The following is a 56,250-nucleotide window of genomic DNA, read 5'->3' as shown; positions in this document are numbered from 1 at the left end:
GGTGTCCATCCAGTCGGGCGGAAAAACGCCCATTCCGGGCTGCGGCTTGTCGCTCTGGCGATGGAACATGCCGCGGATCAGCGAACTGGCATCTGCGGGAATCCCGGGCAGCGGGCCGCGCAGGGATGTCCGAAGCGTCGGCTGCTCGGTGGTGCCGCCGACTTCCGCGGCGAGACGGGCGTCCTGCGCTGCTGCAGCCGAGTCGCGCACATAGAAACCGCGCTGGCGCCGCGCCTCGATCAGGCCCTGTGCCAGCAGCTGGTCGTACGCGGCGACCACGGTGTGCGGGCTCACGCCCTGCTGCCGCGCGCATTCGCGCACCGAGGGCAATCGCGCGCCGGGCGCCAGGAGACGCGTGCGGATGCGCTCGGCGAATCGGGCAGACAATTGACTGGTGAGGGACTGGGTCGAGGTACGCGTCAGCATGTCGGGCTTTTCATCTGTGCCGATTCGGCAGCCAATACAGATGGCGTCTTTGTCCGTCGATCTGTACTGGTACTGTAATGGTCAAAAGTCTACAGTCTGCTACATGACCTGGCAAGAATTCACTGCACTGCTGGTACTGGCCACGGCGATGAGCTTCTCGCCGGGACCCAACACCACCCTCTCCACCGCGCTAGCGGCCAACGGCGGCATGTCGCGCGCCATGCGCTTCGTGCTGGCGGTGCCGGTCGGCTGGACCTTGCTGCTGACGCTGTGCGCTGCGGGCCTGGGCGCACTGGTGGTGGCTGCGCCCGTCGTGCGGCTGCTCATCAAGGCATTGGGCGTCGCCTATCTCCTTTGGCTGGCGCTCAAGCTGAGCCGCAGCGCAACGATGGGAACCGCGGACGGCGCGCAGCTTCAGGTCGGTTTCGGCCAGGGCGTGATGCTGCAGTTCCTGAACATCAAGGCATGGTTGCTGGCGCTGACACTGGTCGCAGGATGGATCGCCGGACAAGCCGACGCGCTGCAACGTTTCGCCATCGTCGCGCCGGTCATGCTGTTCTATGCCTTCGCCAGCAACTTCACCTATGCGCTGATCGGCGCACTGCTGCGCAACTGGCTGGCGCAAGCCCGGCGGCTGCTGTGGTTCAACCGCGCGATGGCTGCAATACTCGTGCTGACGGCGCTGTGGATGGTCGGCGTCTAACAACATTCAAGGAAAAGTCATGACGAACTGGAAGCTGGCCGGGCGGGCCGCGAAGATGAATCCCTCGGTGCTGCGCGAGATCCTGAAGCTGGCCGACCAGCCGGGCATCATCAGCCTCGCCGGCGGCCTGCCGTCGCCGAAGACGTTTCCGATCAGCGCTTTTGCCGATGCCTGCGCCCACGTGCTGGCCAACGACGGCGCTGCCGCGCTGCAATACGCCGCGAGCGAAGGCTACGCACCGCTTCGGCAGGCGGTCGCCGACATGCTGCCGTGGAACGTCGATCCCGCGCAGGTGCTGATCACCACCGGCTCGCAGCAAGGCCTCGACCTCGTCGCCAAGGTGCTGCTCGATCCCGGCAGCCGCGTGCTGGTCGAAATGCCGACCTACCTCGGCGCGCTGCAGGCGTTCTCGCCGATGGAACCCGAAGCGGTCGGCGTGCAGAGCGACAGCGACGGCGTGATCGTCGACGACCTGGTTGCCAAGGCGCACGGCAGCGAGTCCGAAGAAGCGGCGCGTTTCGTCTACCTGCTGCCCAATTTCCAGAACCCGACCGGCCGCACCATGAGCGAAGCGCGCCGCGCGGCGGTGTCCGCGGCTGCAGCCAAGGCCGGCCTGCCGATCGTCGAGGACAACCCCTACGGCGACCTGTGGTTCGACGAAGCGCCACCGCTGCCGCTGACCGCGCGCAACCCCGACGGCTGCATCTATCTGGGCTCGTTCTCGAAGGTGCTGGCGCCCGGCCTGCGACTCGGTTTTCTGGTTGCGCCCAAGGCCATCTACGGCAAGCTGCTGCAGGCCAAGCAGGCCGTGGATCTGCACACGCCGATCTTCACGCAGCGCATGGTGGTCGAGGTCATGAAAGATGGCTTCCTGTCGCGCCACGTGCCCGAGATCCGCGCACTCTACAAGGGCCAGCGCGACGCCATGATCGCCGCACTGAAGCGCGAGACGAAAGGTCTGGACGTCGAATTCGACACGCCGGTCGGCGGCATGTTCCTCTGGCTGCGTCTGCCCCAGGGCATCGACACCGCCGCACTGCTGCCGAAGGCCATCGCGCGCAGCGTCGCCTTCGTGCCCGGCGCGCCGTTCTATGCCGATGGCACCGGCGACCCGCGCACGCTGCGCCTCTCATTCGTGACGGCAAGCGTCGAGCAGATCTCCGCCGGCATCGCCGCACTGGCCGCCACGCTGCGCGAGCAACTGGCCGACGACGCAGCCGCGCGCGTGCAGCGCGAGCTCGCAGCGACCTGACATCCGTCCAAGGCGAAACACCATGCTCAACATCTGGGGCCGGATCAGCTCCATCAACGTCCGCAAGGTGGTCTGGTGTGCGCAGGAGCTCGGGCTCGATTTCCAGCGCACCGAAGCCGGCGGCCGGTTCGGCCTGGTGCAGACACCGGAATACCTGGCGCTGAATCCGAACGGGATGGTGCCGGTCATCGACGACGGCGAAGGCGCGGCCAGGGTCACGCTGTGGGAATCGAACGTGATCGTGCGCTACCTCTGCGCCCGGCATTCCACCGAATCTCTCGATGCGCTCTATCCGCTCGCACTGCCGGCGCGCTTCCAAGCCGAGCAGTGGATGGACTGGCAGCAGACGACACTGAACCGCGCGAGCGGCGGCGCGTTCATCCAGTGGATCCGCACCGCTGTCGAAGACCGCAACGATGCCGTCATCGCGCAATCCGTGAACGCCACCGAGCCGCTGTTTGCGCTGCTTGACGCGCACCTTGCGGAACGGCGCTTCATGCTAGGCGAAAACTTCAGCATGGCCGACATTCCGGTCGGTTGCGAGGCGCACCGCTGGTTCGGCCTGCCGCCGACCGCCTACATACGGCCGGTGTGGCCGCACGTCGAACGCTGGTTCTCCGAACTCAAGGCACGCCAGGCAGCCCGCGGCGTGCTCGATCTCCCTCTCGAATGAAACAATCCCGCCCCTTCCAGCAGGTCGACGTATTCACCGCGGTGCCCTACCGCGGCAATCCGCTCGCAGTCGTGCTCGACGGCGAAGGTCTCGACACCTCCGCCATGCAGCGCTTTGCGCAATGGACGAACCTCTCGGAAACCACCTTCCTGCTGCCGCCGACCGATCCGGCTGCGGACTACCGCATGCGCATCTTCACGCCCGGTTGCGAACTTCCGTTCGCCGGCCATCCCACGCTCGGTTCGTGCCATGCGTGGCTGCGAGCCGGCGGAAAGCCGAAGTCGCCGGGCCGTGTGATGCAACAGTGCGAAGCCGGACTGGTGCCGATTCGCCGCGACGGCGAACGCCTCGCGTTCGCGGCGCCGGCCATGCAGCGTAGCGGTCCGAGTCCGAGCCTGCTGGCGCGCGTCGCCGCAGCGCTCAAGCTGCAGGCGCGCCAGGTGCTGGCGGCGCAGTCGCTCGACAACGGCACCGTATGGCTGGGCCTTTTGCTGGACGATGTCGATACCGTGCTGGCGCTGGCGCCGGACCACCGTGCGCTCAAGGCGCTGGGATACAAGATCGGCGTGGCTGCCATTCCGTCGGCACCTGCCACGACGGCATTGATCGGCCGATCCAACCGCGAGGCACGGGCGTTCGCGGGAGGCACACGGACGGCTTCGGAAGCTGCAGTGGGCCTCGAGGTCCGCGCATTCGCATCGTGCGTCGGGGTGGAGGAAGACCCGGTCACCGGCAGCCTCAACGCCAGCCTGGCCCAGTGGCTGACCAAAGACGGCCACCTGTCGGCAGATTACGTCGCCGGCCAGGGCCAGTGCCTCGGCCGCGACGGCCGCGTGCATGTCTCGCGCGACACCGAAGGTCAGGTCTGGGTCGGCGGCGACGTCGTGACCTGCATCGACGGCCACGTCGCGCTCTGACACACCGGATGCCATTGCGATGAACGCCCGCGTCGACCACCTCGTCATCGCTGCGCGCACGCTGGACGAAGGTGTTCAATGGTGCGAGGCGACGCTCGGCGTGAAACCGTGGCCGGGCGGCGCGCATGCATCGATGGGCACCCACAACCGGCTGCTGTCCATCGCGAGCCCCGCTTTTCCGCAAGCCTATCTGGAGATCATCGCCATCGACTCGGTCGCGCGACCCACGCGTGCCGCGCCACTCAGGCGCTGGTTCGATCTCGACGACCAGATCCTGCAGGCGTCGCTGGCGCACCACGGTCCGCACCTGATCCACTTCGTCGCCGCTGTGCCCGATCTCCATGCCGCCGTGACCGCGCTGGCTGGCGATCCGCTGCGCATCGACCGCGGCCATGTAGTCCACGCCTTTCGCGAACTGCCCGAGGCGTCTGGCGGTGGCCGCATCGAGTGGCAGATCGCCGTTCGCGACGACGGCCAACGCCTGTTCTACGGCGCATTGCCGACGCTCATCCAGTGGGGTTTACGCCATCCGGCGGACGATCTGCCGGATGACGGACTCGCGCTACTGGCGCTCGAAGCTTCGCATCCCCGCATCGAAACCCTGCGCGCGGCGCTGGACGCGATCGCGTTCGATGCGATGTCTTTGCGCCAGGGTGCGCCGGACCTTGTGGCCACCTTGCGGACGCCGCGTGGCGTAGTCACGCTGGGTTCGCGCATCACGTCGTACACGTAGAAAAGTCAGCGCAATTTCCGCAGTTTTTTTCGGCAGCCTCGCGCTTCGTACGCGAAGCGCCGCTGTTCGCCAACGGTTTTCAGGGAGTCGTCCGCAATGAAGTTCAGTCGTGAAGAAATCGAGGCTGCGCAACGCGTGGTCTATGCCGCCATGCCGCCCACGCCGCAGTACGCCTGGTCGCAGCTGAGCGCGCGGCTGGGCTGCAAGCTGTGGGCCAAGCATGAGAACCATACGCCGCTCGGCGCATTCAAGGTGCGCGGCGGGCTGACCTACATGGATGCGTTGACGCATCGCCAGCCGGAAGTGCGCCATGTCATCGGCGCCACGCGCGGCAACCACGGCCAGTCGATCGGCTTCGCGGCGGCGCGCCACGGTCTCGACGCGACCATCGTCGTGCCGCGCTGCAACTCGATGGAGAAGAACGCCGCGATGCGCGCGCTCGGCGTGCATCTGATCGAACACGGCGAAGATTTCCAGGCGGCGCGCGAGCACGCCGCGATGCTCGGTAGCCGAGACGGCCTGCATCGCGTGCCTTCGTTCGCACGTGACCTGGTCGTGGGCGTGACAACGTACTGGGTCGAGTTCTTCGAGGCGCTGCAACGCGAGGACCGTGTGCCCGATGTGGTCTTCGTACCCATCGGCCTGGGCTCCGGATTTGCCGGCGCGGCTGCGGCACGGACGCACTGCAACGTTCGCACGAAGCTCGTCGGCGTGGTGTCCGCGCATGCCACCGCCTACCGGGACTCGTTCGTCGCGGGTCGCGTCGTGGCTTCGCCGGCCACCACGCTGCTCGCCGACGGAATGGCCTGCAGCACGCCCGACCCCGAAGCGCTGGAGGTGGTGCGCCGCGAAGCCGACGACGTGATCGCCGTGACGGACAACGAAGTCGCCGACGCCATGCGGGCCCTGTTCGCCGACACCCACAACGTGGCCGAAGGCGCCGGCGCCGCGTCGCTCGCCGCCGCCATGCAGCAGCGCGAACGCTGGCACGGCAAGTCGGTGGGCATCACCGTCAGCGGCGGGAATGTCGATGCTTCGATGTTCGCCGACGTGCTGAAGGCGAAGGGCTGAGGCGAACTACCAGCGCGCCTTGACGCCGACCGAGCCTTGCACGGCGCTGCGCACGCGGGCTTCGCCGCCGGTCGCATACAGCCGGCCGACTTCGCCGTAGACGCTCCAGGTGCGTCCGATCGCCAGCGTGAAGCCGCCAGCCAGTTCGGCCGAACTGCCGCCGGTGCGGGTCGAGATATCGGTCGATGCGGCCGGGCCGACGAAGCGGGCGATGTCGGCGCCGCTGGAAGCGCGGTACAGGTTCACGCGGCCATAGGGCTGCAGCGTGCCGAGGGCGGTCGAGACTTCGCCCTTGACGCGCACGCCGACGCGAGCGATCCAGCCGTTGTCGCTGTTCTGCTGCACGCGCGCGCCGGAGATGATCACGTCGTCGAGATCGATGCGCTGGTGGATCAGCTGCACTTGCGGCTCGATCTTCCAGTTGGGCGACAGTGCGAACGACTTGCCTGCCTCGATCGAAGCCAGCAGGCTGTCGCCCTTCCCGCTCACACTCGCGTTGCCCAGCGGATGCACGCTGTACCGGTGGTCCCCGGCCTGCAGAACGGCGTCCGCATAGATGCCTGAGTCGCCCGTCCAGGTTGCGTAGCCGCCGACGTAGCGCGCACGCAGGTCGTTCCTGCCGACAGGCGCCCAGGTGCCGTTGGCGAATCCGCTGGCGTTCACATCGCCGTCGAGCTGGCCGACATAGACGCCGGCATGCCAGTTGGCATTGGCGAACAGATCGGTACCGGCCTGGAAGCCGGTGACGCGGCCCTTGCTCTCGGGCGCGACGGTGCCCTGCTGGCGTGCGTCGATACTGGTTGAGATCACGCGTCCCCAGGCCGTGCGCGTCGCTGCGCCGGCCGTGACCGACGCCATCCCTGCAGGGGTGTCGCCGATGCGCTGGTGGAGGTTGCCGAGCATGGCGAGATCGGCTTGGCGCAGTTGCTGGGGCAACGCCGCCATGAGCGGCACCTCGGTGCGGTAGTTCGGCACTGGAACCGCAGCGATTGCGGTGGGCGCGACCGGCGCAGCCGACACAGCCGACGCAGCTGTGGTGGCGGTCGCGCTGGCGATCGTGGTCGGTGCGACGGACGTCGTCGAAGAAAGGGATGTCGCCGGCGCAGCGGTTGTCGGAGAAGCCGGTGCCGGTGCTGGTGTCGCTGTCGTTGTCGTCCCTGCGGGATTCGCGGCCGGTGCGTCCGAACGCAGATACCAGCTTTCGCCAGCACTGCTCGCATCCGCAGCATGCAGCGTGTACGCATACGCACCCGCATCGACGTGACCGCCGGCCAGCGTGAATGCCGACTTGGTGGTCTGCGCAGTGGTCGTGGCGCCGTTGCGTGCGGCGACTACCTCGATGCCGTTGCCCGTGGTCAGCGCGCCGAGGCCGCCGATGTTGGTTATGCGCACAGTGGTGTTTCCGCTGGCGCTGGCCGACGCGCCATCGAGTACCAGTCGGTCCGACGGTCCGGTCGCGTTGAGCGTGGTGCCGAGCGCCAGCGTGCCGCCGCGACCGACATAGGCGCCGGTCACCGTCAGGTCTGCGCCGGGTCTTGCCGACAGCAGCGACACCGTGCCGCCGTTGTCCAGCGATGCGACGGTCTGGCTGTAGCCGGCGAGGTCCAGCGTCGCGCCGCGGGCCACCGTGTGCGCGGATGCCGCGCTCAGCGTGTCGACATGCGCCGTGCGCAGCGTGCCGCTGGCGACCGTCGTCGCGCCGGTGTAGCTGTTTGCGCCCGACAGGGTCAGCGTGCCGATTCCTGTCTTGACGATGCTGCCGCCGGCGCCGCCCGCCACGCCGCCATCCTGGATCGCGCCGCCGATGGCATTGTCGACATTCAGTCCGCCGAGCGTCAGCGTGCGAGCGCCGAGAAGCACATCGCCGTTGCCGTCGAGCGAGCCGATGGCCGTGCCGGTCGTGGCTTGCGAAACGTCGACGAAGCCGGCGTTGGCGACTGTCATGGCGGCAAGGGAGACGTTGTCGCCGACGCGCAGACCCGTCGAGCGAGTTGTCGTACCGACGGCGATGGCGACCAGACCGCTGCCCAGCGCGCCGGTGGCACGCATGTCGATGAAGCCCTGTTGCAGGTCGGTGCCCCCGGTGTAGCTGTTGGCGGTTACGAGTTCGAGCGCACCGGCACCGGACTTGGTGATGCGGCTGCCGCTGGCGCTTTCGCTGATCGCGCCAGACTGGCGCACGCCGAACGCATCGACGTTCAGCGTCGCGTTGCCGGTCAGCGTGATGGCATTCGAGATCTGGGTCGTGCTGCGGGTGTCGTAGTCGAGAGTGGTGCCGCCGGCCAGCGTCAGGCCGCCGGTTCCGAGCGCGCCGTCGTTCGCGACGCGCAAAGTGCCGCCTTCGACCGACGTTCCGCCGCTGTACGTGTTGGCGCCAGAGAGCGTGAATATTCCGGCGCCGTACTTCACCATGCGGCCGTCGGCCGCGATGCCTGGAATGCCGCTGTCGGCGATCGTGCCGCTGAAGTCGCCGGCACCGGTCCGCAGGGTGCTCGATCCGAGATTGATCGTGCCGCTGCCGAACAGGGCGCCAACAGTTTCGGTGAGGTTCGGCGCCATGAACAGAAGGCCAGGAAGTTGCAGACCGCCGATGGTGGGTCCGCTGACGCTGTCGATGGTCACCGTCGACGTGTTGGCGATCTGCTCGTTTTGGCCGATGACGATGGTCGAATTTCCCTGTCCCAGCAGGTCGCCGGCAATCGCCGTCGCGCCTTCGGTGCGCAGCAGGCCAAGGACCGTGCTGCCGCGGACCGTGGTCAGGCCGGTGTAGGTGTTGGAGCGGTTGCCGACGAAATCCAGGTCGCCCCAGTAGACGGTCGACGTCGGCGCCTCGATGGTCAAGCCCTGGTTGCCGGACACCACACCGCCGACGCGAAGCAGGTATGCAACCGACGACGGCGGCGCGAAGCGGATGGTCGCGTTCGTCTGGAGCGAAATGTTGCCGTTGAGCGTCAGGCCGCGCTGCGGTGCGAGGTCTGTTTCGAGCGGGTCGACACTGAAATTGCCGTTGACCACGATGTCGTTGGCCAGCGTCACGCCGCCGCGCAGCGTGCCACCGTTGATCGTCAGAGCGCCGGTTCCTAGCGACCCGTTGGAAGTCGCTTCGAGCGAACCGCCATTCAACAAGGTTCCACCGCTGAAGGTATTGACCACTGCAGCGCCCGAAACCGGGCTCGATGGGTTGGGGGTTCCGAGAACCAGCGCGCCCGCTCCATTCTTTGCGATGCCGCCGGCACCCGAAATCACACCGGCCTGTGCCGCTTGCGCAGTCGCACCGGAGATGTTGAGCGTGGTGGTGCCCGCTGAGGTCACGACCCCCGCTGTTCTCACTTCGCCATCGGCGTAGTCGATCGTCTGGGCGCCGGCACTCAACGCACCGATGGCCGCCACGATCGCAACCAGCGCTGTCCTGGCAGCACCGCTTCGACCGCGATCGATCTCCGAAACGGCCACCCAGGAACCCAGAGCGTGGTTCCAGACGCTGCGATAAGACTTGTTCATGTGAGTACCTCAAAAAGTGTCTTGGACGCCTTTCTTTGGTGCACAGCACCCGGCGTGATACGAAAGGATTACATACATTCGTACACACTGAGTACTTTGAGTTTCACTTTTGTAAGCATTTTGGTGCATTCGTAAAATTCATCATCTTTAGCGCTATGAAAAAGATAGCGCCAATTTCGGTGATGAAAGTGCGATCGCGTTGGCGTTGGCGATGGGTTTGCGATGCAGGCCTTGCAACTCCTAACAATGGTTAAGCGGCTCTTCGTGAGCGCGAGTGACGCACCTAAGCTTTGTGCCTACACGATGTGAAACGAGTCTTTCGCATCAGCGCAAAGAATCACATTGAGACTCACGATGGCATTCTCGAAACGAACTTTTCAAGGCACGCGACACCGGAACGCAGGCTTCACCATTGTCGAAATGGCGGTCGTGCTGGTCATCATCGGAGTGATCCTCGGCGCTGTAATGATCGGTAAGGACGCGCAGCGCAACGCTGAGTACCTCCGCATTCGTCAGACGTTCGTGAACCAGTGGGCTGTGGTCTACAACAGCTACGTGCAACGCACCGGCGTGCCGATCGGCGACAACACGCGGGCCCCGCGACTTGTCGTCAATGGGAAGAACTTTGCAAAGTCCGCCGGTGACCTCAGCGGCGTAACCGAGCCTCCGGCCATCTGCGAGGGCAATGCCGGGCCGCAGATGAAACGCGGCATGCAGGCCGGCGCGAGCCTTCGCACGCTGGTGCTCGAAGCCGGAATCGAGCTTCCTGCAGGGCGCGGCGCCGGCATGGAAGACCGCTACATCTATCTCGACACCAACGGAAATCCTCAGGAACTGCAGGTCTGCTTCCAGTGGAATCGGCCAGGAACCCTGTCGGGCACCGGCAACATGATGGTCATCACCGGACTGACGCCAGACCTAGCCCGATCGCTCGCATCGGCAATCAAGGGAAACGCGGATGCTTCGAGTGGCGCCTTCCGGCAAGAAGGGGTCGTTGCAGGCGCAGCCTCGGGATCGACCGGGGTGGATGGCGGACTCGACTGGATCGGCAACAACTCACTCGGATTCAGCGGCAAGACTGCCGATCGCGAAGCGCAGGTAATGACCGTCGTCGCTAACTACAAGATGAACCAGTAGCGGTCTGCGCTCATGACCACTCCGCATACCCGCACACCCGCATTCCCCTTGGCGCCCAACCGCGGCATACGGAAGATTTCGGCTTTCCTGCAAACCCGCACGGCTTTGCTGTCTTCTTTCTGTCTTCTGGTAGTTGCCTCACTGGTTCTCGTCGGATCGCAGGTCGCTCTGGTCAAACAGCGGGGCTTGGCGTCTCAGATCCAGACAGCTTGGCAGGCGGCCAGACAGATCGAACTGGCCAAGGCCATTCAGACGCGGCGGCGCGAGGCAATCGACACATTGATGAAAGAAGCCGAGAAGACCGGCCTTGTGGCAAGTGCATGGGACGAACGCCGCTTCAGTATCCGGCAATCGTCGATGGCGCGAAAAGCAGCCAATCGATTGCTGGGAGAGATCGCTCGTTCGCGCGGACGCGTCTTTGCAGCCGAACAGTTCGAGCTGTCCGTCAAGGAACCTCAGGACGGTCTTTTCACACCGCCCGCGTCCTCCGAATCCGAACTTGTCCTGTCATTGCGCGGGAGCCTGTTGTACCGAGCCAAGGCGGCATCGAAATGATCATCTATGCAACAGGTGAAAAATGGCTTGCCCTGAAGAAGACGGAAGCTCGCCACATCGAGCGTTTCCCCGTCCTGAACTCGCCCGCCACCGTGGTTTGGCAACCCTCGAACTCCGCTGTCGGCATTGCATCGTTCGAGGGTGACGCGCGCCATGCGGCCGTTCTGGTGGAACGTCGGCTTCGCACCGAAGGCACGATCGAAGCCGAAACGAAGATTTTCATTCACCACGTCGAACGGGTCAGCCGCACCTATCAGGCGCTCTACAGTTCGGCGTCGCTCGACGAGTGGCACCGGATGCAGGGCTGGGCGAGTGCCCAACCCGGACATTGCGCCTGGACAACGCTGTGCGCCCTTGCGTGGTCGCGCGTCGACGCACAGACCGCTGTCGTGCTGCATGTCGACAACGCATTCGTTTTCATGGGCAGGACCGGGCTGCGTATCGTTCAGGCCAATACCCTGGCTTTCGGCATCGACGAGGACAGCGTCGCCTATGCCACACGCGCACTCGGTGACCGCATCCGTGCGCAATGGTCGCCAACGGCAGCGGGAGCCGCCGCAGCGCTGCCCACCGTCGAATGGATTTCCGCAAGCGAAACCTGCTCGGCAGAAAACTACGCCGGAATGATGCGTGCCTTTGCCGACGCCAGCGGACTTCAGGTGGTGTCGACCGATGCCTTGCTCGCGCTGGCGGTGGACGACGGCAGCGAGGCGGCTGTCGAAACCATGACGCGAACCGCACTGCCTCGAATCGCGTCCCGCCCGCCGATCGGTCTGCTTCTCAATACGCAGCGCGAACGGGTACTGCTTGCGGCTGAACGCCATCGCACGACCGCGATGGCTGCCGCTTTGCTGGTGACCTGCGTTTTCCTGGGGTTCGCCGTACAGAAGAGCCTCGAGCTACGTCGCATTGCAGCAGCAAACCAGGCGCTCCAGCAACGCATCGCTGCCGCCAATCGTCCGGAACCGACACCCGCCGACGACACAGGCGATGCGGCCTACCGAGAGCAATTGACCTTCATCGAGACAGTCGCGCGCCTGCAGGCGGGGCTCGATGTCAATGAGGTTCTGATGGCGCTCAAGTCTGCCGCCGGCGCCGACATTCGCATCCTTTCGGTTCGCGCAGAGGAACCCACGCCTGAGCGCGAAACGCAGCCGCGCGGCATCCTCGTCGATGGCGTGATCCAGGACACCCGAAGCAATCAGGACAGCGCGACTCTGTCATCGTTCGTACGCTCGCTTGCCGTGCTCGGCTACACGGCAGAACCGTTCGAGTCTCGCGCGGCGGCTGCTGCTTCCGCGGTTTCGAGCCAACTCTTCACCTACCGGCTCATTCACAAGGAAGAGCGTGCTCGCTCGGGAACCAAGCCATGAAACTCGGCTTCGCTCCAAAGTACAACGGGCTGGCGTTTGCCCTGGCTGTCGCAGGTTTCACAGTGATCGCCATTGCTGCCGTCACGTGGGTGCCACGGTGGTTGCCGATGGTTTTGCAACCCAGGGAACCGGCCTCGAGCACCCTGGATCCCGAAACGATCCGTATCGAACGCGCTGCAGAAAATTTGCGTCAGGCGGCTCTCTTCGAACGGATGCAGCGATCGGGTCGTGGAGAAGGAAGCGATTCGATCCTGACACTTTATTCACCGTCCACCACCGCTGCGGCCGCGACCGAGTCGAAGCCGTTCGACGCTTCGACGCTAAACGTCGTGATCGTGGAAACCGCGCGCGGCCGTACGGCCACGATCGACGGCGCAGTCGTTCGCATCGGCGAGCGCACATCAGGTGGCGGCATCGTCAGAGCGATCGATCGGACAGGTGTGGTCATCGAAGACGGCGCCGGTGCAAAACGCAGTGTCGACATACGTGACAAGTTCGTAGGCCAGGACGCCCCAGTCGTTCTGCCAACGCCGGCAAAAACCGCATCTTCCAATCCAGCCGTCGTCAAATGAAACGCCTTGTCGTCCTTGTCCTGTCGATGGCACTGCTCGCTGCGGTCGTCTTCCTCGTCCTGCGAGAACCTCCAGGCACCGTCGCCTCTGCCGTCAGCGCTGAACGAGTCGCATCGGAAACCAGTGCCCGAGTCGTGCTGCCGCCGGCCGTGCCGCCGCAAACCGGCACCCAGACGCCCGCTTGGCTGATGCCAAAGTCACGCGCGGCCGCAACAGGGCCGACAACGCCTGCATCTAGCGACAGTACCGGTGCCGCCACCAGTGCCAGTGCCAGTGCCAGTGCCAGTGCCAGGATCGCGCGCCTGAACGCCATCGTGGAAAAGCTGAATCGGCTGCAAGGTCAGCCAACCATCGACGCAAAGGAAGTTGGCGCCGCCATCGCGGAGCTGGAAAAGATCAATGGATCGCCCGTCATGAGCGGGGTGCGACTGGACGTGCTCCAAGAGAATCTCCTGGTTGCCGATCAGATGCAGGCAACTCAAAAAGAGTTGCAGACGCTAGATCGCGCGCCAGTCGCAAACGCCTCCGAACGGGCCGCGCTTGTGCAATCCAAGATGTCCGAACTCGCGGCGCTTCGTTTGCGCATTCGCCACGACGTCATGCAGTCACCCGCAGCTGGTGTGTCCCCATGATGCGCGCAAAGCAGGCCGGCTCCATGCTGATCGAGATCGCGGCATCGATCGCCGTGCTGGGTCTGTTGGCAGCGACTTCGTTTGGTGTTCTGCGCGACGTCAATCAGGTCAGGCAGGGTCGCGCAGCGGCAGCGCTGGCCAGTCAGGCAAAGCAGCTCACGCTGGAATTTGCGATGGCACACGGCAGGTTTCCATGTCCGGACCTGACCGGGAGCGGCATAGAGGGAGATGCGGCTGGCGACTGCCTGTTGGCGCAGAGTTTCGGACTGCTGCCGACCCGGACGCTAGGCATGGACGGCGTCTCGGCGCAGTCCGCGAATCGCGTGTTGCGCTATGGAATCTCGCGCATCGCCCCAGACGCCGATCTGGGCGCTACAGCGACCGCAGGCGATCCCGATCCAGCCACGCGCTTATTGACACGAGCGGAGCGCGCTGCCGCATACGCCACATCGACGTCTTCATCGTCAGTGTCGACCGGACAGCCATATGTGCCAAAACCAGATGCACAGGGCCTGGCGATGAATTGCCTGGTACCCGGAGACAGCCCTGCCTTTGTCATCTCGGTGGGCGCCCCGGAAGACCTCGGGACCGCAGCCTGTTTTCCCATCCCCAATCCAGAGCGCAGCGCATCGACCTCCATGGGTCGACATGAACTGGTCGGATGGGTCCGATCGAAATTTCGCGCCGTGAACTGAACCGAATGACTACGCCCTCCATCCATCGATCGTCAGCGCGACCGTTGACGCTTGCGACCGTCAGTCTCGCGGTGGTTCTCAGCAGCTGTGGCGCGCTACCGAAATTTTCTTCCGTCGGGCAATTGATCAAGCCGATGCCGGCCAGGCAGGCGGCGATCCAGACCAGCATTGCCGACGGTTCGCGCGAACTTTCCAACGCACGGACGGGGCTGCTTGAAGGACTCGAACGCCGGGCACCCATTCCGGTCCTGGAGGAGATCGTTCCCGACGACAGCCCGATGAACCGCAAGCGCATCGGCATCAGCATGCAGAACGCACGCATCGGGCAATTGCTCTGGATCCTTTCGACCGAATACAAGATCAGCCTGGCGGTCGACCCGGCCGTGCTTGAAATGCCCCAGGTGGCAAGCCTGCATCTGCAACAGGTTACGGGCCGTGAGGCGCTGGCACACATCCTTCGCGTTTTCGATGTTCATGGCAGCCTCGGCAAGGACAACGTACTTGTCGTGCACATGGACGAAGAGCGCGTTTTCGACCTGAGCATGCTGATCGGCCGCAGCACGCTGGAACTCAACGGCGGCGGAGATGTGTTCGGAAGCGGAAAGGACGGCGGCAGCGGACTGAAAAGCAGCCTGACGATCAAGAGCGATCTCGGTGACAAGGGCGACGGCTTCGAGTACATCGCAAAGTCTGTCGAAGCGATCGTCGGGGGCACAGCCGCGGGATCCGCCGCTCCTGCCGACGGACGCGAGAAACCGCGTACATCGATCAACAGGGCGAGCGGAACGCTCTACGTACGGGCACGCCCATCGGTCGTGCAGTCGATCGAGAAGGTTGTTTTCCAGGAATCGTCCTTCCGGCAGAAGCAGATCCAGATCGACGCGCAACTGATCGACGTGCAGCTCAACGACGCGTCGGAGTTCGGTATCGACTGGAACGTATTCGGCAGTCGCATCATGGCGAGCGCAGGTGTCAGGGGCATCGGGATCGGGTCCGGCCAGACCACCACCGCAGCCAGCCTGTTGCCCAATGGCCGCACGGTGACCATTCCGGCCCAGACGATAGGAAGTTCCACCGGCGCGACGGCAGGCGGCATCGGCTATCGCTCGAACCATTTCTCCATCGCGCTGAATGCGCTCAAGTCTTTCGGCGCCGTGCGCGTGCTTTCGAACCCGAGCGTGCTGGTACGCAACGGAACGCCGGCTTATCTCAGCGTGGGCAACAGCATCCGTTATGTGCAGAAGATCATCAGCACGGTCAACAACACCAATTCCGCATCGACGACATCGGTGGACGTCATCACCGATTCGGTATTTTCGGGCGTTGTCGTCGGCGTCAGCGCTGTCGTCAAGAAGAACGGCATGATCGAGCTCTTCATCCATCCGAGCCAGACGCAGGTCAGCGAAGCGAGCCTTGCGCTGGTGGACGTCGGTGCAGGCAACCGCGTGACCTTGCCCGTCGTCAGCACGAAGGGGATTGCAACCACGCTGAACATTCAGGACGGCGACACGGTCGTGATCGGCGGATTGATCGACCAGCAAAGGGGCGGCACAGGCGGCGCAGTGCCTGGTCTGTCGGATATTCCGACCGTGGGAAAACTGTTCACATCGGACAAATCCCTGGACAACGCCCGCGAACTGGTGGTCGTGCTGCGTGCGCGGGCGATGTGATGGCTGACCGTGATCAGCGTGACACCGGTGACGCCGGTACCGCCGGCAGTCTTGCGGACGTGCTTGCCGGCAAGCTGCTCGGCGCCGGCCTGCTCGACGCGGTGCAACTCGAATATGCGCGACAGAAGCACGCGGTGCACGGCGAGCCGCTCTGGCGCATCGTCATCAGCGAAGGACTTGCGGGCGAGAAGGAAGTGGTCGCCCTGCTGAGCAGCGTGCTGCAGATCGAATTCTTCGACGCCGATCTGATCGACTATCCCGACCAGGAAGTGCTGTCGCTGTTCAACAAGGAGCAGTGTCTCACGTCGAATTTTCTGCCACTGGGTTTCGAGGATCGCGATCTGCTGGTGCTGTTGGGCGATGCCATGCCCGACGATGTCGCGCAGTTGGTAATGCGACGACTCGGCGTGCGCTGCCGTTTTAGGCTCGCACCTTTTTCCCAGGTGGCGCGGCTGATCCGCAACGCCTACTACTTTGCGAAGAATCCGCCGGAAAAATTGCTTGCACAGGAAGTGACGCTGCTGGCTTCCGACCGCGATCACGCTTTCACGCCCGAACATCTGCTGAGCCATCTGCTGCATCTCGCGATGCGCGAGCGCGCCACCGACATCCACATCACTTCCGGCATCGCAAGCCTTCACGTCCTGTTTCGCATCGACGGGGTGCTGCAGCCGATCCGCGCGTTACCGCTGTCGCTCGGCCGATTGATCGGCTTCATCAAGATCACGGCCGAGATGGACATCTCGGAAGCGCGACGGCCTCAGGATGGCAGCTTCCGTGCCGTCGTACTGGACGACCCGCTGACCGTGCGGGTCTCGACCATCGTCACAGAGCATGGCGAGCGCATGGTGATGCGCCTGCTTCCGGAAGCACACGAGATCAAGGACCTGGCTGCGCTGGGCTTCTTTCCGGAAGATGTCGAACTGGTCGCCGCCGCAATGGCGAACCCGGCCGGCCTCATCCTCATCACCGGCCCGACGGGCTCCGGAAAGAGCAGCACGCTGCACGCCGGCCTGCGCATGCAGCATCTGATCGAGCGCAACGTGCTCACCGTGGAGGATCCCCTCGAGTACCGGGTGCCGATGGCCGGACAGACGGAGGTCAACCGCAAGGCCGGCTACGACTTCGGAACCGCGCTGCGCCATTTCCTCCGACACGATCCGGACGTGATCCTCGTCGGGGAAATGCGCGATGCGGAAACCGCGCAAGCCGCAGTCGACGCAGCGGCGACGGGCCATCTGGTGCTGTCGACACTGCACGTGACGAGCGTCTTCGGCGTCGTGCCGCGGCTCACGCCCCTGGGACTGGTACCGCAGGTCATCGCCGAGAACCTGAAGCTCGTCATCAACCAGCGGCTGGTGCGCCGGTTGTGCAGCCATTGCGCCGAACCTGTCGCATTCACGCTTTCCGAATGCATTTGGCTCGGTGTCGAAGAGGGAACGCTCGGTCAACGCAACAGGGGCTGCAAGCGCTGCCGCCTGACCGGCTTCCATGGCCGCCTGCCCCTCTACGAACTGCTCATCATCGACGACCGTCTGGCGAATGCCATCGCAGATTCGGCGGGCCGGGAGGCGATCCGGACGCTGGCCGCCGACCAAGGTTTCGAGACGATTGTGAAAGTCGCCAAGCGAAGAGTGAAGCTGGGCCAGACCACGGCCGACGAAGTGCTGCGCGTCATCGGCGAAGGACCTGCGAAATGAGTGTTCTCTCATGAGCGCCTTCTACTACTACCAGCTGTTGATGCCGACCGGACGGGCAAAGACCGGCATCGCCGCGATCTCGGTCGAGATGGATGCATCGGCACGGCTCTGGCTGGAAAAGAATCACGACGGCATCGTTCTGCAGCTTTATCGACTTCCGGCGTGGGCATCCGACGTGCTCCAGGCAGGCCGACGACTGTTCCGCGGCGCCATCAAACCCGCGGAGCTTGCCGGGCTGCTGCGCGATCTGGCTGTGATGACCTCGAGCGGTATCCCGATCTTCGAGGCTGTGAAGGCGATTGCCGAAGACGAAGGCTCCGAGTCCGGCAGGCGAGTCGAGAGGGTATGCACGCAGCTGCTCGAGGACCTGAATGCAGGCAGCGCCTTGAGCATTGCTTTCGGACGCCAGCCCGATATCTTCCCGGACACCATACGCAGCCTGGCCGAGATCGGCGATGCGACCGGCACCATGCACCAGATGCTGATGGAGTCGGCGCGCCATCTCGACCGCATCATTTCGCTCAAGGCCGACGCGCGGCAGGCCATGATCTATCCGATCTTTTCTTTCCTCGCCATCTTCGGCGCCGGCGGGTTCTGGATCGCATATGTGCTGCCGAAGCTGGTCGGACTCTTCAAGCAGATGAACGCCAAGCTTCCGCCGCTGACGGTGGCGGTGATGGCGTTCTCCGAGTGGATGAACGCGCACTGGCTGCTGGTCGCGATGGCGCTGGCAACTCTTTCCATCCTGAGCGGAATGGCGTGGCGCAACAGCCTCGTCCTGCGACGGCGGACGATGCAGCTGCTGCACCGGACACCCGTTGCGCGCACCTTGCTGGTTTCGTCGGGCCTCGCCTTTTTCGCCGAGTATCTGTCGCTGCTGATCCGCTCGGGACTGGACGTGATCTCGAGCCTCGGCATCCTGGAACGGTCGCTGCAGAACCTCTATTACAAGGAACGTGTCGCACGCATTCGCCAGTTCGTCGAGCGTGGCGACCGAATCTCCTTCGCAATGCGGCAGGTCGGTGGCTTCCCTTCCATGATGGTCCGGATGATTGCGGTCGGCGAGGAGTCCGGCACGCTGGACCGACAGCTGACCTATCTGTCCGACGAGTACTCGGCCCGCCTGAAACGCACCGTCGGCATGCTGGCCGAAATCATCAAGCCCGTGATCGTCGTCATTGCGGGGGCCGTGTTCCTGCTGCTGATCGTCGCTTTGCTGCTGCCGGTCTACGACCTCGTCAGGCAGACGATGTCTGCCGCACGCTGACGGATGTCGACCCGATACCTACAAGAGCCAAGGAGAACAATGATGGAAGTTCGGCGAAAAGGCGCCATTGCGGCACGGCAACGTGGCGCCGCAGCGCTTGTGCTGGCGGCGATGATGGTGATCTTCACTGGCACGCTGGTGGCAACTTATTACCTGGGCAGCCGTAGCGCATCTTCAATCGCGCGTTTCGAGCAGGTCGAGTCGTTGCGTTGGGCGCAGGAGTCGATCACGGGCTTCGCAGCAGCCAACGGCCGACTTCCGTGTCCGGCTAGTTCTCCCGATGGCACCGAGAACTGCACGTCCGGTTTCGCCAAGGGATGGCTGCCGACAGCCGCCATCGAGCAGTTCGGAAGCACGCCGGGTGCACGCGGTCGCATGCCGTTGCGCTATCTGGCTTACCGCGGTGTCGGCGCCGGATCCGACCCCGATCTGGCAACCCTCGACGACGCCTACCAGCCCGCGCTCGCAGCCACGGTCGCAGCGCCGGCTGCATACCCTTCACTGATCAGCAGCGTCGACCTGTGCGGCAAATTGCGTGCTGCAGCGCTTCCGCACGGCAGCAGCCGATGGCAGACAGGCGGCCCACCTACCGGCGCTACGGCAAGGCCGGCGCGTGCGAATGTCCCGGTCACCAACAGCGGCGGCAGCATCATGAACGTCGCCTACGGGCTGGCTGCATCGCCGATAGGCACAGCGAAGTCAGACTCGGGCCTGAATGCCGACATCGCGCCGCAACTCGAAAGCCCGTACCGCGCCGTCGACAACGCCTATCGGGACGTCGTCCGGGTGGTCGACTTCGCCGCGCTCTCCGACGCTCTTTCCTGCTCGGCGGTCATGGCATCGCTCGACACGCTGTCGACAGCGGCGACCTGGACGGCGGCGGCCGTGGGTGCAAGAGAAGGTGCGATCAAGGGCAGCCAGGCGCTGATAGACATCGAATCGGTGGCCGTCCCTTCGGCTGCTGTGGGTGTCGTGTCGGCCCAGCTGGATGTAAAGAACGCCATCGCGAAAGCTGTGGAGAGCGTCGCGACAGTGGCGCAAAATTTTCCCGGCCTGCCGGACCCTGTCAGTGTCGTGGCCGTCGCTTCCGGCAATGCCGGCATAGTGACATCGGCCGAGACGTTGCGGCTCGCGGAGATCGACCGCATCAGGGCGGTCGCCGGAGCAATGACGGAAGCTGGCTACATGCTCGCCTATATAGCCGCAAAAAAGACGGCTGAAGACTCCTACGTCTGGAACGGTTCTGCTTCCATCCTTGCCATTGCAGATCGCCAGGGGGTTTCTCCGTGAACACCAGGCGAATTCGCGAACCGCGAGGAGAGCGCGGCTGGTCGCTGCTGGAAACCGCCATCGCAACGACGCTGCTTGGCATCATGGTCGTCGCCGTCGTGACGACTGCCCGGAAAGCAACGGACGACGTCGAGATCCGACGTACCGTCAGCGAGACCGAGCGAGCCGAAAACGCGCTGCTCGGCTATACGAAAGCCAACTCCCAGTTGCCGGTGCCCGAGGACGCTGCGGCGAGTCCGTCGCGTCCGGGCTACCTCGAAGGCTGGCTACCCGTCACGGCGCTCGGCCTGCAGGGATTGTCGTCACGCATCCGCTATGTCGTCGCCCAGCCCCTGACCGTCAAGCCTCCCATCTATCGCGCCGATCCAGCGGACCTGGGAGCAGGTCTGATCGAGGTCCGGACGACCGTCAACGGACTGGACCTTTGCGCAGTACTGATGCGACGCGAGAAAGCCGGAGATTCGCTTCCCGGCGGCATGCGGATGGGTTACGCGCTTCAGCAGGCCATCAGCACCGAGAGCGGACAGCCGCTGGGCCTTGCGCAAAGCTGGCTCGGCGATACGTCATCGGGCGCCCTCCCACCAAATGTCAGGCTGGATACGCGCACACGGGGCTTCGGCGAATTCGCGGCCAGCATCGGCTGCTTCGCCAGATTTGCCGAACTGTCCCGCGATGTGCGATCGGTGGCCGTGGCCGTCGACATGCACAGGCTGGCCGATCAGGAGATCGCATTGCGCGATGTAAATCGCCTCATGGGTGGCGATTCCGCAAGAAACCTCGACTGGCGGATGGTGAACTGGAGCGTGGGCACGGCCAAACTGACCGTCGATCTCGGGATGGAGGCCGTCAGCGCGATCACCGCGTGGGAGACGACCGCAGCAGGCGCTGCAAACATGGTTGCATTGACGGGCGTCATCGCCTCGCTGGGCATGCTCCTGAAGCTGACAGGCGAAGGCATCGTCGCAGCCGAGAAATCCAACGCCGCAGGTGACGAAGCAATCACGGCAGCGAAAGCCTACAGGGACCAGATCCAGCAAGAAGTCGTTCGCCATGCGGCGCGAGCGAACGAACTGCAGAAGAAAGGACTGGACCAATGACGCATCTCTCCAGACGACGACAACGAGGTCTTTCCCTGGTGGAAGTGGCCATCGCCTCCGTGATTCTCGGCGCGTGCGGCGTGATGCTGTGGGCCGTGATCGATCGGCAGGCGAAGGTCACTCGCACCGATCAGTCGGCAACGCTGATCGACCGCGTGAACGACGCGATGCTGGCCTACGGCTATCTCCACGGCCGACTGCCGTGTCCTTCGCCACTGACCACGGGGAAGGAAAGCTGCGACGGCAAGGACATCGGCTTTCTGCCTTTCCTCACGCTTGGTCTGCCCGACGCCGCGGCAGGACGCATTCGCTACCAGGTGTCGATGGTGGCGCCATCGCCGGTGACCGGGAGTCCTTACCAGGTCGTGGTCGCACAGGAGTTCGGCGAGGCGAAGGACTTGGCAGCACAGGTCGTCCCTCTCGCAAGCGTGATGCCGGGTGGCCACGAGCCGTTGCTCGACCTGTGCGAGACACTCGGTACCGCGGCGGACGGCCGCAGGATGGCCTATGCACTGACGATGGATCCCGGAGGTGCCACGATGACGCCGACAAGCACTGCTGCGCCTGCCGCGCCTGCCACGCCGGTCACTGCAGAAGCGGTCGCGCACACGGTGGGACGTGCGCAGTTCGCAGCGCGACTTCACTGCAGCACCCTGTCAGTTGCGGGGCGCGCACAGTTCAACACTGCATTGGCCGCCGACACGATGGCGCGGGCGATGCGCGACGTCGTCGCGCAGTTCGGGCTGGTGAAGTTCACCTACGCGGCAGATACGGCACAGGGCGCAGTGTTCGCCAGCAACGCGGCCTATTCGCTTTATCGCGCGAGCACAAAAACGATGGCGGCTCAGGCAGCCGCGGAGGCATCCGTCGGCAAGGAGATCGCGGCCAGAAACCTGGCGGTGGTCAAAATGGTTCTGGCAGGCGCATACGTCGGAGCGACGGCATCCAACCTCGCCCGATTCGTGACAAATGAAGTGATCGCCGAATCGCGCGAGGGAACGCTCGACGACCTGCTTGTCGCCACGAACAAGACGGCAGCCGATCTCAAGGCGCGCGCAATTCTGGGAAACACCAGCGCCTTCTTCCTGGAAGACAAATGGCTACCGCCCGCACCATGACCAGCAGACCGACTGCAAAGATGCGACATCGCACAAAAGGCTTCACACTTGTCGAACTGTCGGTGGTGCTTGTCATCATCGCGGTCGTCGTCGGCGCAGTGACCTCCGGCAGCGACCTGCTGCGACAGGCATCCGGCCAACGAATCTTTTCCGAATTCGTGACCGGATGGCGCAATTCGTTTGGCACCTACACGACACAGGCGAAGGTCGTGCCGGGCGACAACCCGATCGCACCTACAAACAAGATTCACGGGCTCAGCGGCTCCGATGAACTGTGCAACGAAGCAAGCGACAAGACGCTGACGAACGTCATGCTTTCCCAAAGCATTCAGCCGCCGGAAGGGAGCGGTGTCGGCGAGGAAGATCGATACGTCTACGCCGACAGCAACGGATCGCCGCACGAACTGCGCATCTGCTTCACGACCGTTTCGTGGGCCGTGTCGGGCGCCACGTCGGGCGTCTTCGTCAAGGCAAGCCGGCACGTGATGCATCTGACCGGACTGACGACCGAGCTCGCCATGCAACTCGATGCACTGATCGACAGTCGCCTGGACGCCCGCTTCGGACGCTTCCGCCAAGCCAGCTTTGCAGACTCGCTCTCGGCGACGGGCATCGACTGGCCTCTGCCGAAGAGCGGTGCTGGCGAGGACAACATACCGGAGGTCGATGCCTACCTCGTGATGGATTGAAGACAGGGCGCCAGCACCGCTGGCAAGATCAACACGCATTGCCGGTCGTCCCAAAAACGCCGGTTCGGAACGCTATCTATGGTTATGGAAATCCTGCTGCAGCAGATCATCAACGGGCTGGTCCTGGGCAGCATGTATGCCCTGATCGCGCTGGGCTATACGATGGTGTACGGCATCATCAACCTGATCAACTTCGCCCACGGCGAGGTGCTGATGGTGGGGGCGCTCACCAGCTGGACCATCATCGGGCTCATGCAGGAGTCGATGCCCGGCATCCCCGGCTGGCTGATGCTCCTGATCGCGCTGATCATCGCCTGCGTGGTCGCGGCCAGCCTGAACTTCGTGATCGAGAAGGTCGCCTACCGGCCGCTTCGCAACAGCCCCAAGCTCGCGCCGCTCATCACCGCCATCGGCATGTCGATCCTGCTGCAGACGCTGGCCATGATCATCTGGCGTCCGACCAACAAGGCCTACCCCACGCTCCTGCCGAGCGAGTCGATCGTGGTCGCCGGAGCTTCCATCTCGCCCACCCAGATCATGATCCTGGTCGTCACCGCCATCTCCCTGGCGGTGCTGACCTGGCTGGTCAACTACACCAAGCTCGGGCGCGCCATGCGGGCGACGGCCGAGAACCCGCGCGTGGCGTCTCTCATGGGCATCCGCCCGGACATGGTCATCTCCGCCACCTTCATCATCGGTGCCGTGCTCGCGGCCATCGCCGGCGTCATGTATGCCAGCAACTACGGCATCGTCCAGCACGCCATGGGCTTCGGCCCGGGCCTGAAGGCGTTTACCGCAGCCGTCTTCGGCGGCATCGGCAACCTGGCCGGCGCGGTCGTCGGGGGCATCCTGCTGGGTCTGATCGAAGCCATCGGAGCGGGCTACCTGGGAGCGGCCACCGGCGGCATCCTCGGCAGCCAGCACAGCGACATCTTCGCCTTCGTCATCCTGATCCTGACGCTCACCGTGCGGCCCTCGGGCCTCCTGGGCGAGCGCGTGGCCGACCGTGCCTGAACGGGAGCACAAGAACATGTCGAACATGAACAACCCCCGCCTGCAGAAGATCGTCGTCTTCATCGTCGCCGCCGTGCTGCTGCTCATCCTGCCGCTGGCGCTCCAGGCCCAGGGCAACGCCTGGGTGCGCATCGTGGACATCGCGCTGCTCTACGTGCTGCTCGCCCTCGGGCTGAACATCGTGGTCGGCTATGCCGGCCTGCTGGACCTCGGCTACGTCGCCTTCTTCGCCATCGGCGCGTATCTGTACGCACTGCTCGGCTCGCCCCACCTGGCCGAGACCTTCCCGGCCATCAAGGCCATGTTCCCGAACGGCGTGCACACGCCGCTGCTGGTGGTCATCCCGCTGGCCTTCGTGCTCGCGGGGGTCTTCGGCGTGCTGCTGGGTGCGCCCACGCTGCGCCTTCGAGGCGACTACCTGGCCATCGTCACGCTCGGCTTCGGCGAGATCATCCGGGTCTTCCTGAACACGCTCGACCACCCGGTCAACATCACCAACGGCCCCAAGGGGCTGGACGCCATCGACCCGGTGCACTTCTGGGGCCTGAACCTCGGCCAGAAGCTGAAGATCGGCGACTTCACCATCGCCTCCGTATCGCTCTACTACTACCTGTTCCTCGCGCTCGTCATCGTCACCGTCATCGTCTCCCACCGCCTGCAGCTCTCGCGCGTCGGCCGCGCATGGATGGCGATCCGGGAGGACGAGATCGCGGCCAAGGCCATGGGCATCAACACCCGCAACATGAAGCTGCTCGCCTTCGGCATGGGAGCGAGCTTCGGCGGTGTGTCGGGGGCCATGTTCGCCGCCTTTCAGGGCTTCGTCTCTCCCGAGTCGTTCAGCCTGATGGAGTCGGTGATGATCGTGGCGATGGTGGTGCTCGGCGGCATCGGCCACCTGCCCGGGGTGATCCTGGGCGCGGTGCTGCTCGCTGCGCTGCCCGAGGTGCTGCGCTACGTCGCCGGTCCGCTGCAGGCGATGACCGGAGGGCGGCTGGACGCGTCGATCCTGCGCCAGCTCTTCATCGCGCTCGCGATGATCGTGATCATGCTGGTGCGCCCGCGCGGGCTGTGGCCATCGCCTGCGCACGGCAAGTCGCTCAAGCGCCGGGCGGGGGATGCGACCCCGCCGGTGGCGCTGAGCGAGCCGGGCGTCTCCGGCCCGGCCGATGAAGTGCCCGGTTCGCCCGCGCGGCCGATGTCGATCAATCCGTGAACGAACGACAACAAGAACAAAAAGCGGACACAGCCATGAGCACACCATCAGCATCGACATCCACAGCAGACACCATCCTCGACGTAAGCGGCATCTCCAAGCGCTTCGGCGGCCTGCAGGCGCTCTCGGACGTGGGCATCAGGATCCAGCGCGGGCAGGTCTACGGCCTGATCGGGCCCAACGGAGCGGGCAAGACCACCTTCTTCAACGTCATCACCGGGCTCTACACGCCGGATTCGGGCAGCTTCGCTCTGGCGGGCAAGCCCTACCAGCCCACCGCCGTGCACGAGGTGGCCAAGGCCGGTATCGCGCGCACCTTCCAGAACATCCGGCTCTTCGCGGACATGACAGCGCTGGAGAACGTGATGGTCGGGCGCCACGTGCGCACGCACTCGGGCGTGGTGGGTGCGATCCTGCGCACATCGAGCTTCAAGGCCGAGGAGCGTGCCATCGCCGAGCGTGCGCACGAGCTCCTCGACTACGTGGGCATCGGCAAGTTCGCCGACTACAAGGCCCGAACGCTCAGCTACGGCGACCAGCGGAGGCTGGAGATCGCGCGCGCGCTGGCCACCGACCCGCAGCTGATCGCGCTCGACGAGCCTGCGGCGGGCATGAACGCGACGGAAAAGGTGATGCTGCGCGAACTCATCAGCCGCATTCGCAAGGACAACCGCACCATCCTCCTGATCGAGCACGACGTGAAGCTGGTGATGGGCCTGTGCGACCGTCTCACGGTGCTCGACTACGGCAAGCAGATCGCCGAGGGCACGCCTGCGGAGGTGCAGAAGAACGAGAAGGTGATCGAGGCTTACCTCGGCACGGGAGGACATTGAACATGAGCGAGATTCTTCTGAAAGTCACCGGCCTCAAGGTCGCCTACGGCGGCATCCAGGCGGTCAAGGGCGTGGACTTCGAGGTGCGCGAAGGCGAGCTGGTGTCCTTGATCGGCTCCAACGGAGCGGGCAAGACGACCACCATGAAGGCGATCACCGGCACGCTGCCGTTCGTGGACGGGGACATCGAGTTCCTGGGCCGCAGCATCAAGGGCCGCGGCGCCTGGGACCTGGTGGGCGAGGGTCTGGTGATGGTGCCCGAGGGCCGGGGCGTGTTCACGCGCATGACGATCACCGAGAACCTGCAGATCGGCGCGTACATCCGCAACGACAAGGACGGGATCGCGGACGACATCGAGCGGATGTTCGCGATCTTCCCGCGCCTGAGGGAGCGCAAGGACCAGCTGGCCGGGACGATGTCGGGCGGCGAGCAGCAGATGCTGGCGATGGGACGGGCGCTGATGGCGAGGCCGAAGGTGCTGTTGCTCGACGAACCCTCGATGGGCCTGTCGCCGATCATGGTGGACAAGATCTTCGAGGTGGTGAAGAACGTCTACGACCAGGGCGTGACGGTACTGCTGGTCGAGCAGAACGCGAGCCGCGCGCTGCAGATCGCGGACCGGGGGTATGTGATGGAGTCGGGAATCATCACCATGTTCGGCGACCCGCAATCGATGTTGAAAGATCCGAGAGTCCGGGCAGCATATCTCGGTGAAGCAGCCTGAAATCGATGCATCGAAACCAAAAAAAAGGGCCTCGCGGCCCTTTCTTGTTTTCCGGTTCAGCCCTTGCGCTTGACCATGCCCCAGATGAAGAGCAGCACGATGGCGCCCACGACGGAAGCAATGAATCCTGCCCCTTCGCCAGCCCGATACCAGCCCATGGCCTGGCCGAGATAGGTGGCCGCCAGCGATCCGGCAATGCCGATCAGCGTCGTGACGATGAAACCGGCCGCGTCATTCCCGGGCTTGAGGGCGCGGGCGATCAGACCTGCGATGAAGCCGATGAGGATGGTCCAGATGATGCTCATGATATTTCCTTGAAAAATTGAAGTTGAAGCGAGGTTGAGAAACTGAAAACGGAAATCAGAGCGGCTCCAGCGCCGGCAAAGCTTTGGCTACCGCAGCAGCCAAGGTGGAAATATCGAAAGGCTTGATCAATATCGACTGCGTGCCGAGTACGCGACCAACCTGCGCCATGTCGGCATAACCGGTCGCAAGAATCACCGGAATCTCGCCGACCATGCTGCGCGCCTTGGCAATCACTTCGGCTCCGTTCAGCCCGGGCATGGCGTAGTCGACGACCATCAGATCATGCCGCGATGCTTCCAGCGCGGCCAGCCCGGTCGCACCGTCGGCCGCCTCGCTGACCACGTAACCCAGCATCGAAAGGCTCTCGACGATGGCACGCCTGACCTCAGCATCGTCTTCGATGACCAACACCTTGTGACGCTGCGCGTCGTCGTGACGCAGCGGCGCCGATGCTGATGCATGTGCGGATTCTGCTCGCTCCTCCGATGTCGGAAAAAGCATTTCGACCACCGTGCCGCGGCCTTCCTCGCTGCGAAGCGACGCCATGCCGCCCGACTGCCTGGCGAATCCGTAGACCTGACTCAGGCCGAGACCGGTGCCGCTGCCGACCGGCTTGGTCGTGAAGAAGGGATCGAATACCTTGGTCAGCAGATGCTGGGCGATACCGACACCGGTATCGCCGACCGCGACCGTCACATACTCCCCGCCGGGCAATTGACCATTCGGCACATTACCGCCATCGGTCATGCGCGTCGACACCGTGAGCGTGCCGCCCGCCGGCATGGCGTCGCGTGCGTTGACGGCCAGATTGAGCACCGCCATCTCGAGCTGATTGGCGTCGAGCACGGACCATGCCGGGCGTTCGCTGAGTGCCATTTCCACCTGGATCGACGGACCGACGGAGACTGCGACAAGTTCGCGCATGCCGTCGAGCAGCGCGTTCACGTCGGTGAGGCGCGGCAGCAACGACTGGTTGCGCGCAAAGGACAGCAGCTGTCCGGTGAGTTTGGCTCCGCGCCCGACGGCGCTCTTGGCGCGAGCGGCGATGTTCAGTACCTTTTCCTCTTTCGCGACACGCGCGACGAGGTCGAGGTTCATGTTGACGACATGCAGCAGATTGTTGAAGTCATGCGCGATACCGCCGGTCAACCGGCCGATCGCCTCCATTTTCTGCACCTGAATCAGAGCCGCCTGCGCACGCTCCCGCTCGGCGATCTCGGCCATGAGGCGGTCGTTGGCGCCAGCCAGTTCGCGCGTGCGCGCAGCGATGCGCGCTTCCAGCTCGGCATTCAGCCGTTCGACCTCGCCCCGGGTGTCTTCGAGCTGACGCAGATTCACACGCGTCGCATACTGGCGCCCGCGCGCGCGCACGGCCGCATCGGCTGCACGGGCCAGTGTTTCGGTATGCACCGGACGCTCGAGAACGAACGCATTGCCCAGCGTCTGCAGCATCTTCAGCGCCTGACGCGATCGCCCGCCCACGTCCCGCGAAGCCAGCACGATGAACGGAAAGTCGGACCAGCTCGGCTGCGCCATGAGCCACGCGCGCAACGGCGCCTCCGGCACTTCGACCAGCGACTCCTCGGTCAGGATCGCGGCCGCAGCACCTTCGTCCAGAGCCGCGAGCATCTGGTCTGCCGACGTGCACACTACGGAAAGCAGATCGATCCCCTGCAGAAGCTTCTGCACTACGGCCGCATCGCGCCCGCGCGGTGCATGGATGAGTACCCGTCGCTCCATGCCTATTCCTCGCGGCTGGACAAAGCCAGAGGCGATTCGTCGCCCAGCAAGGGAATGGTTCCGCGATAGTTCGGAACGCCGGCCAGAACGCCTTCGAAATCCGTCAGCGCCGGACCCACCTCGATGCCGCCGGCCCCCACGCGAAACTCGCGAATGCTCAATTCGTGCTGACTGGTGCGGCTCTTGACGACCGATACCGCCTTCAGCAACTGGCCACGCGCTTCGAAGAAACGGAACAGCACGATGGAATCCGATAGATAACTGACGTCGAGATCGCTGCGGATATCTCCAACGATGCCATGCTGAGCCAGAACCAGAAGCGTGATGACGCCCTGCTGATTGAGAAAGCTCAGCAGCTCGTGCATCTGGAGCAGCAGAAATTTCGCGCCCGGCATGGCCTGCAGATACGCATTGAGACTGTCGATGACGATCACGCTGGCACCACGGACCTGAACGGCATCACGCACCATGTTTGCGAATTGCCCGGGGGACATCTCGGCCGGGTCGAGCGGCAAGACCTCGAGCAGTCCGCTTTCGATGAACGGCTCGAGCTGCAGCCCCAAGGATGCGCAACGATGTAAAAGCGTGCCCAAGCCTTCATCGAAAAGGTAATAGGAGGCCTTTTCTCCACGCTGCAACGCTTCGACCACAGCAGACATCGCCGTCGTCGTCTTGCCTACACCGGAAGGGCCGATGAACAAGGTGTTGCTGCCGCGCGTCAATCCGCCGCCCATGAGCGCATCGAGCGTCGGCGTGCCGGTGGACACAATCGATGCGACGAATTTTGCCTTGTGCTCCGCGGCGATGAGACGTGGAAAAACCTTGATTCCGCCGATGTCCATATGGACATCGTGTTCGCCACCCCGATACCGCACGCCGCGCATCTTGACGATGCGCAGATGCCGCCTGACCGGGCCGTAATCGCCGGTCGCCTGATCGAGTCCGAGCACGCCATGCGCGATGCTGTGCAGCTGGAGATCGCCGCCGGAAGAACTCTTGTCGTCCAGCAGAAGCACCGTGCAGTCGCGGGCCGCGAAGAAGTGTTTCAGCGCAAGGATCTGGCGTCGATAGCGCAGCGGATCCTGCGCAAGAAGGCGCATCTCGGACAGGCTGTCGAAGATCACGCGCGACGGCGACAGGCGCTCGACGGCAGTCATGATGCCGCGCGTGGTCTCGCCGAGCTCGACTTCGGCCGGATACAGGATCGACTGCTCGGCCGACGGGCTCAATCCCTCCTCGTTGATCAGCTCGAAAAGTTCGATGCCTTCGAGCGACCAACCGTGCGAATTCGCAACGATGCGCATTTCTTCCGCCGTCTCCGACAACGTCACGTACAGGCCGCGCTCGCCGCTCTGCCGACCTTCGAGCAGGAATTGCAATCCCAGCGTCGTCTTGCCGGCACCCGGCGTACCTTCCACCAAATAGAGATGACCGCGCGGAAATCCACCGCCCAGAACGTCGTCGAGTCCGGCGATGCCGGTTGCGGCACGCGGCTGAGGCAGAACGGCGGCCGACGGGAAGGTCGAGGACGAAGCAGAAGGGTTGGGAAGTCTGTCGGTGGGCATCGGGAAGGTCCAGTAGTACGCCGACGATCGGCGATACACACTCCCATTTTGCCGACTGCGGCCAGCCATCCCTGTCGTGTCGCGTCCTACACGCGGCAGGACAAGAGCGCGATATACCGTACGAATGCTTGAAAAACTACCTGATGTCATTGGTCGCGCATTGCACGGCGTACGTGCAGGACTCGACGAAATCGTCTTCAACAATATCGGCTTGCGACAGGGCATGGCGGCGATCGACGTCACCAGCATCGCGTTTGCCGATCACGCCCCGATTCCGGCCCGATACACCGCGGACGCGCACGAGGGTGCGGGCGTGTCGCCGCCGCTGCAATGGAGCAGCCTGCCGGTCGGGACGGTATCCGTCGTGGTGCTGGTCGAGGACGCCGATTCACCGACACCGAGTCCGCTGGTTCATGCCATCGTCGTCGGCCTTCCGCCGGACGAAAGCGCGCTGCCCGAAGCCGCGCTGCCGAGCGCTGACCACGAAGGCAAGGAAGGTCTTCGCACCGGACGCAATTCGTACCTTCAGTCTGCCTGGCTGCCGCCCGATCCGCCGCCCGGACATGGCGTTCACCGCTATGCATTTCAGGTGTTTGCGCTGGACATTTCGCCGCCCTTCGACGAGACGCCGGGACGAGACGAGGTGGTCGATGCCGTGCGAGAGCACGCGCTGGCCAGCGGGCTGCTGATCGGTACGTACGAGCGCCACGACACCACGATCAAGATCGAAGACGGCGTACCGGCCGGGCCGGTCGTGGCCGGCTGATCAGCGCGCGGGCCTGCCGATCGTGTCGAGCGGCAGGCGGGAGACTTCCGCCAGCAGCAGCGCCAATTGGGTCGCCGCAGCTGAAATCACGGCCTCTCCCTTGGCTGCCGTAGCCTGCGCCGATCGGCCCGCCGCACCGGAAGGGTTGTAGTCTTCCATCGCCCAGCCGAGCTTTGCGCTGCGGCCGTTACCGAGGATCGGATAGGCAGCGGAGCGATCGCGCGAGGCGGATGAAAAATCTTGCGCCGCCGACATGCGGACGCGATCCGGCGCCAGCGCCAGCATCATCGAAGTTTCGATTTCGCCGGCATGTACGCCGAAACGGTGCTCGTCGTCGCTGAACTGCGCGCCTGCTTTGCCGAGCGGCAGATTGAACCAGCTCACGCCATAGACGATGAGTCCGTGCGCGATTCGAAGCTCGCGTGCCACGATGTCCATGGCGCCGACATGTCCGCCGTGCGCATTGAACAACACCAGCTTGCGCACGCCCGCCCGCGCCACGCCGGCACCGATGTCTTTCCAGAGCCGGATGAGCGTATCGGAAGACAGCGTCAGTGTTCCGGGAAAGTTCGAATGCTCCGGACTGAGGCCGATGTGCTGCGTCGGCAGGAACAGCGTCGGAAGCGTATCCGGCAGCAACGGCAGGGCGGCGCCGACGATGCCATCCACCAACGTCGAATCGACGCTCAGAGGCAGGTGCGGTCCGTGCTGCTCGGTTGCGCCGAGCGGCAGCACGGCAACCGTGGTCGACGGATCGAGCGCAGCAAAATCGCGGGTGGTCAGTTGCGACCAGAAGCGGGGAATGGATGCCGACATCGCTCAGGCCTCGGCAGAAAGCTGCGCCGCGACCGCGCGCATCGCAGCGGCGATCGGTGCGGTGACCGGCACACCGCCGGCCTGTGCGCGTCCCATGGACAGAACCTCGTGGTCGGAACCTGCAGGTTCCTCCGAGGTGGTGATCATCGGAACGCGTCGCGCCGCCGTCGACGCTTCGGAGGCGTTCGGATCGACGAGAAGGACGACGGGTTTCTTCATTCGAAGAAGCTTAACGCGCCTTCGACACTCTCCACACCACGTTGCCCACGTCGTCGGCCACCAGCAGCGCACCCGACTTGTCCAACGCCACGCCGACCGGTCGACCCTGCGCCTTGCCGTCGGCAGAAAGAAAACCGGTCAGGAAATCGACCGGCTTGCCCACCGGCCTGCCGCCGATGAAGGGCACGAAAACCACGTTGTAGCCCGACATCGGCTTTCGGTTCCAGGACCCGTGATTTCCGACGAAGGCGCCGCTGGCGAATTCCGGCGGCATGCCGCGTGTATTGGAGAACGCGAGCCCCAGCGGCGCGACGTGCGTACCGAGCGCGTAGTCGGGCGCGATGGCAGTGGCGACCTTGTCCGGCTGCTGCGGCAACACGCGGGCATCGACGGTCTTGCCGTAGTAACTCCACGGCCAGCCGTAGAAAGCGCCGTCCTTCACCGAGGTCAGATAGTCGGGCACGAGGTCGCTGCCGATCTCGTCGCGCTCGTTGACGACGGTCCAGAGTGCACCGGTGTCCGGCTCCCAGCCGAGACCGTTCGGGTTGCGCAGGCCGCTGGCGAAGAGGCGCTTGGCACCCGTCTTGACATCGACTTCCCAGATCGCCGCGCGCCCTTCCTCGGCCTGCATGCCGTTTTCGCCGATGTTGCTGTTGGACCCGACGGTCGCGTAGAGCTTGGTGCCGTCGCGGCTGGCGATGATGTTCTTGGTCCAGTGATGATTGATGCCGGCCGGCAGATCGGTCACCTTGACCGGCGCCGCAGCGGCTGCGGTCTGTCCTTCGACGTACGGCACCTTCACGATCGCATCGGCATTCGCGATGAAGAGTTCGTTGCCCACCAGTGCCATTCCATATGGCGAATTGAGCCCCTGCAGATAGACGCTGCGCGTCTCGGCCGTGCCGTCGCCGTCGACATCGCGCAGCAGCGTGATGCGATTCGCGCTCGGCACGCCGGCACCGGCACGTTTCATGACCATCCCCTGCACCACGCCCTTCGCCTTGTCGAACAGGCCTTTCTCGGCCTGCGGTGCGTTGGGCTCCTTGGGCGGCTTGTTGCTTTCGGCGACAAGCACGTCGCCGTTGGGCAAGGTGAAGACCCAGCGCGGATGGTCGAGCTGACGCGCCAGCGCGGTCACCTTGAAACCCTGGGGCGCGGTCGGCCCGGCAGCGTCGTTCCAGCCAATGGCTTCGGCGATCTTGAGCGTAGGGATCAAGGTCTTGTTGGGCACGGGGAGCTGCGGCGTCGGACCCACACCCGCGTCGAACGGCAACTTCGCGGTTTCTCCGCAGGCGGTAACCAACAGAACGGCAGCCGCGACAAGGCAGAGGCGTGGGAGGCTGCGTAAGGGACCGACTGAGGAACCAAGAGTAGTGACGGGCTGCATGAAAGTCTCCTGCGGATATGGATGCGGGAATTCGAATGTCGAATGTCTAATGTTGAATGAGACAACACTGGCGCACCGGTCGGTCCGGCACTGTCGGTGATCGGCGCCTTTCCGCGTGATCCGGCCGGTCCGGTGCAGCGACTACCATCGACCGGAACCTTACCGCTCCTCCAGCGCTCCGACAGCCGGCATGACCCGTACGCTCTCCAGCCCCATCTTCCGCTGCGCTTTTCGCTCGCTCGCCCTACCGATGCTGCTGCCCCTCTTGTGCGCGGCAGGCATCGCTGCGGCGCAGGCACCCGCGAGCGCGACCGGCAGCGGGCTGGCGGCGAGGGCCTCATCGGTCGTCACGACGCCTCATGTGCGCGCGGAGCTGGTGGCGAACGCGCCGGACGGCGTGTCGCCCGGCGCGCCGGTCTGGATCGGCCTGCGCATAGCGCATCAGCCCGAATGGCACACCTACTGGAAGAACGCCGGCGACTCCGGCCTGCCGACCGAGCTGGCCTGGACGCTCCCCACCGGCATCGCGGCAGGCGACATCGCCTGGCCGGTGCCGAAGAAGATCCCGGTCGGCACGCTGGCCAATTACGGCTACGAAGGCACCGTGCTGCTGCCGGTGCCGCTCACGATCGCAACCGACTTCCGTCCGCCGACGACCCTGACCGGCCCGCAGTCGGTCACCGTCCGCCTCAAGGCTTCGTGGCTGGTGTGCCGGCAGGAATGCATCCCGGAAGAAGGCGAGTTCGCGCTCCAGCTACCCGTGCAGGGTTCGACCGCGATGGATCTGCCGGCGTTCGAGACCGCGCGCGCCGCTCAGCCGGTCGCGCTGATGCAGCCCAGCGCCATCGCCATCGACGGCAAGGCGCTTCAGGTGCGGATCGACGGCCTGCCCGCCGCCGCGCGCGGCAAGACGCTCGAGTTCTTCCCCGAAACCGGCGACGTGATCCACACCGCGGCGGTTTCCGGCAAGGAGTGGACGCAGGCCTGGCAAGGCGATGCCTGGACAGCCACGATCCCGCTCGCCGACCAGCGCAGCGCGAGTCCGGCGACGATGCCGGTCGTGGTCGCGTTGGCCGAGGCAGATCGCCGGGTCGGCGCGCCGATCGCGTGGCGCGCCGAAGCACCGGTCACGGGAACCTGGCCCGCGACCGCGCCACCCGTGCAGGTTTCGCCCGCGCTCAAAGCCGCGCTCGAAGCCAACGCGGCCGTGCCGCTGCCGACGCCGGTTGGCGGTTTCATCGCCGCGCTGCTGGGTGCGGTACTCGGCGGGCTGCTGCTGAACCTGATGCCGTGCGTGTTCCCGGTGCTGGCGATCAAGGTCGTCGGCTTCGCCCGCCACGGCGCCGACCGCCGCAGCCACCGACGCGCCGGAATGGCCTACACGGCCGGCGTTCTGCTGTCGTTCCTGGCGCTGGGCGCTGCGATGCTGGCTTTGCGCGCGGCCGGCACGCAACTCGGCTGGGGTTTCCAGCTGCAGTCGCCGGCGGTGGTGGCGGCACTGGCGGCGCTGTTCACGCTGATCGGTCTCAATCTGGCGGGTCTGTTCGAGTTCCGCATGCTGGCGCCGTCTTCGCTCGGCGCTGTTCAGGCGAAGCATCCGCTGGCGAACGATTTTCTTTCGGGCGTGCTGGCGGTGGTCGTGGCGTCGCCCTGTACGGCACCATTCATGGGTGCATCGCTAGGGTTCGCGATCGGCTTGCCGGCCGCGCAGGCACTGATGCTGTTCGCGGCGCTCGGCTTCGGATTGGCGCTGCCCTATCTGGTCGCCAGCTTCGTCCCCGCCGTGGCGCGCCTGCTGCCGCGCCCCGGCGCCTGGATGGACACGCTGCGCCGCCTGCTCGCCTTCCCGATGTTCGCGACCGTCGCCTGGCTGGTCTGGGTGCTCGGCCAGCAGAGCGGCATCGACGGCGCGGGCGCGTTGCTGGCGTTGCTGGTGTGCCTTGCAGCCGTCGCCTGGGCACTGACGCTGCGTGGACGCACGCGCGTCGTCCTTGCAGCGGCGATGGTGGGAATCACCGCGCTGGTCGGCTTTTCGATCGGCGGCAACCTGCTGCGGCCGATCGCGACAGGCGTTGCATCCAGTGCTGCGGCCGACGAACGCTGGCAGCCATGGTCGACGACGCGCGTCGCGGAACTCCACGCCGCTGGCCGACCGGTGTTCGTCGACTTCACGGCAGCCTGGTGCATTACCTGCCAGTACAACAAGAAGGCGACGCTGTCCGACCCTTCGGTGCTCGCCGATTTCGATGCCCGCCGCGTCGCGATGTTGCGCGCCGACTGGACTCGGCAAGACCCGGCCATCACCGCGGCGCTGGCTGCGCTCGGCCGCAGCGGCGTGCCGGTCTATGTGCTGCACGCGCCCGGAAAACCGCAGCGCGTCATGACCGAGATCCTGAGCCGGAGCGAACTGCAGAAAGCGCTCGCCGCTCTTTGACCACGACGCCATTACGGCTTGTCACGCCGGCGTGAGAAAAGCGCCCTAAGCTGTCGTCGCAATTCAGTTTTCCGGTTTCTTGCCGACCTCCAGGTCTTTTGCGGAGTCCTTCCGAACATGTCCACCTTTTCGACTTCAGCCGCACGCTCGGCGCGCGCCGCCCGCAACGCCAGCGCGGCCCTGAGCCGCGCCTCGCGCCGCGCCGTGATGGCTGCCGCCGTCGCGCTCGGCGCCACGCTGGCAATGGGCACGGCGGCCTTCGCGGCGCCGTCCATCGGCGAGAAAGCGCCCGACTTCATCGCCGTCGACACCGCCGGCGCGAAGCACAAGCTGTCGGATTTCGCCGGCAAGTACGTGGTCCTCGAATGGACCAATCCCGGCTGCCCGTTCGTTCGCAAGCATTACGGCAGCGGCAACCTGCCGGCGACGCAGAAGGCCGCCACGGACAAGGGAGTCGTCTGGCTCGCGATCAACTCGACCGAGCGCGCCGCCAGCGATTACCTGAAGCCGGCCGCTTTCGACGCCTGGATGAAGGAGCACTCCGCCGTCCCGACCGCCGCCCTGATGGACGAAGACGGCGTCATCGGCCAGGCCTACGGCGCGCGCACCACGCCTCACATGTTCATCATCGATCCCAAGGGCGTGCTGGTCTACGCCGGCGGCATCGACAGCGTGCCTTCGGCCCGGCCGGACGACATCAAAACAGCTACCAATTACGTCAGCAAGGCGCTCGGCGAAGCCTTCGGCGGCAAGCCGATCAGCGCGGCAGCGACCAAGCCGTACGGCTGCTCGATCAAGTACCGCAGTTAGCGGCACGGGCCTACAGAGCCCCCTGCGACAATCCCGGGATGCCCTTCGCCCCCCTGCAAAACGACACCTTCCTGCGCGCCTGCTGGCGCCAGGCGACCGATCACACCCCCGTCTGGCTGATGCGCCAGGCCGGCCGCTATCTACCCGAGTACGTTGCCACGCGCGCCCGTGCCGGCAGCTTCATGGGTCTGGCGACCAACGTCGACTACGCCACCGAAGTCACGCTGCAGCCGCTGGAACGCTTCCCGCTCGATGCGTCGATCCTGTTCTCCGACATTCTTACCGTGCCCGACGCGATGGGCCTGGGCCTGTCCTTCGAAACCGGCGAAGGCCCGCGCTTTGCCCGCACCGTGCGCGACGAAGCCGCGGTCGATGCGCTGGCCGTGCCCGACATGGAAAAGCTGCGTTACGTGTTCGATGCCGTGACGTCGATCCGCAAGGCGCTGAACGGACGCGTGCCGCTGATCGGCTTCTCCGGCAGCCCGTGGACGCTCGCCTGCTACATGGTCGAAGGAGCAGGGTCCAGCGACTACCGGCGCGTGAAGACGCTGATGTACAGCCGCCCCGACCTCATGCATCGCATCCTCGCGATCAACGCCGATGCGGTCGCCGCTTACCTCAACGCCCAGATCGATGCCGGCGCGCAGGCCGTGATGGTGTTCGACAGCTGGGGCGGCGTGCTGGCCGACGGTGCCTTCCAGGAGTTCAGCCTCGCGTACACCACGCGCGTGCTGTCGCAGCTCAAGCGCGAAGGCGCAGACGGTACGCCGGTGCCGCGGCTGGTCTTCACCAAGGGCGGCGGGCTCTGGCTCGACGACATGCGCTCGCTCGACTGCGAAGTGCTGGGTCTGGACTGGACGGTGAATCTTGCCGAGGCGCGCGCCAAGGTCGGCGAAGGCCCGCAGGGCAAGGCGCTGCAGGGCAATATCGACCCCAACGTGCTTTTCGCACCTCCGGCCCGGATTGAGCAGGAAGTGGCCAAGGTGCTGAACAGCTTCGGCCGTCCGCACACCGACCGCAGCGTGGCGGGTCCGACACATATCTTCAACCTGGGCCACGGCATCAGCCAATTCACCCCGCCGGAACATGTTTCGGCGTTGGTGGATGCGGTGCATTCGCAATCGCGCAAGTCGAGGTGCTGACACAATTGTGTCCAGCAACCATGCCGCTTCGCATGTGAGTGGTCGCAACCTTCACGCGTGCCGGTCGCGACGAGGTGTAAACGAAAATTCTCAAAATTTCGTTTGTCAAGCCTAAATCGCTCCATGCCAACAGACTTATGCACAAATCTCTTGCTGCGGCGCCACAAAGTATCCGAAGCGTCGCGCCTGCCGCTCCTAAAGCGATAGCACTGCTAAGTCATTGATTCATATGGATTTCAAACTTTGCTTTTTTTCCGGGCAATCCAGTCGGGCCGTTGATTTGCAAGGGATTGCGGCGAGTCGGGCAGGGATATCAACAAAGTTATCCACAGAAACTCTGGATGACTTCCAAAGTCTAGACAAATCAACGACTTAAGTGCTTTTGCTCCAACTCGCATTAACAAACCAGTCCAACCGGGTTCGTCCATGAACTGGCGGATCGACGTTGCGGTCCATACACCGGCGCATGCGGCGCTCGCAGAAACGCTCAGCTACTCGTCTGCGGAATCGATCGTTCCGGGCACGCTGGTGCGCGTGCCGTTGGGTAAGCGCGAGGTATTGGGTGTGGCGTGGGGCTGCGAAGCGCTGGCGAGCGGCACAGCGGACGATGCCGGCGGCAACGACGACGCCCCGATGGCGCTGAAACCGGTCGCTGCCTCGCTCGACGCGCTCGCGCCGCTGGGCGACACCTGGCGCGATCTCGTGTCTTTCGCGGCGCGCTATTACCAGCGATCACTGGGAGAAATCGCGCTCGCGGCGTTGCCACCGCAGTTGCGCGACCTGAGCAGCGTGCAACTGGCCCGTCGGCTGAAGCGCCAGAGCGCGAACGCGCCCGGCGGCGGCCCGATCGTGTCGCCGGGCACCGCGCTGACGGCAGAGCAGGCCGAGGCGCTGCGCCGCATCGACGCCGAATCCGGGCCGTTTCTGCTGTTCGGCAGCACCGGCAGCGGCAAGACCGAGGTCTACCTGCGCGCCGTCGCCGAGCTGCTGGAAGCCGATCCGGCGGCTCAGGCGCTCGTCATGGTGCCCGAGATCAACCTGACGCCGCAGCTCGAAGCGCGGTTTCGCGCACGTTTCGAAGCCCGATTCGGCGCCGACGCGGTGGTGTCGCTGCACAGCGGCATGACCAATCCGCAGCGCCTGGCAAGCTGGCTGGCGGCGCACGGCGGCACCGCGCGGATCGTGCTCGGCACGCGGATGGCGGTGTTCGCGTCGATGCCGGCACTGCGCCTGATCGTGGTCGACGAGGAGCATGACCCGAGCTACAAGCAGCAGGAAGGCGCACGGTACTCGGCGCGCGACCTGGCCGTTTGGCGCGGACATCGCGAGAACGCGAAGGTGATCCTCGGCTCGGCCACGCCGTCGCTGGAGAGCTGGTTCCAGAGCCGGCCCGCCGGCGGGGAAGATCCGGGCGGGCGCTATGTGCGGCTGGCGATGCCGTCGCGGATCAGTTCGTCGACGGGTGCCGGCGCGCTGCCGTCGGTCCGGCTGGTCGACATGCGGTTGCAGCCGTCGAAGACCGTGATTTCCGGCGTGCTGCTCGACGCCATCGGCCAGCGGATCGCACGCGGCGAGCAGAGCATGATTTTCCTGAACCGCCGCGGCTATGCGCCGGTGCTGGCCTGCGCCGACTGCGGCTGGAAGAGCGAATGCCCGCACTGCAGCGCCTACCGCGTGTTCCACAAGATCGACCGCACGCTGCGCTGCCACCACTGCGGCTTCACCGAACGCGTGCCGCGCGCCTGCCCGGCATGCGGCAACCTGGACATCGCGCCGGTCGGTCGGGGCACCGAGCGGCTGGAAGAGCATGTTGCGGAACTTTTCGCCGACGTGACCCGGCCCGGCGGCGGCGCGGTGCGTGTGGCGCGGATCGACGCCGACAGCACGCGGCTGCAGGGCGCGCTCGAATCGCAGCTCGCCGCCGTGCATGCCGGCGACGTCGACGTGCTGGTCGGCACGCAGATGATCGCCAAGGGCCACGACTTCCGCCGCATCACGCTGGTCGCGGCCGTCAATCCGGACGGCGCGCTGTTCTCCAGCGACTTCCGGGCGCCGGAGCGACTGTTCAGCCTGCTGATGCAGTCCGCCGGACGCGCCGGACGCGACGCCGCCTACCTTGCCGCCCAGGGTGCGACCGCCGAGATGTGGATCCAGACGCACCACACCGAACACGCGCTTTTTGCCGCGCTGCGCCATCACGACTATCCGGCGTTCGCCGAGCTGGAGCTGATCGATCGCCGCGCCGCCGGCATGCCGCCTTTCGCCTTCCAGGCGCTGCTGCGCGCCGATGCCCGCACCCAGGAGAGTGCGCAGGCCTTTCTGAACGCAGCCAGTGCCGCTGCCGACGCGCTGCCGGACGCCGACCGCGTGATGCGCTATCCGGCGGTGCCGCTGGCGATCCAGCGGGTCGCCAACGTCGAACGCGCGCAGATGCTGATCGAAAGCAGCACCCGCTCGGCATTGCAGCGCCTGCTGGCCGCGTGGCAACCGTTGCTGCACGATCTGCGCCGCACGCCGGACGGCAAGGGCGTGATCCGCTGGCTCATCGACGTGGATCCGCACAGCATCTGAGGCCGCTGTCCTGCAAAGAGTTACAGGTTGGCGCAGACAATCGCGTCAACCATGAATACGCCCTCGCTCCGCACCGCCGCCTTCTCCTGCGCGCTCGCCTTTGCTGCCCTCGCAGGCGCCCAGACGGCGCAACCGGGCACCGGAGCGGATACGCTTCAGGCCAAGTACAAGTCGGTGCAATCTCAGCTGACCGGCAACATGTTCCGGCGTCCGCTGGTTCTGGCGTCGAACGAAGCGTCCGACCGGCTCAGCGGCGACATTTACGCGGTCATCGACCATCCCTTCGAAGAGGTCGGACGTGAACTGAAGTCGCCGGTCGTCTGGTGCGAGGTGCTCATGCTGCATCTGAATACCAAGAACTGTGCAGTCGGTGCGAACAAGGACGCGCTCGCGGTTGCCGTCGGACGAAAGTTCGATCAGCCGCTCGAGGATGCGCAGCGCATCAACTTCGGCTACCGGGTGCAGCAGTCGAGCCCCGATTACCTGGATGTGCGCATGAGCGCTGCCAGCGGCCCGTTGTCGACACGCGATTACCGGATCACCCTCGAAGCGGTTCCGCTGGACGGCGGCAAGACATTCGTTCATCTGGGCTATGCCTACGCCTACGGCACAGCCGCGCGGCTGGCGATGAAGGGTTATCTGGCAACGGTCGGCAGCGGCAAGGTCGGATTCACCACATCGGGCACCGACGCCCAGGGCCAGCCGGATTACGTCGGCGGCGTACGGGGCGTGGTCGAGCGCAACACGATGCGCTACTACCTGGCCATCGATGCCTACCTGGACGCTCCCGGCCCACAGAGTCGCGACAAGCGCGCCGGTCTCTGGTTCGACAGCACCGAGCGCTATGCGCGCCAGTTGCATGAACTCGACCGGTCGGACTACCTGGAAATGAAGCAAAAAGAATTCACACGCCTGCAAGGGTCATCGCAATGATTGCGCAACAGTTTCAGAATGAGAACCCCGTCAACGCATCAGGAGCCCGCATGAAAACCATCGGCAAGACCCTGTGTTTCCTCTCCGCACTCCTGGCTCTGGCCGTGGCGGTTCCGGCTGTGACGACGGTATCCGCCGCGGAGTTGTCGCTGGAAGGCAGCCGGCTGCGTGTGTCGGGCGTGCTGGACGGGACCAGCGTTGCGGCATTCAACGAGCAGTTGGCGACCGGCAAGGTGCAGCGTGTGGTTTTCGAAGACGCGACTGGCGGCACCGCAGAAGCTGCGCAGGCTTATGCGGCGGCGATCAGAAGCAGTGGTGTCAGGACCGAAGTGCGCGGCCAGTGCCATGCCGCTTGCGCCTTTGCGTTTCTGGCGGCCAAGGAACATCGCTTTGGTTCCGGCGGACAGATCAACGGCCTGCTGATTCCGGTCACCAAGCGACCGAAGCCCGAAGAACTTGCCACGCGCTGGCGCGGGAACGATTCCGACAAGGCATTGGCAGCGAGTTCGGACACGCAGATGGCGAACGTAATGGAAGTTTCCACGCCGACCCAATCGCTAGAGTCCTCGACGCGCGACTGGCAGCCGGAGCACGGCGTGCTTTTCGTCTCCAACCCGACTCTTTTCGGACGCGTCTACAACGCGTTCTATTGCGACGGCACTCAGGGGCGCGATTTCTCACGATGCGAACGTCTGGCAAATGCCGATCCCTACGCGCTCGGCGTGCTGACGCACTGAGCGGTCAGCGCAACCAGCGCGGTCGGCGCTTAACGCCGCTGATCGAGCTCCTGAGCGATCGTCCCCATCTGGTTGAGCAGACGTGCGCCGTTCATCTGACCGGTGCCCGGATCAATCTGGCTGAAGCCATAGTTGACGTTCTGGGCGGGGGAACTGTGTTGATTTGCGCCGCTGAGCGAAGGATCTCCCGGCCAGTGGTAAACGGTCGCGACGTTGTTCAAGTCGGTGTTGGCGCCGAAATGATGCATCAGACCGGCAATGCCCGAGTTGTTGCCCATGTAAACCGGATCCTTCGGTGTCGTGAAAGCCGACGTGAATCCAACCTGTCCGTTTGGCATTCCGAGCGCGTTCCAGGCCGCGACCTCGTCGCTTCCGATGGCCGGTATCGGCGCCGGATTCACAAGGTTTGTCGGGACGATCTGCCCGTTCATGACAGCGGCGCTCTGCGCAGCTCGCGCGCCGACCGCACCGAAAGAATGCCCGGTGATTCCCACACTCACTGGTTGACCGTTGATGCCTTGTTGCTGCAAGGTGGCCGCAAACCGTCCCAACTCCTCTCCAAACATGCCCTGCTCGGTTTTCCTGCCGAGCGTGAGGTTAGTAGCGATGTCCGCGGCCTGCTGCAGAGTGGCATTGAAGTTGCCCAGACCACGACGTAGATTGTTGCCTGCTACCGATGTTCCGCTTGTCAATCCGCCCACGCCGACCTCGATCTGGAGTTCATTGGGGCGCCTCGGATCCGGAGGCATCTGCCGGAATGCGTAAGTGACGCCGGTGCCGGCGACGTGGTTGCCTGGGCCCGGGATGTCCGGCCTCAAGATCGAATTGGTGTTGAAGTACTGGTTTTGATTCAGGAAGTTGCGAAAGTCCGCCTCGATTTGTGCCGGATGCACCAAGGTACTCGATGGCTGCGGACCGCCGTAAATCGTGCTCAAGACTTCGAGCTTTGCCTGGAAACGGGCCCTCTGCGTCGCGGCTTCGGTCGGCATCGCCGAGCGGGCTCCCAGCGCGGCACCGAACAGAGCGTTCGGCGCCGGCGCGCCGTCGACACCTGTAGGGCTGGGCGTTCGTGTGTAGATCGGAAGGCTCGATGCAGTCAATGGAATATCGACTGGCAAGATTGCCTGTGTCCGCTCGAGTTTTCGAAGTGGAGGCATTTGATTTGGGATTCCGGGCATTTGATTCTCGATAGGCGTTTGGAAGAGGTGCGAGGCACCTGTGCTTTCGCTCGGATCGAGTCATTGCCGCGCAGCGACAAGGTTGGGATCCCGCGATATCCCTATCGTCTTGCGTATTGCCTTCCAGGCCGATCGGAACAGGCCGAAAAGCGATGCCGCACCCGGCGTTGCACCGGTTTGCGCTACTCCCGCCTCGGGACGTCGATTCGTGCCCTCAGCGCAACCAGCGCGTCGCCAGCGGAAAAGTGAAGAATGCCGCCACCGTCGTCCAGAGGATGATCCGCGCGATGCGTCCGTTGTCGGCGCCATAGCGCTCCGCGAGCATCGACACGTTGCTGGCGCTCGGCAACGCAGCAACCAGCACGATCGCGACCAGCGCCTCACGCCCGATCGGCAGGCCCAACGCCATGGCGCCACGTGCCAGCACATATATATAGAGCGGGTGGACAAGCAGCTTGGCGACCACCACCGGCAGCACATCGCCCACCGGCGCGCGCATATGGGCGATGCCCGTGCGGGCTGCGGTCAGCGCAGGCCGCGCGAGAACCGCGCCGATGGTGAAAAGAGCCGTGGGCGTCGCGGCCTCGGCCATCATGGCGAGCGTGCGGTCGATGGGACCGGGCAATTCGAAGCGCAGCGCCGACGTCAGCGCGCCAAGCACGATCGACCACAGCAGCGGATTCAGGAACACGCCGCGCGACGCCTGCCGGAGTGCCGCTCCGGCAGACGCATTGGCGCCACCCAGCCGGGAAAGCGCGATGCACAGCGAAGACGTGACGACGACGTCGAAGGTGATCGTCAGCATCACCGGGCCTGCGACGCCCGCGCCGAGCAGCGCCGCCAGCAACGGGACACCCATGAAGCCAGTGTTCGAGAAGGTCGCCACCAGGGCGCCGAAAGCCCCGTCGTTCCAGCCGATGCGGCCTCGCCGCGTGAAGGCGATGGTGCCGCCCACCATCGTCACGGCACCGAAACCCCAGACCATCAGCACCGGCACGTCGAGCAGCTCGGCCACCGGCGTGCGTGCGCCGAAACGATAGAGCATGCAGGGCAGCGCGAAGTACAGGACGAAGATGTTGAGTCCGGGAATCGCCTCGATCGGCACCAGGCGGCGCCGCGCTGCGAAGTAACCGGCCGCGACCAGCGCGAAGAAGGGGAAGGTGATGGCGAAGATCTGAAGCACGGAAGGCATTCTCGCCAGTCGGGGGTGGCTTCGCGGGCACACTGCGCCATGGACTTCCTTCGCACTTTGAAAGAGCTGTGGGATGTGCTGGTGGCGCTGGCGCGGTTGCTGGGGAAGTTGCTGGATCTGCTGCCGTGAATCGGAACGCCGGATCTTCATGCGTCGAAAAACGCATCACCGGATGTCAGGACATGAGGTATTGCAATCGCGCAGAAGCGGAAGCCAGGAATCTGGCGAGATTCTGCTGCCCGCCGGGGAAATTCGTCATGCCGCCAATTGCACCGGACGGCTCGATCAACAGTGAATGCATCATCGATGCTGGATTCAAACGGTCGATCATGAATGTTCCGCCGTCGAATACCTTCAGCTCGTATTGCTGACCATCCAATTCGAATTGAAGACGGCGGGGGTTACCAGGCAGCGCAGCATTTGCAGGGAGCATCGCCTTTATCTGGTCGAAAAGTTTGCATGCCAAAAAACTATTGGCGACGCTGATATCCATCGGGTACGCAGAGCCAGGTCCGGAAGCTTGAGGACGGGGTCTTGCATAGGGGTCGAATCGACGATTTGTCCTTCGAGAGCCCCTCATCTCATCGACTGCGATCTGTCCTTCAGATCCTCGATTCGACGTGGAAACTGTTGATCGTGTGTATTGGAGCGGCACTCGGACGGCGGAATTGTCGTGCGCGACTTTCGAGCCTGTTGATTTAATGGCAGTTGAAAATATTGTTTTCATTGTCAGCGACGTAATGTGAATTAATTCAGGTTATCACTGCGATATATCCACATCTATGAGAATCGTCTTAATCACGATTCAAAACGACCAAGCGAATTTGCGAGCGTGCAGCGGCTTCGACTGGGACCGCCGGCTTCCGCACTGAAAGCACCATGCCTCGGTTCCGCCTTTTGTTGGGCAATCAGAATGTGCCCACCCCTCGCTAGTTATCATTCCCCGCTCCCATGTCCTCCGGTCTCAATCTCGCCCAGCAGGAAGCCGTCAACTACCTGCACGGCCCTTGCCTCGTCCTCGCCGGTGCCGGCTCGGGAAAAACGCGCGTGATCACGCACAAGATCGCGCGCCTGATCCAGGCCGGGATGGCGCCCAAGCGCATCGCCGCCATCACCTTCACGAACAAGGCCGCCGCCGAGATGCGCGAACGGGCGAAGGGGCTGATCGGGCGCGACGCAAAGCAGGTGGTGGTCTGCACCTTCCATGCGCTCGGCGTGCGGATGATGAGAGAGGACGGCGCGGTGCTCGGGCTGAAACCGGCTTTCAGCATCCTCGACAGCGACGACGTCACGAAGATCCTGAAAGACGCCGGCGGCACGACCGATGCGGCCACGGCCCGCATCTGGCAATGGACGATCAGCAAGTGGAAGAACATGGGGCTCAACTCGGCCGAGGCGCTGGCCGCTGCGGTCGACGACAACGAGCGCATCACCGCGCAGATCATGAGCCGGTACGAAGAGCGGCTCACCGCCTACCAGAGTGTCGATTTCGACGACCTGATCGGCATGCCGCTCAAGCTGCTGCGCGACCATGACGACGTGCGCGCCAAGTGGCAATCGGCGCTCGGCCACGTGCTGGTCGACGAATACCAGGACACCAACGCCACACAGTACGAGGTGCTGAAGGCGCTGGTCGGCGAGCAAGGACATTTCACGGCGGTGGGCGACGACGACCAGTCGATCTACGGCTGGCGCGGCGCGACGCTCGACAACCTCAAGAAGCTTCCGCTCGATTTCCCGAAGCTCAAGGTCGTCAAGCTGGAGCAGAACTACCGGTCGACCAGCGGCATCCTTCGCGCGGCCAACAACGTGATCGGCCCGAATCCGAAGCTGTTCCCGAAGACGCTGTTCAGCGAACTCGGCGAAGGCGAGCCGGTGCGCATCGTCGATGCCGACAACGAGGCGCACGAGGCCGAGCGCGCGGTGGCGCGCATCGTCAGCCTGCGGGCCTGCGGCACGGTGACGCAGGGCGATCAGCACAAGGAATTCCGCGATTTCGCGATCCTCTACCGCGCCAACCACATGGCACGCCCTTTCGAGCAGGCGCTGCGCAAGGCGCAGATTCCGTACAAGGTGTCGGGCGGCCAGAGCTTTTTCGACCGCGCTGAAATCAAGGACCTCTGCGGCTGGTTCCGGTTGTGGGTCAACAGCGACGACGACCCGGCTTTCCTGCGTGCCGTGACCACGCCCAAGCGCGGCATCGGCCACACGACGCTGGCCGCGCTCGGCACCTTCGCCAGCCAGTACAAGCTGAGCCTGTTCGCTGCGCTGTTCAGCTCTTCGCTGCCGAGCGTGATTCCCAAGCGCGCGCTCGACGGCCTGCACGAGTTCGGCCGCTACATCAACGAGCTGACCTACAAGGCCGGCCGCACGATGGGCGCCGAGGACGCGCGCACCTTCATGACCGACTGGCTGAAGGAGATCGACTACGAGCACCATCTCTACGAAGGCGAGGACAGCGAACAGGCCGCCGCCGCCAAGTGGACCAACGTGATGGAGTTCTGCGACTGGATGTCGCAGCGCTGCGGCGGCGAGATCGACGACACCTCGGGCGCCTCGACCGTGGCCGAGCGCAAGAGCCTGCTCGAAGTCGCGCAGACGATTTCGCTGCTGTCGACCATCAGCGAGCGCGAGAAGGACCAGAACGTCGTCACGCTCTCGACGCTGCATGCGTCGAAAGGCCTCGAATGGCCGCACGTGATGCTGATCGGCGTCAACGAAGGTCTGCTGCCCTTCAAGCTCGACGACGACAACGGCCGGCAGGAGAAAGTGACGGAAAGCGTGCTCGAACGCCTGCAGGAAGAGCGGCGCCTCATGTATGTAGGCATCACGCGCGCCCAGCGCACGCTGGCCGTGAGCTGGACCAAGCGGCGCAAGAAGGGCCGCGAGACGGTGCAGGCGATGCCGAGCCGCTTCATCGCCGAGATGGCGCTCGACAAGGCGACGACGAAGGAAGACCCGCGCGAGAAGCTGAAGGCGCTGCGTGCGGAGTTCGCGCGCAAGGTGCAGGACAACGCGGCGGCTGCGGTGGCGGCGAACGCGGCACACGACGCCGGGCGCTCATGAGGAGGATGTCCCTTGCTGCGCTGGCGCTCGTGCTGGCTGGCGCCGTCTTCATCGCTCCCGCGGCCTTCGCGGCCGACTGTCCGCAGGAAGCGCTGGACGTGCCGGTGCAGGCGCTCTACGGCGACTGGACGGCGAGTTTCGATGGCGGTCCGCCTGCGGGCGTGCAACTTGCGAGGCATCCGGAATACGAAGGCAGCGTGCGCGGAACGATCGTTCGCGACGGTGTCGCGGCACAGCTGGCCGGAGACGTCGACGACGCCGGCCTGCTCACGCTCGACGAGTCGCAGGACGGCGAGCGCATCAGCGCCGTCTGGTCCGGCGACATGCAAAAAGAATCATGTGGCAAGGAGTTCCAGGGAACATGGCGAAATTCGAACGACGACAGCACGCAGCGTTTCGTGCTGCGGAAGAAGGCATCGTGAAGGGCTACCGCTTTTCCCTGACGGCAGCAGTGCTCGCGCTGGGCTCCATCTGTGGCGGCGCGCAGGCGCAGCCGGCCGACAAGCCCGCCAGTCCGCTGGCCGATTCGGCGCTCACCTGGCAGCAGTGCCAGCGGTTCTCGAACAGCAGCGAAGCACGCCTGGCCTGCTTCGACCGCTGGGCGCAGCAGCAGACGCTTCCTGCCGCAATCATTCCGAGTGCGCCGCCGGTGCTGGCCAGCACGACACCGCCGCCGATCGACGCCAGCATGCCGGCGACGCGCGTCGTCGCCGTGTCGACGGAACAGGGCTGCCGCGACCGCCAGTATTCGGCGCTCTCGCGCTTCTGGGAGCTGGAAGAAGGCAGCGACTGCGGCACCTTCGGCTTCCGCGGCTATCGGCCGCTGACCGTCGCACTCTCTGCCGCCACCCATCGGCCGGCCACGCCCACTTCGCCGGCACCCGACCACAACGGCACGCCGATCGACTACCAGGCCAACGAGATGCGCATCGGCCTGTCGGTGCGGACCAAGCTCGCGCAGGGGCTGCTCACGCAGAACGATCCGGAACGCAAGGACTCGCTGTGGTTCGCCTACACGCAGCAGTCGACATGGCAGATCTTCAACGGCGATCTCTCGCGCCCGTTCCGCACCACCGACCACGAGCCGGAGATGATGTACGTCTACCCGACCGACCTGAAGCTGCCTTTCGGCTGGCGCTGGCGGTACGCGGGCGTTGGCGTCGTGCACCAGTCCAACGGCCAGACCCAGCCGCTGTCGCGCAGCTGGAACCGCACCTACCTGATGGCCGGCGCCGAACTCGACGACCGCTTCACGCTGACCGCTCGCGTCTGGGACCGCTGGAAGGAATCGGCCGCCGACGACGACAACCCGGACATCGCCAAGTACATCGGTCGTGCCGAGATGACCGCGCGCTGGAACTACAACCGCGACAACACCTTCGGCGCCACGGTGCGAAACAACCTGCGCAGCGACGGGCGCGGCTCGTTGCGGCTCGAATGGTTCCGGGCCATCGGCGATCCGGTGACCAGCAACCTGCGCTTCCACACGCAGCTGTTCTACGGCTACGGCGACACGCTGGCCGACTACAACCGCAAACGCACGGTGCTCACCGTCGGGCTGAGCCTGGTCGACTTCTGAGCGATTGCCGGGTCCGGCGATTCGCGCTTCCGCGGTCTGCCATGGCGGTCTCAACCTACTCGCCACCGCGCGAGCGGGCTACCGCAACGCATTTTGGATGCAGGCAGAAGTAGTAATCAACGGAGCCTCAACCCATGCAGCCAGCCAGTAAAGCCGTAATTTTTCCGGAGATCGATCCGAACAGCGGCCTGAAGATAGAAATCAAGTCCTACAACAGCCCGACAGGCGGCTGGGGTTCGGTGAAATCCCTGGTTCAGCACACACGCCACGAGGCCGCAGCCGGCGCGCTCGGCGAACTGGTCCGGATGAACAAGCCCGACGGCTTCGCATGCACCAGCTGTGCCTGGGCGAAACCGGCCAAGGCGCATCTGGCCGAGTTCTGCGAGAACGGTGCCAAGGCGACCTTCGCCGAACTCACGAGCCGGCGCATCGGCGCGGAGTTCTTTGCCAAGCACACCGTCGGCGAATTGCTGAGCTGGCCCGATCACGACCTGGAACACATGGGCCGGCTGACCGAGCCATTGCGCTACGACGCCCACCAGGACCGCTATGTGCCGGTGACCTGGGCCGATGCGTTCGCCGACATCGGCAACCGTCTGCGCGTGATCGGCTCCGCCAATCCGGATGCGACGGTTTTCTACGCGTCGGGCCGGGCCTCGCTGGAAACGTCTTACATGTACGCCATGCTGGCGCGGCTCTACGGCACCAACAACCTGCCCGACAGCTCCAACATGTGCCACGAGAGCACCTCCGTCGGATTGAAGGAAGCCATCGGTCAGCCGGTCGGCACCGTGCGCATCGAGGACTTCGACCACACCGACTGTTTCCTGTTCTTCGGGCAGAACGTCGGCAGCAACAGCCCGCGGATGCTGCACCTGCTGCAGGCAGCGGCCCAGCGTGGCGTGCCGATCATCGTTTTCAACCCGCTGCGGGAGCGCGGGCTCGAATATTTCGCGAGTCCCCAGAATCCGCTGCAGATGGTCACCGGTACATCGACACGCATCGCCACGCAGTATCTGCAGGTCCGCCCGGGCGGCGACATCGCCGCCATGACCGGTCTTTGCAAGGCGCTGCTGGAAAGCGGCGAAAGCGCGATCGACAAGCAATTCATCGCCGATCACACGCATGGTTTCGATGAATTCGCCGCATTCGTCCGCGAACAGGAGTGGGCGACGATCGAGGTCGAGTCCGGCCTGCTGCAGGCCGACCTGCGCGAGGCCGCGCGCGTAGTCGCTGCATCGAAGGCGGTGATGGGCGTCTACGGCATGGGCTTGACGCAGCACAAGCTCGGGGTCGACAACGTGCGCATGGTGACCAACCTGCTGCTGATGGGCGGACACATCGGCAAACCCGGTGCGGGGCTTTGCCCGGTGCGCGGACATTCGAATGTGCAGGGACAGCGAACGGTCGGCATCTCGGAAAAACCGGAGCTGGTTCCGCTCGATCGACTGGCCGAGCAGTACAGCTTCAATCCACCCCGGCAAAAGGGCCTGAACACGGTCGAAACCTGCGAAGGCGTGCTCGACGGCAGCGTGCGCGCGTTCGTCGGGCTCGGCGGCAACTTCATCCGGGCCGTTCCCGATCACCACCGCATCGAGCCGGCATGGCGCAAGCTGGAACTCACGGTTCAGATCGCCACCAAACTCAACCGCAGCCATCTGGTGAACGGCCGGGTCGCGTATCTGCTGCCGTGCCTGGGACGCATCGAGCGTGACGTGCAGCTGGGCGGCGAGCAGACGGTGACGGTCGAAGACAGCACGTCGCGCGTCCACGCATCGCGCGGACATCATTCGCCGGCCAGCGCGCATCTGCTGTCGGAGCCGCGCATCGTCGCCGGCATCGCGAAGGCGACGCTGACGCCCAACCCGAAAATCGACTGGGACACCTGGACTTCCGACTACACCCGCATCCGCAACGACATCGAGGAAACCTATCCCGACGACTTCCGCGATTTCAACGCACGCATGCACCAGCCGGGAGGCTTCCCGAGGCCACTGGCGGCCAACGAGCGCAAATGGAAGACGAAGTCCGGCAAGGCAGAATTCAAGGTACCGGCGTCGCTCTGTGCCGCGTTCGACGGCGACGGCGGCTCGGACGTGCTGCGGCTGATGACGATGCGCAGCAACGACCAGTTCAACACCACCATCTACGGCTACGATGACCGGCTGCGCGGCATCCAGGGCACACGTGAGGTGCTGCTCATGAACCGGTCCGACATCACGCGATTCGGCTTCGTCGAAGGTCAGGTCGTGACGCTTGCCAGCGCGGGCGGTGCGGGGAGCGACGGCATTTCGCGCGAAGTCACCGGGCTTCGCGTCACGGCCTACGACATGCCGGCAGGAAGCTGCGGCGCCTACTACCCGGAATGCAATCCGGTGATGCCTCTTTACCAGTACGCCGAAGAGAGCATGGTTCCGGCAGCGAAGTCTGTGCCGGTGAGAGTCAGGGCCTGACCGGTGCGGTCGCCGTTGCAGGATACGGCGGTGCATGACCGCCCAGCGCCAGATAACTCGCCACGCTGAGCATCAGTTCGATGTTGACCTGTTCCGGATCGCGCGGCACGACGTCGTAATGGCACAACGTGCCCAGGATCGTCCCGGCGCTGTCCATGACCGGAACGCCGCAGTAGGTCTGGATCTGCGTGCGTGCCGGATGAGCGGCCAGGCGTTCATCGATGAGCGCATGCGGCGTCTTGAACGGTTTGCCCGTCTCGCGCACGTAGCAGCAATACGTCGCGTTTTCCGGCACTTCGGTGGCGGTTGCGACCGTCGGGTTCTCGCGGTCGTAATGCACGACCGCATTGGCCTTGCCGTCTTCGAAACGCCAGATGCCGATGAAGCGGTAGTCGGTGCGCTTCACCAGGCCTGCCAGGGCGCTGCGCAGATCCTTGCTCTTCAGCGCGACGACGAAATCGGCAAAAGCCCGGCTCAGTTCTCGGTCCATGGCGATCTGTTTGCTAAGAATAAAAAGATGGCAGATGGTACTTGCGGACACGCCTCACGGCGGAACGTGACGGAATACCGTTACATTGTGAAAAATATCATGCCCCTTTCCAATCTCTGGCAGACCCAGCTTGAAGCCCAGCGACGCGGTATCGGCAGGGAAATTCACGATGCCGTCGGCAGCGCTCTTGCTGCCGTGCACTTCGATCTCTCCTGGCTTGCACGCCAGCCTCCGCGCGATCGCGAATCCGCCGAACGTCTCGCATCGGCGCAGGCTTCGCTTCAGACGGCGATGGAAGCAACCCGCGATGCCGTCGCGCAGCTCTATCCACCCGATCTGTCCGAAGGTCTCGCGCCGGCCGTCGCAAGGCTTGTCGCGGAATTCGGCCGCCGCACCGGCATCGACGCCAACTTCGACGCCGCCGACGCCATCGACCTGCCCGCACCGCAGCAACTCGCCGCCTACCGGACAGCTCAGGAAACGCTGACCAACATCGCCCGCCATGCGCAGTGCCGACGGGTCCGGCTCACGCTGCGCAACGAAGGCGAAGACCAGGCGGTGCTCGAGGTGCGCGACGACGGGCTCGGCTTCATGCCCGAAGCCGTTGCCGCGCAAGCAGACAGCTTCGGCCTTCGCGGGCTCGCCGACCGTGCACGGGCCGTGGGCGGCTCGCTCGACATCGTCAGTCATCCGGGCCGCGGCACGGCGGTGACGCTGACCTTGCCCCGCCGGGAGACGCCATGATCGAAGTCGTTCTGTGCGACGACCATGCGCTGGTACGACGCGGAATCCGGCAAACGCTGGCGGAAGCAGTCGACATCCGCGTGGCCGGCGAGGCGTCGAGCTATGCCGAAGTGCGCGAAGTGCTGCGCACCACGCCGTGCGACGTCCTGCTGCTCGACATCGGCTTGCCGGGCCGCGGCGGACTGGAGGTGCTCAGCGCGCTGACCGAATCCGCATCGCCGATCCGCGTGCTGGTGGTGTCGATGTTCGCGGAGGAGCAGTACGCCATACGCAGTCTGCGTGCGGGCGCGCAGGGCTACGTCAGCAAGTCCGGCGATCCGCACGAGCTGATCACCGCGACCCGCACGGTGGCTCAAGGTCGGAAATATGTCACGCCGGAGGTGGCGCAGATGCTGGCGGAAAGCGTCTCGCGCCCGTCCAACGACAACTCGGCCCATGCGGCGCTTTCCGATCGCGAGCTGCAGACGCTGGTCAAGATCGCCTCGGGCAAACGCCTGTCCGACATCGCCGAGGAACTGATGCTCAGCCCCAAGACGGTCAGCGTCTACCGTTCGCGCGTGCTCGAAAAGCTGCAGCTGCCGAACAATGCGGCCATCACGGTCTACGCAATCCGCAACAACCTGGTGTAGAGGCTACGAAAGCGGCGGTACCTTGGCCGATGCATCGACCGGCGCATCGGTAGGCATGTCGCCGACGTCGAAGGTGAAGCAGGTTCCCTTTCCCATCACCGAGCGAAGCTGCAGCCGTGTCTGCAGCACGTGAGACAGCCGCATCACGATCGAAAGGCCCAGCCCGACGCCTTCGACGATCGGCGCCCCCGGTACCACGGACCGATGCACCCGGTAGAACTCCTGGAACACCCGCTGCAGATCCTCGGGAGGAATGCCGATGCCCTGATCCCAGACCTGCACCCGCCAACGCGCTCCGGAACGACGGAAGGCCAGCAGTATTTCCGAGCCCGGCGGGCTGTACTTGATCGCGTTGCCCATCACGTTACCGATCATCCGTTGCAGCTGCACTGGGTCGGTACGCACGGTGCCCTCCGCTGCGCGCAGCCGGAGTCCGATGCCGCGCTCGCCGGCCAGCGGACGGAACTGCGTCCCGAGGTTTTCCAGAAGATCGGCGATGCGGATGTCCCTGACTCGGAGCGCGACGTTGCCGCTGTCGAGGCTGGCCAGGTCGAAGAGCGATTCGAAGAGGTTCTTCACGATCTTGCTCGCCGCCCCGATCTTCGGCACCAGCTCATCCTTCATGTCGGGATATTCGACCAGATACTCGGCGTACAGCGAAAGCGCCATGACCGGCTGTCGAAGATCGTGCGCAGCCACGGCCAGGAAGCGGTCCTTCGTCTCGACGGCGACGCGCGCTTCGTGCGCCTTCAGGCCCAGGTCGTGATAGAGCCCGAGCTGTTCGCTCTGCCGGCGGAAGATGTTTCGTCCGAAACGGTTCATCAACAACCAGAACGCACCCATCGTCGCCAGCAACAGGTAGTGAGGCACTTCGGCTGGCGACAGCTTGAAGGTCGGGCTCAGGAACAGCACGGCGATGACGCCGATGAAAAGGGTGTTCGTGTACGCCTTCTGCAAGGCCGGGACGAGCGAAATGGTCGTCAGCGGTGCCGACGCCGCGCATGCCAGCACCAGCCAGGAACCCATCTGGTCATACAGAGAAAGGCGCTCGAAACTGAAGACCAGCGCGATTCCTCAGATGCCGCCGTGCACGGCGTAGAGCGGCACCATGGCCCGCACGAACGCCTCCCGGATGTTGCGATCGCCAGACGGCCGGTCGCGCTGGAACCGTCTCTCCATCGGGCATCGCACCAGCAGCACCGCGAAGCCGGCAACCAGCCACACTCCCATCAGCGCCGGGCCTTGGCCCGACCAGCAAAACGCCAGGAAAGCGACCATCAAACCTGCGGCGACGTTGCGCCTGAAATCGATTCCGCGCAAAAAGCCCTTCAGCAGCCCTGCATCGATGTCCTGCTGGCGCATTTCCGCCGGCGACCGCGCAATGAATGGATCGACGACGATCGACGTCGTGGTCGGGCTATAGAGCCCCGAAACGGGAACAGCCATTGAGCCTCCAGAGTCTGAAATTGGAGGCTAAACGAGATTTGGCATGCCTACAAAAGCCGGCGAATTCGTCCGACACACAGCCCGTAGTGCAGTCGACAGGCGCGGAACGTCCGGATTCAGAGGCGCTGGGACAGCTTTGACAGTGCGTAGAAGAAGGCGCCGGCCGATGTCGCATCGAGAGCGCCCAGCGCATCGGCATGTCGCTTGTGTGGCAGGAGCGCGTCGATCAGCAGGCCGGCGCCGATGGTGTCGGGAAGCCAGGTCATCGACCAGTCGCTGAAGATGCGCACCGAGATGAAGCGACGATCGATCAGCTTGCAATCCGCATGCCGCGAATCCTTCAGGATGCGTTGGTAGACTTTTTCGATCGAGGCGTCGTCGCCTTCCAGGTACTGCAGGAATTTGTCCTTGTGCAGAAACAGCGCGCCGGTCACATCGATGCGCGCATTGTGGATTCGCGACCGTTCGAGAATCTGCCGGATGTCTTCCGCCTGACAGAGAGAGGTACTTGTGTAGATGATTCGCCCGAGCATCTCGCGATCTTTTGCGACTGTGCGAGCCGTCGCGTCCGCCGCGCACGAAGCTTGACGTAGGACCAAGGCATTACGACTTCGACGACCACTCGTACCGACGGCGTATGGACACCGAAACCTAAGTGATATTGCCGCGCCTGCAGCGCCTTTCCATACTGAGTTTCTTAGGGGACGGGCTCCCTGCCCTCAGGAGAAACGCATGCGCAGCCGCACCATCGCAAGGGATTGCGTCGCCGTCTTGCTGGCATTCTTTACAGCCGTTGCGGCCGGCGCGGCCAGTGCGGCCGGTACGGCTGCCCTGCGCTGCGAGCGAACCGTCGTCGTGGAGATGGTCGCAATCGAACAGGCCATCGTGCTCAACCGCTTCGGCGCGTTCAACCCTGCCGGCATGCTCTACGCACTGCGGCGCGACGTGGTCTTCAATGGCCATCGGTCTATCGCCGACGGCACGCCCGTCACCGAGGCCAACCTGGCCGACGCACCCGGCCGCGTGAAGCTGCGACCCGGCAAGCGTCCGCGTCCGATCGTGCTGCGCGCCAACGAAGGTGACTGCCTCCAGGTGACGCTGCACAACCTGCTCTCGCGCGACGCGCCGGACGACATCGGCGGCAGTCCGGAACAATATCAGGTGAAGCTGCCGGAGCCTCGCGGCGACGGC

52 protein-coding genes (2 of these 52 only partly in view) are annotated in these 56,250 nt (G+C 64.6%); 37 read left to right on the top strand and 15 right to left on the bottom strand.

Going from position 1 to position 56,250, the window contains the following annotated elements:
• Positions 1 to 426, bottom strand: partial view of an aminotransferase-like domain-containing protein gene (locus ACSFA3_RS09170; RefSeq protein ID WP_435505139.1) — the start only. The gene continues 1,020 nt to the left of window position 1, outside the view; only the first 426 of its 1,446 coding nucleotides appear in the window; the start codon lies at positions 424 to 426; the stop codon falls past the left edge of the window.
• A gap of 103 nt (positions 427 to 529) precedes the next feature.
• Between ACSFA3_RS09170 and ACSFA3_RS09165 the strand changes: the two genes are divergently transcribed.
• The 6 genes from ACSFA3_RS09165 to ACSFA3_RS09140 all read left to right on the top strand — a co-directional run bounded on the left by ACSFA3_RS09165 (position 530) and on the right by ACSFA3_RS09140 (position 5,775).
• Complete coding sequence (locus tag ACSFA3_RS09165) at positions 530 to 1,129, top strand: LysE family translocator (protein ID WP_435505138.1); 600 nt, start codon at positions 530 to 532, stop codon at positions 1,127 to 1,129.
• A 19-nt stretch (positions 1,130 to 1,148) separates the two neighbouring features.
• Positions 1,149 to 2,381, top strand: a complete 1,233-nt coding sequence (locus ACSFA3_RS09160) for an aminotransferase-like domain-containing protein (RefSeq protein WP_435505137.1) — start codon at positions 1,149 to 1,151, stop codon at positions 2,379 to 2,381.
• Between the two features lie 22 nt (positions 2,382 to 2,403).
• Positions 2,404 to 3,054 carry a glutathione S-transferase family protein gene (locus ACSFA3_RS09155; RefSeq protein WP_435505136.1) on the top strand — a complete coding sequence of 217 codons (651 nt, stop codon included), beginning with the start codon at positions 2,404 to 2,406 and terminating at the stop codon, positions 3,052 to 3,054.
• Entirely contained in the window at positions 3,051 to 3,971 is a 921-nt protein-coding gene (locus tag ACSFA3_RS09150) for a PhzF family phenazine biosynthesis protein (RefSeq protein WP_435505135.1), read from the top strand. The genes ACSFA3_RS09155 and ACSFA3_RS09150 overlap by 4 nt, the downstream gene beginning before the upstream one ends.
• 19 nt (positions 3,972 to 3,990) lie before the next feature.
• Entirely contained in the window at positions 3,991 to 4,704 is a 714-nt protein-coding gene (locus tag ACSFA3_RS09145; RefSeq protein ID WP_435505134.1) for a VOC family protein, read from the top strand.
• 96 nt (positions 4,705 to 4,800) lie between these two features.
• Complete coding sequence (locus ACSFA3_RS09140) at positions 4,801 to 5,775, top strand: threonine dehydratase (protein ID WP_435505133.1); 975 nt, start codon at positions 4,801 to 4,803, stop codon at positions 5,773 to 5,775.
• A gap of 6 nt (positions 5,776 to 5,781) precedes the next feature.
• On the opposite strand, the gene ACSFA3_RS09135 is transcribed toward ACSFA3_RS09140, so the two are convergent.
• On the bottom strand, positions 5,782 to 9,276 hold the full coding sequence (locus tag ACSFA3_RS09135; RefSeq protein WP_435505132.1) for an autotransporter outer membrane beta-barrel domain-containing protein: 3,495 nt from the start codon (positions 9,274 to 9,276) through the stop codon (positions 5,782 to 5,784).
• Between the two features lie 354 nt (positions 9,277 to 9,630).
• Here ACSFA3_RS09135 and ACSFA3_RS09130 point away from each other — a divergent pair, with 354 nt between their 5' ends.
• The 17 genes from ACSFA3_RS09130 to ACSFA3_RS09050 all read left to right on the top strand — a co-directional run bounded on the left by ACSFA3_RS09130 (position 9,631) and on the right by ACSFA3_RS09050 (position 26,856).
• A complete protein-coding gene (locus ACSFA3_RS09130) occupies positions 9,631 to 10,413 on the top strand; it encodes a type II secretion system protein (RefSeq protein ID WP_435505131.1) in 783 nt (260 codons plus the stop codon).
• A 48-nt stretch (positions 10,414 to 10,461) separates the two neighbouring features.
• Positions 10,462 to 10,968 carry a hypothetical protein gene (locus ACSFA3_RS09125; protein ID WP_435505130.1) on the top strand — a complete coding sequence of 169 codons (507 nt, stop codon included), beginning with the start codon at positions 10,462 to 10,464 and terminating at the stop codon, positions 10,966 to 10,968.
• Positions 10,965 to 12,341 carry a hypothetical protein gene (locus tag ACSFA3_RS09120; protein ID WP_435505129.1) on the top strand — a complete coding sequence of 459 codons (1,377 nt, stop codon included), beginning with the start codon at positions 10,965 to 10,967 and terminating at the stop codon, positions 12,339 to 12,341. Before ACSFA3_RS09125 ends, ACSFA3_RS09120 begins: the two co-directional genes overlap by 4 nt.
• The gene (locus ACSFA3_RS09115; protein WP_435505128.1) at positions 12,338 to 12,913 is read left to right on the top strand and encodes a hypothetical protein; all 576 of its coding nucleotides are present in this window, start codon (positions 12,338 to 12,340) and stop codon (positions 12,911 to 12,913) included. Before ACSFA3_RS09120 ends, ACSFA3_RS09115 begins: the two co-directional genes overlap by 4 nt.
• Positions 12,910 to 13,545 carry a hypothetical protein gene (locus ACSFA3_RS09110; RefSeq protein WP_435505127.1) on the top strand — a complete coding sequence of 212 codons (636 nt, stop codon included), beginning with the start codon at positions 12,910 to 12,912 and terminating at the stop codon, positions 13,543 to 13,545. The genes ACSFA3_RS09115 and ACSFA3_RS09110 overlap by 4 nt, the downstream gene beginning before the upstream one ends.
• Complete coding sequence (locus ACSFA3_RS09105) at positions 13,542 to 14,240, top strand: hypothetical protein (RefSeq protein WP_435505126.1); 699 nt, start codon at positions 13,542 to 13,544, stop codon at positions 14,238 to 14,240. Before ACSFA3_RS09110 ends, ACSFA3_RS09105 begins: the two co-directional genes overlap by 4 nt.
• Positions 14,241 to 14,245: 5 nt before the next feature.
• A complete protein-coding gene (mshL, locus tag ACSFA3_RS09100) occupies positions 14,246 to 15,910 on the top strand; it encodes a pilus (MSHA type) biogenesis protein MshL (RefSeq protein WP_435505125.1) in 1,665 nt (554 codons plus the stop codon).
• The gene (locus tag ACSFA3_RS09095; protein ID WP_435505124.1) at positions 15,910 to 17,610 is read left to right on the top strand and encodes a GspE/PulE family protein; all 1,701 of its coding nucleotides are present in this window, start codon (positions 15,910 to 15,912) and stop codon (positions 17,608 to 17,610) included. Before mshL ends, ACSFA3_RS09095 begins: the two co-directional genes overlap by 1 nt.
• A 10-nt stretch (positions 17,611 to 17,620) precedes the next feature.
• Positions 17,621 to 18,877: a type II secretion system F family protein gene (locus ACSFA3_RS09090; RefSeq protein ID WP_435505123.1), complete on the top strand. Its 1,257-nt coding sequence runs from the start codon at positions 17,621 to 17,623 to the stop codon at positions 18,875 to 18,877.
• 42 nt (positions 18,878 to 18,919) lie between these two features.
• Positions 18,920 to 20,167, top strand: a complete 1,248-nt coding sequence (locus tag ACSFA3_RS09085; RefSeq protein ID WP_435505122.1) for a hypothetical protein — start codon at positions 18,920 to 18,922, stop codon at positions 20,165 to 20,167.
• A complete protein-coding gene (locus ACSFA3_RS09080; RefSeq protein ID WP_435505121.1) occupies positions 20,164 to 21,264 on the top strand; it encodes a type II secretion system protein in 1,101 nt (366 codons plus the stop codon). Before ACSFA3_RS09085 ends, ACSFA3_RS09080 begins: the two co-directional genes overlap by 4 nt.
• Positions 21,261 to 22,382: a type II secretion system protein gene (locus ACSFA3_RS09075; protein ID WP_435505120.1), complete on the top strand. Its 1,122-nt coding sequence runs from the start codon at positions 21,261 to 21,263 to the stop codon at positions 22,380 to 22,382. Before ACSFA3_RS09080 ends, ACSFA3_RS09075 begins: the two co-directional genes overlap by 4 nt.
• Complete coding sequence (locus tag ACSFA3_RS09070; protein ID WP_435505119.1) at positions 22,361 to 23,071, top strand: prepilin-type N-terminal cleavage/methylation domain-containing protein; 711 nt, start codon at positions 22,361 to 22,363, stop codon at positions 23,069 to 23,071. The genes ACSFA3_RS09075 and ACSFA3_RS09070 overlap by 22 nt, the downstream gene beginning before the upstream one ends.
• An 84-nt stretch (positions 23,072 to 23,155) precedes the next feature.
• Positions 23,156 to 24,085, top strand: a complete 930-nt coding sequence (locus ACSFA3_RS09065) for a branched-chain amino acid ABC transporter permease (RefSeq protein WP_435505661.1) — start codon at positions 23,156 to 23,158, stop codon at positions 24,083 to 24,085.
• A 25-nt stretch (positions 24,086 to 24,110) separates the two neighbouring features.
• Complete coding sequence (locus ACSFA3_RS09060) at positions 24,111 to 25,298, top strand: branched-chain amino acid ABC transporter permease (RefSeq protein ID WP_435505118.1); 1,188 nt, start codon at positions 24,111 to 24,113, stop codon at positions 25,296 to 25,298.
• 35 nt (positions 25,299 to 25,333) lie between these two features.
• Positions 25,334 to 26,131 carry an ABC transporter ATP-binding protein gene (locus ACSFA3_RS09055; protein ID WP_435505117.1) on the top strand — a complete coding sequence of 266 codons (798 nt, stop codon included), beginning with the start codon at positions 25,334 to 25,336 and terminating at the stop codon, positions 26,129 to 26,131.
• A gap of 2 nt (positions 26,132 to 26,133) precedes the next feature.
• Positions 26,134 to 26,856: an ABC transporter ATP-binding protein gene (locus ACSFA3_RS09050; protein WP_435505116.1), complete on the top strand. Its 723-nt coding sequence runs from the start codon at positions 26,134 to 26,136 to the stop codon at positions 26,854 to 26,856.
• 56 nt (positions 26,857 to 26,912) lie between these two features.
• Here ACSFA3_RS09050 and ACSFA3_RS09045 read toward each other — a convergent pair whose 3' ends face one another.
• From ACSFA3_RS09045 to ACSFA3_RS09035, 3 genes are read right to left on the bottom strand one after another with little or no spacing between them, the layout of a single operon-like run.
• Complete coding sequence (locus tag ACSFA3_RS09045; protein WP_435505115.1) at positions 26,913 to 27,161, bottom strand: GlsB/YeaQ/YmgE family stress response membrane protein; 249 nt, start codon at positions 27,159 to 27,161, stop codon at positions 26,913 to 26,915.
• Positions 27,162 to 27,216: 55 nt separating this feature from the next.
• Complete coding sequence (locus ACSFA3_RS09040) at positions 27,217 to 28,902, bottom strand: response regulator (RefSeq protein ID WP_435505114.1); 1,686 nt, start codon at positions 28,900 to 28,902, stop codon at positions 27,217 to 27,219.
• A 2-nt stretch (positions 28,903 to 28,904) separates the two neighbouring features.
• On the bottom strand, positions 28,905 to 30,467 hold the full coding sequence (locus ACSFA3_RS09035; protein ID WP_435505113.1) for an ATPase domain-containing protein: 1,563 nt from the start codon (positions 30,465 to 30,467) through the stop codon (positions 28,905 to 28,907).
• Positions 30,468 to 30,591: 124 nt separating this feature from the next.
• Here ACSFA3_RS09035 and ACSFA3_RS09030 point away from each other — a divergent pair, with 124 nt between their 5' ends.
• Positions 30,592 to 31,233, top strand: coding sequence for a YbhB/YbcL family Raf kinase inhibitor-like protein (locus ACSFA3_RS09030; protein WP_435505112.1), 642 nt, complete (start codon positions 30,592 to 30,594; stop codon positions 31,231 to 31,233).
• On the opposite strand, the gene ACSFA3_RS09025 is transcribed toward ACSFA3_RS09030, so the two are convergent.
• The 3 genes from ACSFA3_RS09025 to ACSFA3_RS09015 are packed head-to-tail and all read right to left on the bottom strand — an operon-like array spanning position 31,234 to position 33,655.
• Positions 31,234 to 32,049, bottom strand: a complete 816-nt coding sequence (locus ACSFA3_RS09025; RefSeq protein WP_435505111.1) for a creatininase family protein — start codon at positions 32,047 to 32,049, stop codon at positions 31,234 to 31,236.
• A 3-nt stretch (positions 32,050 to 32,052) separates the two neighbouring features.
• Positions 32,053 to 32,268 carry a hypothetical protein gene (locus ACSFA3_RS09020; RefSeq protein WP_435505110.1) on the bottom strand — a complete coding sequence of 72 codons (216 nt, stop codon included), beginning with the start codon at positions 32,266 to 32,268 and terminating at the stop codon, positions 32,053 to 32,055.
• A 10-nt stretch (positions 32,269 to 32,278) separates the two neighbouring features.
• Positions 32,279 to 33,655: a PQQ-dependent sugar dehydrogenase gene (locus ACSFA3_RS09015; protein WP_435505109.1), complete on the bottom strand. Its 1,377-nt coding sequence runs from the start codon at positions 33,653 to 33,655 to the stop codon at positions 32,279 to 32,281.
• Positions 33,656 to 33,905: 250 nt separating this feature from the next.
• Here ACSFA3_RS09015 and ACSFA3_RS09010 point away from each other — a divergent pair, with 250 nt between their 5' ends.
• The 6 genes from ACSFA3_RS09010 to ACSFA3_RS08985 all read left to right on the top strand — a co-directional run bounded on the left by ACSFA3_RS09010 (position 33,906) and on the right by ACSFA3_RS08985 (position 42,282).
• Positions 33,906 to 36,089 carry a protein-disulfide reductase DsbD family protein gene (locus tag ACSFA3_RS09010; protein WP_435505108.1) on the top strand — a complete coding sequence of 728 codons (2,184 nt, stop codon included), beginning with the start codon at positions 33,906 to 33,908 and terminating at the stop codon, positions 36,087 to 36,089.
• 117 nt (positions 36,090 to 36,206) lie between these two features.
• Positions 36,207 to 36,899, top strand: a complete 693-nt coding sequence (locus ACSFA3_RS09005) for a thioredoxin family protein (RefSeq protein WP_435505107.1) — start codon at positions 36,207 to 36,209, stop codon at positions 36,897 to 36,899.
• A gap of 38 nt (positions 36,900 to 36,937) precedes the next feature.
• A complete protein-coding gene (gene hemE, locus ACSFA3_RS09000) occupies positions 36,938 to 38,041 on the top strand; it encodes a uroporphyrinogen decarboxylase (protein WP_435505106.1) in 1,104 nt (367 codons plus the stop codon).
• Positions 38,042 to 38,467: 426 nt separating this feature from the next.
• Complete coding sequence (gene priA, locus ACSFA3_RS08995) at positions 38,468 to 40,612, top strand: replication restart helicase PriA (protein WP_435505105.1); 2,145 nt, start codon at positions 38,468 to 38,470, stop codon at positions 40,610 to 40,612.
• A gap of 51 nt (positions 40,613 to 40,663) precedes the next feature.
• Positions 40,664 to 41,545 (top strand): hypothetical protein, encoded by an 882-nt coding sequence (locus ACSFA3_RS08990; RefSeq protein WP_435505104.1) that lies wholly within the window; start codon positions 40,664 to 40,666, stop codon positions 41,543 to 41,545.
• Between the two features lie 50 nt (positions 41,546 to 41,595).
• Positions 41,596 to 42,282: a hypothetical protein gene (locus ACSFA3_RS08985; RefSeq protein WP_435505103.1), complete on the top strand. Its 687-nt coding sequence runs from the start codon at positions 41,596 to 41,598 to the stop codon at positions 42,280 to 42,282.
• Between the two features lie 29 nt (positions 42,283 to 42,311).
• Here ACSFA3_RS08985 and ACSFA3_RS08980 read toward each other — a convergent pair whose 3' ends face one another.
• The 3 genes from ACSFA3_RS08980 to ACSFA3_RS08970 form a co-directional block, all read right to left on the bottom strand.
• On the bottom strand, positions 42,312 to 43,460 hold the full coding sequence (locus tag ACSFA3_RS08980) for a hypothetical protein (protein WP_435505102.1): 1,149 nt from the start codon (positions 43,458 to 43,460) through the stop codon (positions 42,312 to 42,314).
• 214 nt (positions 43,461 to 43,674) lie between these two features.
• Entirely contained in the window at positions 43,675 to 44,643 is a 969-nt protein-coding gene (locus ACSFA3_RS08975) for an AEC family transporter (protein WP_435506187.1), read from the bottom strand.
• A 184-nt stretch (positions 44,644 to 44,827) separates the two neighbouring features.
• Positions 44,828 to 45,145, bottom strand: a complete 318-nt coding sequence (locus tag ACSFA3_RS08970) for a hypothetical protein (protein ID WP_435505101.1) — start codon at positions 45,143 to 45,145, stop codon at positions 44,828 to 44,830.
• A gap of 458 nt (positions 45,146 to 45,603) precedes the next feature.
• On the opposite strand from ACSFA3_RS08970, the gene ACSFA3_RS08965 reads away from it, so the two are divergent.
• The 4 genes from ACSFA3_RS08965 (at position 45,604) to ACSFA3_RS08950 (ending at position 51,750) form a co-directional block, all read left to right on the top strand.
• Positions 45,604 to 47,718: an ATP-dependent helicase gene (locus tag ACSFA3_RS08965; RefSeq protein ID WP_435505100.1), complete on the top strand. Its 2,115-nt coding sequence runs from the start codon at positions 45,604 to 45,606 to the stop codon at positions 47,716 to 47,718.
• A 5-nt stretch (positions 47,719 to 47,723) separates the two neighbouring features.
• Entirely contained in the window at positions 47,724 to 48,140 is a 417-nt protein-coding gene (locus ACSFA3_RS08960) for a hypothetical protein (protein ID WP_435505099.1), read from the top strand.
• Positions 48,080 to 49,297 (top strand): phospholipase A, encoded by a 1,218-nt coding sequence (locus ACSFA3_RS08955; RefSeq protein ID WP_435505098.1) that lies wholly within the window; start codon positions 48,080 to 48,082, stop codon positions 49,295 to 49,297. Before ACSFA3_RS08960 ends, ACSFA3_RS08955 begins: the two co-directional genes overlap by 61 nt.
• 134 nt (positions 49,298 to 49,431) lie before the next feature.
• On the top strand, positions 49,432 to 51,750 hold the full coding sequence (locus ACSFA3_RS08950) for an FdhF/YdeP family oxidoreductase (RefSeq protein WP_435505097.1): 2,319 nt from the start codon (positions 49,432 to 49,434) through the stop codon (positions 51,748 to 51,750).
• Here ACSFA3_RS08950 and ACSFA3_RS08945 read toward each other — a convergent pair.
• Positions 51,740 to 52,240 (bottom strand): GAF domain-containing protein, encoded by a 501-nt coding sequence (locus tag ACSFA3_RS08945; RefSeq protein WP_435505096.1) that lies wholly within the window; start codon positions 52,238 to 52,240, stop codon positions 51,740 to 51,742. The two genes, ACSFA3_RS08950 and ACSFA3_RS08945, sit on opposite strands and share 11 nt — an antisense overlap.
• A gap of 99 nt (positions 52,241 to 52,339) precedes the next feature.
• Between ACSFA3_RS08945 and ACSFA3_RS08940 the strand changes: the two genes are divergently transcribed.
• The gene (locus ACSFA3_RS08940; protein ID WP_435505095.1) at positions 52,340 to 52,984 is read left to right on the top strand and encodes a sensor histidine kinase; all 645 of its coding nucleotides are present in this window, start codon (positions 52,340 to 52,342) and stop codon (positions 52,982 to 52,984) included.
• Entirely contained in the window at positions 52,981 to 53,613 is a 633-nt protein-coding gene (locus ACSFA3_RS08935) for a response regulator (RefSeq protein WP_435505094.1), read from the top strand. Before ACSFA3_RS08940 ends, ACSFA3_RS08935 begins: the two co-directional genes overlap by 4 nt.
• Before the next feature lie 3 nt (positions 53,614 to 53,616).
• Here the strand turns inward: ACSFA3_RS08935 and ACSFA3_RS08930 are convergent, their stop codons facing one another.
• From ACSFA3_RS08930 to ACSFA3_RS08920, 3 genes are all read right to left on the bottom strand, one after another.
• Positions 53,617 to 54,639, bottom strand: a complete 1,023-nt coding sequence (locus tag ACSFA3_RS08930) for a sensor histidine kinase (protein ID WP_435505093.1) — start codon at positions 54,637 to 54,639, stop codon at positions 53,617 to 53,619.
• Positions 54,640 to 54,687: 48 nt separating this feature from the next.
• The gene (locus ACSFA3_RS08925) at positions 54,688 to 55,059 is read right to left on the bottom strand and encodes a hypothetical protein (RefSeq protein WP_435505092.1); all 372 of its coding nucleotides are present in this window, start codon (positions 55,057 to 55,059) and stop codon (positions 54,688 to 54,690) included.
• 116 nt (positions 55,060 to 55,175) lie between these two features.
• Entirely contained in the window at positions 55,176 to 55,592 is a 417-nt protein-coding gene (locus ACSFA3_RS08920) for a BLUF domain-containing protein (protein WP_435505091.1), read from the bottom strand.
• A gap of 199 nt (positions 55,593 to 55,791) precedes the next feature.
• Between ACSFA3_RS08920 and ACSFA3_RS08915 the strand changes: the two genes are divergently transcribed.
• On the top strand, positions 55,792 to 56,250 hold the start of the coding sequence (locus ACSFA3_RS08915) for a hypothetical protein (RefSeq protein WP_435505090.1). Its footprint extends 5,991 nt past the window's final position; only the first 459 of its 6,450 coding nucleotides appear in the window; the start codon lies at positions 55,792 to 55,794; its stop codon lies off the right edge, out of view.

This window comes from Variovorax glucosi, assembly GCF_051216695.1.
GTDB lineage: Bacteria > Pseudomonadota > Gammaproteobacteria > Burkholderiales > Burkholderiaceae_C > Variovorax.
Note: the sequence above shows the minus strand (reverse complement) of the source record. Positions and strands in the feature narration are given on the sequence as shown.

What these genes read in the sequence shown, in the direction of transcription:
- ACSFA3_RS09005 (WP_435505107.1), top strand. Translation starts at nt 36,207, where the DNA reads ATGTCCACCTTTTCGACTTCAGCCGCACGCTCGGCGCGCGCCGCCCGC.
- ACSFA3_RS09065 (WP_435505661.1), top strand. Translation starts at nt 23,156, where the DNA reads ATGGAAATCCTGCTGCAGCAGATCATCAACGGGCTGGTCCTGGGCAGC.
- ACSFA3_RS09095 (WP_435505124.1), top strand. Translation starts at nt 15,910, where the DNA reads ATGGCTGACCGTGATCAGCGTGACACCGGTGACGCCGGTACCGCCGGC.
- priA (WP_435505105.1), top strand. Translation starts at nt 38,468, where the DNA reads ATGAACTGGCGGATCGACGTTGCGGTCCATACACCGGCGCATGCGGCG.
- ACSFA3_RS08925 (WP_435505092.1), bottom strand. Translation starts at nt 55,059, where the DNA reads ATGGCTGTTCCCGTTTCGGGGCTCTATAGCCCGACCACGACGTCGATC.
- ACSFA3_RS09160 (WP_435505137.1), top strand. Translation starts at nt 1,149, where the DNA reads ATGACGAACTGGAAGCTGGCCGGGCGGGCCGCGAAGATGAATCCCTCG.
- ACSFA3_RS08970 (WP_435505101.1), bottom strand. Translation starts at nt 45,145, where the DNA reads ATGGATATCAGCGTCGCCAATAGTTTTTTGGCATGCAAACTTTTCGAC.
- ACSFA3_RS09130 (WP_435505131.1), top strand. Translation starts at nt 9,631, where the DNA reads ATGGCATTCTCGAAACGAACTTTTCAAGGCACGCGACACCGGAACGCA.
- ACSFA3_RS09015 (WP_435505109.1), bottom strand. Translation starts at nt 33,655, where the DNA reads ATGCAGCCCGTCACTACTCTTGGTTCCTCAGTCGGTCCCTTACGCAGC.
- ACSFA3_RS09110 (WP_435505127.1), top strand. Translation starts at nt 12,910, where the DNA reads ATGAAACGCCTTGTCGTCCTTGTCCTGTCGATGGCACTGCTCGCTGCG.
- ACSFA3_RS09020 (WP_435505110.1), bottom strand. Translation starts at nt 32,268, where the DNA reads ATGAAGAAACCCGTCGTCCTTCTCGTCGATCCGAACGCCTCCGAAGCG.
- ACSFA3_RS09145 (WP_435505134.1), top strand. Translation starts at nt 3,991, where the DNA reads ATGAACGCCCGCGTCGACCACCTCGTCATCGCTGCGCGCACGCTGGAC.
- mshL (WP_435505125.1), top strand. Translation starts at nt 14,246, where the DNA reads ATGACTACGCCCTCCATCCATCGATCGTCAGCGCGACCGTTGACGCTT.
- ACSFA3_RS08920 (WP_435505091.1), bottom strand. Translation starts at nt 55,592, where the DNA reads ATGCTCGGGCGAATCATCTACACAAGTACCTCTCTCTGTCAGGCGGAA.
- ACSFA3_RS09155 (WP_435505136.1), top strand. Translation starts at nt 2,404, where the DNA reads ATGCTCAACATCTGGGGCCGGATCAGCTCCATCAACGTCCGCAAGGTG.
- ACSFA3_RS09055 (WP_435505117.1), top strand. Translation starts at nt 25,334, where the DNA reads ATGAGCACACCATCAGCATCGACATCCACAGCAGACACCATCCTCGAC.
- ACSFA3_RS09085 (WP_435505122.1), top strand. Translation starts at nt 18,920, where the DNA reads ATGGAAGTTCGGCGAAAAGGCGCCATTGCGGCACGGCAACGTGGCGCC.
- ACSFA3_RS09040 (WP_435505114.1), bottom strand. Translation starts at nt 28,902, where the DNA reads ATGGAGCGACGGGTACTCATCCATGCACCGCGCGGGCGCGATGCGGCC.
- ACSFA3_RS09025 (WP_435505111.1), bottom strand. Translation starts at nt 32,049, where the DNA reads ATGTCGGCATCCATTCCCCGCTTCTGGTCGCAACTGACCACCCGCGAT.
- ACSFA3_RS08985 (WP_435505103.1), top strand. Translation starts at nt 41,596, where the DNA reads ATGAAAACCATCGGCAAGACCCTGTGTTTCCTCTCCGCACTCCTGGCT.
- ACSFA3_RS09150 (WP_435505135.1), top strand. Translation starts at nt 3,051, where the DNA reads ATGAAACAATCCCGCCCCTTCCAGCAGGTCGACGTATTCACCGCGGTG.
- ACSFA3_RS09030 (WP_435505112.1), top strand. Translation starts at nt 30,592, where the DNA reads ATGCTTGAAAAACTACCTGATGTCATTGGTCGCGCATTGCACGGCGTA.
- ACSFA3_RS08980 (WP_435505102.1), bottom strand. Translation starts at nt 43,460, where the DNA reads ATGCCCGGAATCCCAAATCAAATGCCTCCACTTCGAAAACTCGAGCGG.
- ACSFA3_RS09070 (WP_435505119.1), top strand. Translation starts at nt 22,361, where the DNA reads ATGGCTACCGCCCGCACCATGACCAGCAGACCGACTGCAAAGATGCGA.
- hemE (WP_435505106.1), top strand. Translation starts at nt 36,938, where the DNA reads ATGCCCTTCGCCCCCCTGCAAAACGACACCTTCCTGCGCGCCTGCTGG.
- ACSFA3_RS08990 (WP_435505104.1), top strand. Translation starts at nt 40,664, where the DNA reads ATGAATACGCCCTCGCTCCGCACCGCCGCCTTCTCCTGCGCGCTCGCC.
- ACSFA3_RS09105 (WP_435505126.1), top strand. Translation starts at nt 13,542, where the DNA reads ATGATGCGCGCAAAGCAGGCCGGCTCCATGCTGATCGAGATCGCGGCA.
- ACSFA3_RS09045 (WP_435505115.1), bottom strand. Translation starts at nt 27,161, where the DNA reads ATGAGCATCATCTGGACCATCCTCATCGGCTTCATCGCAGGTCTGATC.
- ACSFA3_RS09115 (WP_435505128.1), top strand. Translation starts at nt 12,338, where the DNA reads ATGAAACTCGGCTTCGCTCCAAAGTACAACGGGCTGGCGTTTGCCCTG.
- ACSFA3_RS08930 (WP_435505093.1), bottom strand. Translation starts at nt 54,639, where the DNA reads ATGGGTTCCTGGCTGGTGCTGGCATGCGCGGCGTCGGCACCGCTGACG.
- ACSFA3_RS09135 (WP_435505132.1), bottom strand. Translation starts at nt 9,276, where the DNA reads ATGAACAAGTCTTATCGCAGCGTCTGGAACCACGCTCTGGGTTCCTGG.
- ACSFA3_RS09165 (WP_435505138.1), top strand. Translation starts at nt 530, where the DNA reads ATGACCTGGCAAGAATTCACTGCACTGCTGGTACTGGCCACGGCGATG.
- ACSFA3_RS09060 (WP_435505118.1), top strand. Translation starts at nt 24,111, where the DNA reads ATGAACAACCCCCGCCTGCAGAAGATCGTCGTCTTCATCGTCGCCGCC.
- ACSFA3_RS09035 (WP_435505113.1), bottom strand. Translation starts at nt 30,467, where the DNA reads ATGCCCACCGACAGACTTCCCAACCCTTCTGCTTCGTCCTCGACCTTC.
- ACSFA3_RS09120 (WP_435505129.1), top strand. Translation starts at nt 10,965, where the DNA reads ATGATCATCTATGCAACAGGTGAAAAATGGCTTGCCCTGAAGAAGACG.
- ACSFA3_RS09075 (WP_435505120.1), top strand. Translation starts at nt 21,261, where the DNA reads ATGACGCATCTCTCCAGACGACGACAACGAGGTCTTTCCCTGGTGGAA.
- ACSFA3_RS08960 (WP_435505099.1), top strand. Translation starts at nt 47,724, where the DNA reads ATGTCCCTTGCTGCGCTGGCGCTCGTGCTGGCTGGCGCCGTCTTCATC.
- ACSFA3_RS09010 (WP_435505108.1), top strand. Translation starts at nt 33,906, where the DNA reads ATGCTGCTGCCCCTCTTGTGCGCGGCAGGCATCGCTGCGGCGCAGGCA.
- ACSFA3_RS09090 (WP_435505123.1), top strand. Translation starts at nt 17,621, where the DNA reads ATGAGCGCCTTCTACTACTACCAGCTGTTGATGCCGACCGGACGGGCA.
- ACSFA3_RS08965 (WP_435505100.1), top strand. Translation starts at nt 45,604, where the DNA reads ATGTCCTCCGGTCTCAATCTCGCCCAGCAGGAAGCCGTCAACTACCTG.
- ACSFA3_RS08940 (WP_435505095.1), top strand. Translation starts at nt 52,340, where the DNA reads ATGCCCCTTTCCAATCTCTGGCAGACCCAGCTTGAAGCCCAGCGACGC.
- ACSFA3_RS09140 (WP_435505133.1), top strand. Translation starts at nt 4,801, where the DNA reads ATGAAGTTCAGTCGTGAAGAAATCGAGGCTGCGCAACGCGTGGTCTAT.
- ACSFA3_RS08955 (WP_435505098.1), top strand. Translation starts at nt 48,080, where the DNA reads ATGGCGAAATTCGAACGACGACAGCACGCAGCGTTTCGTGCTGCGGAA.
- ACSFA3_RS08945 (WP_435505096.1), bottom strand. Translation starts at nt 52,240, where the DNA reads ATGGACCGAGAACTGAGCCGGGCTTTTGCCGATTTCGTCGTCGCGCTG.
- ACSFA3_RS08950 (WP_435505097.1), top strand. Translation starts at nt 49,432, where the DNA reads ATGCAGCCAGCCAGTAAAGCCGTAATTTTTCCGGAGATCGATCCGAAC.
- ACSFA3_RS08935 (WP_435505094.1), top strand. Translation starts at nt 52,981, where the DNA reads ATGATCGAAGTCGTTCTGTGCGACGACCATGCGCTGGTACGACGCGGA.
- ACSFA3_RS09050 (WP_435505116.1), top strand. Translation starts at nt 26,134, where the DNA reads ATGAGCGAGATTCTTCTGAAAGTCACCGGCCTCAAGGTCGCCTACGGC.